The sequence below is a fragment of the Mycobacterium sp. genome, assembly GCF_052145595.1.
In the GTDB taxonomy this organism is placed as follows: domain Bacteria; phylum Actinomycetota; class Actinomycetes; order Mycobacteriales; family Mycobacteriaceae; genus Mycobacterium.
Genome location: NZ_JBKQOI010000266.1, coordinates 1 through 40,424 on the forward strand (window position 1 = coordinate 1; position 40,424 = coordinate 40,424).

A 40,424-nucleotide genomic window follows, 5' to 3' on the forward strand; every position below is an offset into this window, starting at 1 on the left:
ACACACCGGTGGTGCATCTTTTTTTGGGTGAGTATTGAGGGGCCATCGCGGCTCGCCGGGGTCGACCCCCCGGCGGTGCCGCACTACAGTTGTCGTTGAACTGTGACCGAACAACACGTGTACACACAGCTTTCGCGGGGAAGGCTGATGGGAACGCTGGTGAGGGGGTCCCCATGTCGAAAGTCGATGTCGCGGCGCTGATTGCGTTGTGCGCGGCATTGGCCTCCGCGATCGGCGATGTGATCCGGCAGCGCTCCGCACAGGAGATCACCGACAAAGAAGTCGGCCACCTGGAGCTGTTCCGCATGTCGCTGCGCGACAAGCGGTGGTGGATTGGCGGCCTGGCGGCGATCGTCAATTACAGCCTGCAGGCCGGCGCACTGGCGTGGGGGTCGGTGGTGTTGGTGACGGCGCTGCAGGTGACCGCGTTGCTGTTCGCCTTGCCGATCTACGCGCGGCTGACCCATCACCGGGTCACCCGCTGGGAATGGATGTGGGCGGTAGTCCTCGCCGCGGCGCTGGCGGTGGTCATCATCGTCGGCGACCCGACGGCCGGCCAGCAGCGGGCGTCGCTGGAAACCTGGATCATCGTGGCCCTGGTGATGGGCCCCACGTTGGTGTTGTGCGTGCTGGCGGCGCGTATCTGGTCCGGTCGTCCGATCGCGGCGGTGCTGCTGGCGGTGGTCGCGGGTTCGTCGTTGGCGCTGTTCGCCGTGCTGACCAAGGGAGTCGTCGAGGTAGCCGAAGGGGGCTTCGGGGCCGTGCTGCGCGCGCCCGAGTTCTATCCCTGGTTACTGGTGGCACTGTGCGGAATGATTTTCCAGCAGTCCGCCTTCCGTGCCGGCGCGCTGACCGCGTCGTTGCCGACGATGACCGTGGCCAAGCCCGTGGTGGCCGGTGTGCTCGGGGTTACCGTGCTCGGTGAGTCGCTCGAGGCCCAAGGGCCCGGAGCGTTCGTACTGGTCACAGCGGTGGCCATGGTGATTATCGCGACGGTCGCACTGGCCCGCGGCGAAGCCGCCTCGATGGCGGCGGAGACCGGCGACAATCCCCGGCCGGGAGACGCTTTGGTTGCGGAGGACGCCCCGGTCCGCGGATCTCTCCCCCGGGTGGGGTCCCCGCTTCGCGGGGTCCCTCCGCCGGAGGGAAGCCGGACAATCACCTAGTCCCCGGTCGGGCCAGGGCTAGCGCGCTCTTACCGCGTGGGGCGCCAGTTACTTTGGTAGGCGTGCTCAGCGCCATCGCGATCGTTCCGTCCGCGCCGGTGCTTGTTCCCGAGCTTGCCGGAGCCGCCGCCGCCGAGGTGGCTGACCTGGCTGCCGCTGTGTTGGCCGCGGCCGCCCTGTTGCCACCGCGCTGGGTCGCGGTCGGAACGGGCCGGGCCGACGACGTGCTGGGCCCCGATGGCCCAAACTTGGGTACCTTCGCGGGCTTCGGCGTCGACGTACGGGTCGGGCTCTCCCCGCGGGCCGATGACGGCGCCGGGTCACCGGTCGAGTTTCCGGTGTGCGCGCTGCTGGCCGCCTGGGTGCGGGGCCAGGCCCGGCCCGACGCCAGCGTGCAGGTTCGCGTCTACCGCAGCGACCATGACGCCGAAACCGCGCTGGCCCGCGGCGGGCAATTGCGCGCCGAGCTCGACCGCGCGGCGGATCCGATCGGCGTGCTGGTCGTGGCCGACGGCGCGAACACCCTGACGCCGGCCGCCCCCGGCGGCTATGACCCCGGCAACGTCGGCGCGCAACTGGCCCTCGACGATGCGCTGGCAAACGGCGACGTCGCCACCCTGACGCGGCTGCCACCGCAGATCCTGGGGCGGGTCGCGTTCCAGGTGCTGGCCGGTCTGACCGAGCCGGGGCCGCGATCGGCCAAAGAGCTCTACCGGGGAGCGCCCTACGGCGTGGGCTACTTCGCCGGCGTCTGGCAGCTGTGAGGCGGCTAACCGTGCGACCGCTCGCGATCATCGGGCCCACCGGCGTCGGCAAATCGCAATTGGCACTCGACGTCGTCGAGCGGCTCAGCGGCGAAATCAGCGCGGAAATCGTGAACGCCGACGCGATGCAGCAGTACCGCGGTATGGACATCGGCACCGCCAAGCTGCTCGTCGAAGAGCGCCGCGGCATTCCGCATCATCAGCTCGACGTCCTGGACGTCAGGGAAACCGCGACCGTCGCGCGCTACCAGCGGGCCGCCGCCGCCGATATCGAGGCGATCGCCGCTCGCGGCGCGGTGCCGGTGATAGTGGGCGGTTCGATGCTCTACGTCCAATCGCTGCTCGACGACTGGTCGTTTCCCGCGACCGATCGCAACGTGCGGGCGCGCTGGGAGCGGCGGCTCGCCGAGGTCGGGGTGGGCACGCTGCACGCCGAGCTGGCCCGCCGCGACCCGGCGGCGGCCGCGGCGATCCTGCCAACCGACGGCCGGCGCACGGTGCGGGCGCTGGAAGTCGTCGAGCTCACCGGGCAGCCGTTCGCCGCGTCCGCGCCGCGCATCGGCGCTCCGCGCTGGGACACCGTCATCGTCGGGCTGGACTGTGACACAACGGTTCTCGACGAGAGGTTGGCCCGGCGCACCGACACGATGTTTGAACAGGGCCTGGTCGAGGAGGTGCGCGCGCTGTTGCGCGGCGGCCTGCGCGAGGGGGTCACCGCCGCGCGCGCCCTGGGCTACGCCCAGGTGCTGGCGGCGCTCGACGCGGGCGGCGAAGCCGGTCCTGGCGTCGCCGCACTGCGCGACGCGCGGGAGCAGACGTACGCGGGCACCAGACGTTATGTCCGACGGCAGCGGTCGTGGTTTCGTCGGGACCACCGGGTGCGCTGGCTCGACCCCGCCGACCCGGCCCGCGTCGTGGACGGCGCGTTGCAGGCCTGGCGGCAAGTACTCTGATCTGGTGATCTTCGCCAAGGGCCACGGCACCGAGAACGACTTCGTGCTACTGCCCGACCCGGACGCCGAGCTGGCGCTTAGCGCCGCCCGGGTGGCCGCGTTGTGCGACCGGCGCCGCGGATTGGGCGCCGACGGGGTGTTGCGGATCACCACCGCGGGCGCCGCCGCGACGGCCGGTGTGCTGGATCGCCTGCCCGACGGCGTCAGCGCGAACGACTGGTACATGGACTACCGCAACGCCGACGGGTCGGCCGCGCAGATGTGTGGCAACGGCGTGCGGGTGTTCGCGCATTACCTGCGCGCCAGCGGCTTGGAGCCGCGCGACGAGTTCGTCGTCGGGTCGCTGGTCGGCCCGCGATTGGTCACCCTGCACCACGTCGACGAGACCAACGCCGATGTGAGCGTCGATATGGGCAAGACCAACCGGATCGGCGCGGGGGAGGCCGTCATCGGTGGCAGACGGTTCACCGGCCTGGCGGTAGACGTGGGCAACCCGCACCTGGCCTGCGTGGATCCGCGGCTGAGCATCGAAGGGCTCGCGGCCTTGGATGTGGGTGCGCCGGTGCAGTTCGACCGCGCCCAGTTCCCCGACGGAGTCAACGTCGAAGTGCTCACCGCCCCGGTGGGCGGGGTGGTCCGGATGCGCGTCCACGAGCGCGGGGTGGGTGAAACCCGTTCCTGCGGTACCGGAACGGTTGCGGCCGCGGTCGCCGCGCTGGCCGATTCCGGTGCCGATACCGGGACGCTCACCGTGCGGGTGCCCGGCGGTGATGTCCTGGTCACCATCACCGACGCCACCAGCTACTTGCGTGGACCGTCGGTGCTGGTGGCCCGCGGTGAGATCAGCGAGGAATGGTGGCGCGCACAGCAGCGTTAATTGAGGTGCACGACACCGATTTAGCGTGCACTATTGCTAATTGCTTATGACACATCCCGAAATTCCCTTTCACGATCAGCCTGTCGCTGAGCCGGCCTACGAGCCCAGCATCGGCGAACTCGCCCTCGACGACCGATCCGCGCTGCGCCGGGTCGCCGGGCTGTCCACCGAACTCGCCGACGTTTCCGAGGTCGAGTACCGCCAGCTGCGGCTGGAACGCGTGGTGTTGGTGGGGGTGTGGACCGAGGGCAGCGCCGCCGACAACCGGGCGAGCATGGCCGAGCTGGCCGCGCTGGCCGAAACCGCCGGCTCGCAAGTGCTCGAAGGACTCATCCAGCGCCGTGACCGGCCGGACCCGTCGACCTATATCGGTTCGGGCAAGGCGCAGGAGTTGCGTGAAGTAGTTCTGGCAACCGGGGCCGACACCGTCATCTGCGACGGTGAGCTTTCGCCGGCGCAGCTGACCGCGCTGGAAAAGGCCGTGAAGGTCAAAGTCATCGATCGCACCGCGCTGATCCTGGACATCTTCGCCCAGCACGCCACCAGCAGGGAAGGCAAGGCCCAGGTGTCGCTGGCTCAGATGGAGTACATGCTGCCGCGGCTGCGCGGTTGGGGTGAGTCGATGTCACGGCAGGCCGGTGGCCGCGCCGGGGGCAGCGGCGGAGGGGTGGGCCTGCGCGGTCCCGGTGAGACCAAGATCGAGACCGACCGGCGTCGCATCCGGGAACGAATGGCCAAGCTGCGCCGCGAGATCAAGGACATGAAACAGGCGCGCGACACCCAGCGCAGCCGCCGGCTGCAGAGCGACATGCCGTCAATCGCCATCGTCGGCTATACCAACGCCGGCAAATCGAGCTTGCTCAATGCGCTGACCGGTGCGGGGGTGCTGGTGCAGGACGCGTTGTTCGCGACGCTGGAACCGACCACCCGGCGCGCGGAATTCGAGGACGGCCGGCCGTTTGTGCTGACCGACACCGTCGGGTTCGTCCGGCACCTGCCCACCCAGCTGGTCGAGGCATTCCGCTCCACGCTGGAAGAAGTCGTCGACGCCGATTTGTTGGTGCACGTGGTCGACGGCTCCGACGTCAACCCGGTCGCCCAGATCAATGCGGTCCGTCAGGTGATCTCCGAGGTGATCGCCGACCATGAGGGCGCTCCACCGCCCGAGTTGCTGGTGGTCAACAAGATTGACGCCGCAGGCGATCTGATGCTGGCCAAACTTCGCCATGGGCTGGCCGGCGCGGTGTTCGTCTCCGCACGCACCGGCGAAGGCATCGACGCCTTACGGCGGCGGATGACGGAGATTGCCGTCCCCACCGACACCGCCGTCGACGTGGTCATTCCGTACGACCGCGGTGACCTGGTGGCCCGGCTGCACGCCGGCGGGCGGGTCCAGCAGGAGGAGCACAACTCCGACGGGACCCGGATCAAGGCCCGGGTTCCGGTGGCGCTGGCCGCGAGCCTGCGGGAGTTCTCCGCCCACTGACGCGGGGGGCGCCGCCCGGAACGCGCGGACGCGACCTCGACCGGCCGCCTACCAACCACCCGGTTGGTATATGTTGGGCGGCAGAGTTCCCATTCGCCGGAGGTCAGCGGAGGTTATCCATGAGCAGTGCCGTCAAGTACGAGCGCACTCTATTCGAGCCCGAGCATGAATTGTTCCGTGAGTCCTACCGGGGGTTTCTGGATCGCCACGTGGCGCCCCATCACGACGAATGGGAAAAGGCGAAGATCGTCGACCGCGGTGTGTGGCTCGAGGCCGGCAAGCAGGGCTTCCTGGGTATGTCGGTGCCCGAAGAGTATGGCGGCGGCGGCAACCCCGACTTCCGGTACAACACGATCATCACCGAGGAGACCACCGCCGGGCGTTACAGCGGGATCGGCTTCGGCTTGCACAACGACATCGTGGCGCCATACCTACTGAACCTGGCCACCGAAGAGCAGAAGCAACGCTGGTTGCCCAAGTTCTGCACCGGGGAAATCATCACCGCGATCGCGATGACCGAGCCGGGAACCGGCAGCGACTTGCAGGGCATCAAGACCCGTGCGGTCAAACAGGGCGATCACTACGTGTTGAACGGATCAAAGACGTTCATCACCAATGGAATCAACTCCGACCTGGTGATCGTGGTCGCGCAGACCGATCCGGACAAGGGCGCCCAGGGCTTTTCGCTGCTGGTCGTCGAACGCGGGATGGAGGGCTTCGAGCGAGGCCGCCATCTGGACAAGATCGGATTGGACGCGCAGGACACGGCCGAACTCTCGTTCGCCGATGTCAATGTTCCGGCCGAAAACCTGCTCGGCGAGGAGGGTATGGGGTTCATCTACCTCATGCAGAACCTGCCGCAGGAACGGATCTCGATCGCGATCATGGCGGCCGCGGCGATGGAGCGGGTACTCGAACAGACACTGCAATACACCAAGGAGCGCAAAGCCTTTGGCAAGCCGATCGGCAGCTTCCAGAACAGCCGTTTCGTACTCGCGGAGTTGGCGACCGAGGCCACCGTGGTGCGCATGATGGTCGACGAGTTCGTCCGCCTGCACCTGGATAAAAAGCTGACGGCGGAGCAGGCCGCAATGGCCAAGTGGTACTCCACCGAGAAGCAGGTGCACCTGATCGACCGTTGTCTGCAGCTGCACGGAGGCTACGGCTATATGCGCGAGTACCCGGTCGCCCGTTCCTATCTCGATGCCCGGGTGCAGACGATCTACGGCGGCACGACCGAGATCATGAAGGAGATCATCGGCCGCAGCCTTGGCGTTTAGCCCGCCGCGGCGGCCCGCCCCAAAACGTCTCGGAACATCCGCAGCCATTGTTCGGCAACCGGGGCGTCGCCGCATTGATGACGACCGGAGCGACGAACAAGTGGTCGCCTTCCGGGCCCATTGATTAGGTCGCGGCAAAGTCTTGAATGGCCGAATTCGGTCTATTCGTCGGGTAGATCGCCTACCAACTAACGGGCTCGCGTACCGTCAGCACATGCGTTTCGCGTGTCTCGACCGCATGGGTCACAGGTCGTCAAGCCGGGCGACCACGACGCTGGTGAGGGTCCACACGGGTGCTCGGAGATTTACTTCAGCGGTGCCTGTTCGGGCGGCGGCATTCGGGCCGCGCGCGGCCGGCGAGTGCTTTCCCAATGCGCGGCACAATAACCGGAACGCCGCGAAGTTGGTCGCGACACGGACGCGGCCCGGCATCATTTCGACATCAGTGGGGCATCCGTTTTGTAAAATTCGTAATGTAACTTCGCATTTCTCGTTGGGTGGAGCAAAGTTATGCGAGCCCGGGGATAATGCGAATCGTAATGGGGTTACTTCCCGCGGAGCGGGTGGGACCCGCTCGCAGGGTCTGCAGGGTGCGGGCGCGGTCAAAGATGGGGGCCTATCCGTCGGCTGGGAGGCTTAGTGAACGGGCAGAAAGGTCGAATGCGCAAGCTGTTCGGGCGCGCGCTGGTCGGCATCGCGACCACGGCGGTGGCCGCCGCACTGCTGGCGCCTGCGGCCTCCGCTTCTCCGATAGGCGACGCCGAGGCCGCCATCATGGCCGCGTGGGAGAAGGCCGGTGGCGATAGTTCACCGCTCGGCGCCCGCAAGGGCGACGTCTACGCCGTGGGCGACGGATTCGCGTTGGACTTCGACAGCGGCAAGATGCTCTACACCACGGATACGGGTGCCAAATTTGTCTATGGGCCGATCCTGGATAAGTACGAGTCGCTGGGCGGCCCGGCTGGCAGTGATCTGGGATTCCCGACCATCAACGAGGTTGCCGGCCTCGCGGGACCGGACAGCCGAGTGGCTACGTTCTCCGCCAGCGACAAGCCGGTGATCTTCTGGACGTCCGACCACGGCGCGTTCGTCGTGCGCGGCGCACTGAACGCCGCGTGGGACAAACTCGGCAGCTCGGGAGGCGTCCTCGGAGTCCCGATCGGGGACGAAACCTACGACGGTGAGGTCACTTCCCAGAAGTTCAGCGGCGGCGAGATTTCCTGGAACAGGAAAACCAAGGACTTCGCCACCAACCCGGCGGCCCTGGCCGACCAACTCAAGGGTCTGCAGGTACCGATCGATCCGACCGCGGCCATCAACATGGCCTGGCGCGCGGCCGGCGGCGTCACCGGTCCGTTGGGCGCCAAGCAGGGTGGGCAGTATCCCATCGGCGGGGACGGAATCGGACAAAACTTCGCCGGGGGCAAGGTGTACTTCACCCCGGCCACCGGCGCGAACGCCGTCGAGAGCGACATCCTGGCCAAGTACGAGTCGCTGGGCGGGCCGGTCGGCAGTGACCTCGGCTTCCCCACCGCCAACGAGTCCGACGGCGGTATCGGGCCTGCCAGCCGGATTGCCACGTTCTCCGCAGCTGACAAGCCGGTGATCTTCTGGACCCCTGACCACGGCGCGTTCGTGGTGCGGGGCGCCATGAAGGCCGCGTGGGACAAGCTCCGCGGTCCCGTCGGCAAGCTGGGCGCCCCGGTTGGTGATCAGGCTGTGGACGGCGACGTGATTTCGCAGCAGTTCACCGGCGGCAAGATCTCGTGGAACCGGGCGAAAAACACGTTCACCACCGATCCGTCCAACCTGGCTCCCTTGTTGTCCGGTCTGCAAGTGTCGGGCCAGAACCAGCCGAGCACTTCGGCGATGCCCTCCCACGCCAAGAAGTTCACGTGGCGCTGGTGGTGGTTGCTGGCCGCCATCCCCCTGCTGCTGTTGCTCTTGTTGCCGGTACTGGTGGCATTCAGATGGCGTCGTCGGCGTCGCGCCGGCCGGGAGGCCGCCGCCCGCGAGCCCGAGCGCGAAGTGGACGCCGGCTACGACGCCGCGTTTGACGGGCACTGGGGGCGCGATGAGGCCGATCTCGCCACCGAGCACTTCCCGCTCGGGGCGCCACCGGAGGCCGGCCCCGCGGCGCGAGTCAGTTGGCAGCGTGGCGCCGGGCCCGCTGCCGACCTGGCCGAGGATGTCGCACCCGCCCGCGCGTACGGCGACGAAGCGCCGTACGACTCCGAGGAGGACTCAGGTCATTTCGAGGGTCAGCCAGAGGGGCTAGAGGGGCTAGGGGGGATCGAAGAGGAAGATCCCGACGCGGTGGAGACCGACTCGATACCCGTCGTCTCTGAGGAGGCCGATCACTCGGAGGCCGGCTATCCCGAGGTCTCCGAAGAGGCCACCTACGCGGAGGCCATCTACACGGAGGCCCCGGAAGAGTCCGACTTCACGGAGGCCATCTATACGGAGGCCGAGTACCCGGATGCCGCCGATGCAGACGCCGGCTACGCGGATACCGAGTATCCGGATGTCGCGGTCCCGCATGCCGTTCCGGATGTCGCGTACGAGGAGGCCGCCGCCCCGGATACCCATGTCTCCGACATCGGCGTCCAGGAGGCCGTCGCGGCCGCCACGGAGCCTCGAATCGGACGACACGCAGCGGTGGATACCGAAGACGCGTCGGAATTGGCGCCCGGAGCAGCCAACGCGGCGCCCGGACGCGGCGCGCGCCCGACGATCCATTTGCCGCTGGATGACCCGTACCAGGTGCCCGACGGTTATCCGATCAAGGCCAATGCCAGCTTCGGCCTGTACTACACCCCCGGCAGCGAGCTCTATCACGACACCCTGGCCGAAATTTGGCTGTCCAGCGAGGAAGTCGCGCAAGCCAACGGCTTCATCAAGGCCGACTGAGCCCTGGGGTTGCAGCAAGACTCCGCCGGACGCGCTGCGGTGCGCTAAATCTTGCGAATCACCGTGACGACCTTGCCAAGCACGGTTGCGTCATTACCCGGGATTGGATCGAACGCCGGGTTGTGCGGCATCAGCCAGACTTGACCACCGGCCCGCTTGAACGTCTTGACGGTGGCCTCGCCGTCGATCATGGCCGCGACGATGTCGCCGTTGTCGGCGACGTGTTGCTGCCGCACGACCACCCAGTCGCCGTCGCAGATCGCGGCCTCGACCATCGAGTCGCCCACCACCTTGAGCAGGAAGAGCGTGCCCTCGCCGACCAGCTCACGAGGCAGCGGGAAGACGTCTTCGACGGCTTCTTCGGCAAGGATCGGCCCACCGGCCGCGATGCGCCCCAGGACGGGGACGAAGGTGGGTTCCGGCAAGGCGTCTGAGCCGGCGACCTCGGTGACGGCGGCCGCGGCGACGGCGTCCTGGCTGCCGCGGACGTCGACCGCTCGGGGGCGGTTGGGGTCGCGCCGCAGGTACCCCTTGCGCTCCAGGGTGCGCAGCTGGTGGGCCACCGAGGATGTCGACGTCAGACCAACGGCGTCGCCGATTTCCCTGATGCTCGGCGGATAACCGCGGTTGGTGACCGACGTACGGATGACGTTCAGAATGGTGCGCTGCCGTTCGGTCAGCGATGGATCCACGGAATGCAATCGGCCGTCCGCGGCGGCGGATGAGGTGTCGTTGCTGTCGCTCATGCACTGAATGTAGCCGGACATCGGCCAATAATCAAACATGTGTTCGACTGGCGTGTCGAGCCACTTGGGGACCCCGCCGAACAGGCCCCGCAGCCCACGAACGAGAGACGAATAACAAAGGTGTAACTCTCGGGAAGGCGGGGTATTCGAGGCCCATGTCAGTAGGTTGCACCGACGAACTTGTCGGTGCTGTGGTCTAGCGTTTCGCTCGTCCGACACGCTTCGCTCAAATGTTCGGCTATCGAACACACGAGCGACTATAGTCGAACACACGAGCGAGAATTAGTTGACCGGAGGAACGCAGATGACAATCATCCACACAGTCACGCCGCGTACCAGCAGCGTTGGGCGCCCGATCAACGGACCGGTGCAGGGCCTTCGTGGCCGGGATGGGCTGGTCCGCTCTCGTAGGCCCGGCCCGCCGAGGCCGGCGGGTGCGCCACCGCGCTACTACGGGACCGGCGTCGCGATGTCCTTCGCGCCTCATCGCAGGCGTCCCGTCACGGTGGCGAGTACTTTGGGGCTGGCCCTGGCCGCCGGGATGATCACCCTGTGGTTGGGCCTCGTCGCGAACATCGGGCAGATCGTCAATGGTGACGGCGCGGGATCGGCCGCCCACGTACCGGACCGGCTCGCCGTCGTGCGGGTCGATGCCGGGGAGTCCCTTCAGGACGTCGCTCACCGGGTGGCACCGGACGCGCCGGCCCGCCAAGTTGCCGAGCGGATCCGCGAGCTCAACGACCTCAACACGCCGTCGCTGGTCGCGGGCCAGACCCTGATCGCGCCGGTCGGCTGACCGCAGCAGGGTGCATTGAAATGCGCTCTCCGTCAAGGCTCCTCGGCTCTGGCGGCGGCGGGCACGCAGGTGTCGCGGCCGCATTAGCCGCGTGGGCCCGCGCGCGGGTACGCTCTGAGTGCCAACCGAACAGCACGGCGAAGGAGCGGTCATGCATTGTCCGTTCTGCCGTCATCCCGATTCCAGGGTGATCGACTCGCGGGAAACCGATGAAGGCCAGGCCATTCGGCGCCGCCGATCGTGCCCCGAGTGCGGCCGCCGATTTACCACCGTGGAAACCGCGGTGCTGGCCGTGGTCAAACGCAGCGGTGTCACCGAGCCCTTCAGCAGAGAGAAGGTCATCAGCGGAGTCCGCCGGGCATGCCAGGGTCGGCAGGTCGACGACGATGCGCTGAATCTGCTGGCCCAGCAAGTGGAAGACACCGTGCGCGCTGCGGGGTCCCCAGAGGTCCCGAGTCACGAGGTCGGTCTGGCCATCCTGGGGCCGTTGCGTGACCTTGACGAAGTGGCATACCTGCGGTTCGCGTCGGTATACCGGTCGTTCTCGTCCGCGGACGATTTCGAGCGCGAGATCGAGGCGCTGCGCGCGCACCGCAAAGTATCGAGTCCGAGCTGAGCCGGTCTGCATGTCCGCTGACTTGCATCCCGATCTCGCGGCGCTGGCACCATTGCTTGGGACCTGGGCCGGCCGCGGCGAGGGCAAATACCCAACGATCCAGCCTTTCGAGTATCTCGAGGAAGTCGCGTTCTCCCATGTGGGCAAACCGTTTCTGGCGTACGCGCAAAAGACGAAGGCGCCAGCCGACGGCAAGCCCTTGCACGCCGAGACGGGATATCTTCGCGTGCCGCAACCGGGTCACGTTGAGCTGGTTCTGGCCCACCCGAACGGCATCACCGAAATCGAGGTGGGCACGTATACGGTGACCGGCGACCATATCGAACTCGATTTGTCGACAACGGCGATCGGGTTGGCCCCGACCGCCAAAGAGGTGACCGCGCTTGGCCGTTCAATTCGCATCGACGGCGACGAGCTTTCCTACACGGTGCGGATGGGTGCGGTCGGGCAACAGCTGCAGAACCACCTCGCCGCGGTGTTGCACCGACAGCACTGAACCGCGTCAGATCACTTGTCTGACTCCGTCATTGACGACGCGCCCGCCGACCCTCACCCAGCCTTCGGGATTCCAAGTGGTTTCGATCACCGATCTTCCGGATCGGTGAACACGCGCACCACCGCGACGTCGATACCCATGGCCCGACTGTACGACCTCGGGACGAGGACGCACCGACGTCGGTAGGTCAGGTGGCGCTGCGTTCGTCGGAGCCCATGGCCTCCAGAACCGCGACGCGGGTGTCGGCCGAGCCCGTGACGGTCTTCTCGCCGCTCCCGGTGCGAAGCAGTCCGCGAAGCTTGGCCTGATCGTATTGGGCGGGCTCGGTGGTGTCGATGCAACGCTCGACGACCTCGATAAAGCGGGCCGGGTCGTCATGGAACGGAAAGTGCCCCGAGCCCTCGAAGATCTCCAGACGGGAGCCGGGCATCGCGGCATTCGCCATCAACGCGTGACGGACGGGCACCACCACATCCTTTGTGCCCCAGATGATCTGCACCGGAATGGCTTCGGTCAGATAACACCGGTCCAGCATGGTGACTATCTGTCCGCGCCAGTCCACCACGGCCCGCAATGTCCGGCTGAAGGCCGCCGAGGCGGTCGGTTCGGGCAGGTCGTCCAAGATCCGCAGCACATTCGACAGGTCGTTGCCCAGGCCGTTTGTCCCCAGCGCCCGGCCGACCACCCGCCCGGCTATCTGCACGGCCGGCAACACCAGGGGCAGTCGCAGCAACGCCAGCGCCTCGCTGCCCATCGGCAACGAGGCCAACCGGAGGGCGACGTTGACGTCCTTGGTGACGCCGCCGGCACTCACCAAGATCAACCGGTCGACATATTGGGGGAATTGATAGGCGAATTGCATCGCCACCCCACCGCCGAGCGAATGTCCCACCAGGGTCACCCGCTCGATTTCGAGCACGCTGAGCAGGTCGCGCATCCCGTTTGCGTAGGCGGCGACCGAGTAGTCGGCGCGTGGTTTGTCCGACAGGCCATGGCCGAGCAGGTCCGGGGCGATGACCGTAAACCGCTGGGCCAGCTTGGCCTGCACGGTGTTCCAGGTGGTGGAGTTGTCGCCGATGCCGTGGATCAGCAGGATCGCCGGCCCGGAACCGGCGATCCGGTACGCCCGCTTGTAACCGTGAATGGTGCGAAATTCGAGCGTGGGCGCCGTCACTTCACGCACCGGGCGAAGATTGGTCTTGCGCTTCCGCTCGGTCATCTCGCCAACCTTGTTGTCGGGCCAGCTAAGGGCGTCTGAAGAGCTCAAGCCTGGTCGTCGTCGTCGAACTTCTTCTCTGCCTGCTGGGCAAGGAATCGCTCAAACTCTGCACCAAGCTCGTCGCCGCTAGGCAGATCCTCGTCGCGAGTTAGTAACGACCTGTTCTCCTGAGCGTCGATGAAGGCATCGTACTGGCGCTCGAGCGCAGCCACCACTTGAGCGACCTCCGCGCTTGCCTGGACCTGCTCGTCGATCCTGGCCCGGATCTCTGCCGCCGCGTCGGTCAGCGCGGACAGCGGCAACTCCAGCGACCCGGTCTTGGCCACTTGCTCAAGCAAAGCCTGGGCGGCGGCGGGGTAGTCGGTCTGCGTCAGGTAGTGCGGGACGTGGACGGTGAACCCAACCACCTCATGACCGTGCTGGGCCATTCGGTATTCCAGAAGATTGGACGCGCTGCCCGGAACCTGGATCTCCGAGATCCATGGCTGGAAATCGGCGATCAATTCCCCGTTGTTGGAATGGGCAGTCAGCGTGGTCGGCCGCGTGTGCGGAACCGCCATAGGGACGGTGCCCAGGCCAATGGTTCGACGCACACCCAGCCGCTCGGCCAGCAATCGCACCGCGGTGATGAAACGCTCCCACTTCAAGTCCGGTTCCATGCCGGCCAGCAAAAGAAACGGCGTGCCGACGCTGTCGCGCAGCGCGTACAGGCTCAGCTCCGGATCGTCGTAATTGGTGAAGTGATCGGTCTTGAAGGTCATCAGCGGCCGCCGCGAGCGGTAATCCAGCAATTCGTCGATCGCGAAGGATGCGACGAGCTCGGTGTCCAGCGCGGCCCTGAGGTGGGTAGAGGCCAGCCGTATCGCATGACCGGCGTCGGAGAAGCCCTCCAAGGCGTGCACCAAAACCGGGCCGCGGCCGTCGGCCGTCGACAACTGGGGTGCCGGGAACTCGAGCTCGTACATGCCGGGCTGCCCTGGCTGGTAGTACTCGTCGTCTGGGTTTTGAGCGTGGGCCATCGGCGTTTCCTCCTCTCGGGGATCTGTCCGGGGTGCCTTGACCAGTGTCCCCCAAATCAGCGGACACCAATAACCCAACCGCCAATGTGTCCGTCGTCATGTTCGAAACGCGATAACGCTCGAACATCATCCACATACGACATTTTGCAACGGCGCCCACGTTGGCCAGCAAACCCACGGGCACGCGGGAACGCGTTGAACTCGGCCTGCCGCCGCGTGGTCGGGCATGATGTACACCAAATGCGCATACCGACGGTGTTGCTGTGCTCGGGGGTCGGCCTGGCGGCGTTACTGACGTCGTGCACCCGGCCCGCCGATCATGCGTCGATTCCCACCGTATCCGCTACGCGGACCAGCGGACCGGTGCAGCAGCTCAGCCAGGCCCAGCAAAGGGCCCCAAAGGCGGTAGCGAGTCCGGTGGACCCGGACGGGCGCGTGGGGGCGATCTTCGTCGACGGTGGCCCCCTGCACGTCTGCACGGGTTCCGTGGTGCACTCGCCGGGCGGGAACCTGGTGCTGACCGCGGCGCACTGCCTGGCCGGGGCCTCCCGGGTAACCTTCGTTCCCGGCCTTACCGGTGATGCCGCGCCCGCCGATGTATGGACTGCTGACGCCATCTACCTGGATCCACGCTGGACCGCCAGCAAGGATCCGCGCGCGGATTACGCGATCGCGCGTGTCAGCAACGAGGCGGGCACTTCGGTTGAGTCGCATGTCGGCCTGGCGCTGATGCTGGGCACGGCACCCCCGCCGGGCAGTCACGTCACGGTGTTGGGGTATCCGGCCGGCGTGGGTGGCTCGCCGATTGGCTGTCAGGCCGCCACTTCGGTCAACGACAGTGGGTTTCCCTCGGTGGCATGCGAAGGGCTGGTGGGCGGCACCAGTGGCTCGCCATGGGTCAGCGGCACCACGATCACTGGGCTGATCGGTGGTTTCGAGCGCGGTGGGTGCGCCGAGAACGTCTCGTACTCGGCGCCTTTCGACGAACACATCGCCCAGTTGCTGGCCCGCGCGGAAGCCGGGGGCCCCGGCGATACTGTGCCGAACGACCTCGTCGACACCTGCTAGCGGGACGGCCCGGTCAGCGGCGGAACTGGCTGAGCGCCCGCATCTTGTTCGTCACGTCCAGCGCGGCGACCTTGTAGGCCTCGGAGAACGTCGGATAGTTGAACACCGCGTCGACCAGGTAGTCGACGGTGCCGCCGCAGCCCATCACGGCCTGCCCGATGTGCACCATCTCGGTGGCGCTGGTGCCGAAGATGTGCACCCCGAGCAGCTTGCGGTCCTCGGTGGACACCAGCAGCTTGAGCACGCCGTACGAGTCGCCGGCGATCTGGCCGCGTGCCAGCTCCTTGTACCTGGCCACCCCCACCTCGTAGGGAATAGCGTCTTTGGTCAGCTCCACCTCGGTGGCTCCGACGTAGGAGATCTCCGGGATCGAATAGATGCCGATCGGCTGCAGGTCGGTGATGCCTTCGCACGCTTCCCCGAACGCGTGGTAGGCGGCCAGCCGTCCCTGTTCCATCGAGGTGGAGGCCAGCGCCGGGAAGCCGATCACGTCGCCGACGGCGTAGATGTGCTCCACCTTGGTCTGAAACCTTTCATCGACCCAGATCCGTCCGCGGCTCTCGACCTCGAGGCCGGCGTTTTGCAGATCGAGGTGATCGGTTTGACCCTGGCGTCCCGCGGAGTACATGACCGTCTCGGCGGGAATCTGCTTACCGCTGGCCAGCGTGGTGACGGTGCCCGCAGAGCCGACGTCGACCGCGGTCACTTCCTCGCCGAACCGGAATGTCACCGCCAGGTCGCGCAGGTGGAATTTCAGCGCTTCGACCACCTCGGGGTCGCAGAAGTCCAGCATGTCGTCGCGTTTCTCCACGACGGTCACCTTGGTGCCCAACGCGGCGAACATGGAGGCGTACTCGATGCCGATCACACCGGCACCGACGACGACCATCGAGACCGGCAGCGTCTTGAGATCGAGGATCCCGTCGGAGTCGAGCACCCGTTCTTCGTCGAACTCGACTCCGGACGGTCGTGCCGGCCTGGTGCCGGTGGCGATGACGATGTATTCGCCGCTGACGGTTGTCATCTCCTTGCGGCCCGGGTCTTCGACGACGACGGTGTGGGGGTCGAGGAATCGGCCGTGTCCGAGCAGCAGCTCGATTCGGTTGCGGAGCAACTGGTTGCGCACCACGTCGACTTCCTTGCCGATCACGTGCTGGGTCCGCGACAGCAGGTCGGCCGGGGTGATCCGGTCTTTCACGCGGTAGCTCGCCCCGTAGAGTTCGCGCTGATTCATCCCGGTGAGGTAAAGCACTGCCTCGCGCAACGTCTTTGACGGGATCGTGCCCGTGTTGACGCAGACGCCGCCGAGCATTCGGCCCTTTTCGATGATCGCGACGGATTTGCCTAGCTTGGCCGAGGCGATGGCGGCCTTCTGGCCGCCCGGTCCCGAACCGATGACGACTATGTCGTACTCCTGCATCGAACCCATGGGATAGACCATAAGGCCCACAGTCCAGACTTTCTCCACAGACGGGCGGCTGATTCTCTTCGCGTGAGCGCCGGCTGACGGTGCCGACCGTCAGCGTTGGTGCCCATGACGACTCATCGAGCAGATTTTGAGCTGAATCGGCCCGGAGCGCTGATCGCCGCGCTACCGGCCGTTCTCGGCTTCGTTCCCGAAAATTCATTGGTACTGGTGTCATTGCGAGGTGGCGAACTGGGGTCGGTAATGCGGGTCGACCTTTCCGAGGAGCTCATCGATCGGGTTGAGCACCTCGCCGAGGTTGCGGCCGCGGCCGAGCCCGAGGCCGCGATCGTTGTGATCGTCGATGCGGAAGGCGCGCATTGTCCGCGGTGCAACGAGGAATACCGGCAGCTGTGCGATGTGCTCGCAGAAGCGTTGGCGCAGCGCGACATTGAGCTTTGGGCGGCCCACGTGGTGGATCGGGTAGCCTTTGGCGGGCGCTGGCACTGTGTGGACGGCTGCGGTTCGGGCGGCATGGTCGACGATCCGTCGGCGTCGCCGCTGGCCGCCGCGGCGGTGCTGGACGGCAGGCGACTCTACCCGCGGCGCGCCGACTTGCAGGCCGTCATCGCGGTCGACGACCCGGCCTGCAGCGCTGAGCTGGCCGATGCGATCCGGCAACAGGCCGCGGCGCGGGAGGTCGCGCACCGCGCGGATCCCGCGGGCTGCGGTCGCCGCGACGTGGAAAACGCGATGGCCGCCGCCTCCCGTGTCGCCGGCGGCCAAGCGCTGTCCGACGCCGAGCTTGCGCAGCTGGGCTGCGCGCTGACCGACGGGCAGGTGCGCGACACCCTGTATGCACTCGCGGTCGGCGAGAATGCCGGCGAAGCCGAGTCCTTGTGGGCGCTCTTGGCGCGCAGCCTGCCCCAGCCCTGGCGGGTCGAGGCGCTGGTGTTGCTCGCCTTCAGCGCCTACGCCCGCGGCGACGGGCCGCTTGCCGGGGTGTCGCTGGACGCCGCGCTGCGCTGCGATCCCGACCATCGGATGGCGGGCATGCTGGACACGGCATTGCAGTCCGGCCTGCGGCCCGAGCGCATCCGCGAACTGGCTTTCACCGGCTACCGACTGGCCAAGCGGTTGGGCGTACGGCTGCCGCCGCGACGGGCGTTCGGGCGCCGGGTGGGGTAGGGGTCAGACTTTCTGGACCTTGACCGCGTGCGCCATCTCGTGCGGCAAGGTGACGTTCTCGTGGCCCGGGATGAGGATGGTGACCCCGCCACCGGCCGAGCTGGTCTCGACGGTCACTCGTGCGTTGGGAACGACGCCGGCGTCCTTCAGTCGCGTGATCAGATCGATGTCACCCTGGACGTGTTCGGTGAGCTGCCGCACGACCACCGCCACCGGCGATCCGGTGGGCAACTCGGTCAACCGGACGAGATCGGCATCGTCCGCGCCGGATTCCGGGCCCACGCCCAGGTCCAAAAGGCCCGGAATCGGGTTCCCGAACGGGGACGTGGTCGGGTTGTCGAGCACCTTCACCAGCCGGCGTTCGACGTCCTCGCTCATCACGTGCTCCCACCGGCAGGCCTCGGCGTGCACTTCTTCCCACGGCAACCCGATGACGTCGACGAGCAATCGTTCGGCGAGGCGGTGCTTGCGCATCACGGCGATGGCCAGCGCCCGGCCCTTGTCGGTGAGCTCCAGGTGGCGGTCGCCGGCCACGTGGAGTAATCCATCCCGCTCCATGCGGGACACGGTCTGGCTGACGGTCGGGCCGCTTTGTTCGAGGCGTTCGGCGATCCGGGCACGCAGCGGCGTCACGCCCTCTTCCTCGAGGTCGTAGATGGTCCGCAGGTACATCTCGGTGGTATCAACCAGCTCGTTCATTCAGCACCCTCCATTGACGCTGAGTCTACTTGGCAAGCTGCGCAAATGGGTGCAACGGTTCCCAGCCAAGCAGTATGCCCGCCGCTCCCGCGGCGGGCATACCGTCTGCTACCAGGTTGTCTACTTGGCGGCCTTAGCTGGCATACGACCGCAGCCGATCGGCGCGGTCGCCGTTGCGCAGCTTCGCCATCACGTCTCGCTCTATCTGGCGGACCCGCTCACGTGACAGACCGAACAGCTTGCCGATCTGATCCAGGGTGCGTGGCTGGCCGTCGTCCAGACCGAAGCGCAATCGGATCACCTGGTGTTCACGCTCGTCGAGAGTCGCCAGCACGCTGCGGATGTCGGTGTGCAACAGCTCGGCTATCACCGCGTTCTCCGCGGACATCGCCTCGGCGTCCTCGATGAAATCGCCCAATGGGGCTTCTTCCTCGGAGCCGACGGGCATATCCAGGCTTACCGGATCGCGGCTGTGCTCCAGCAGGTCGTTGATCTTGTCGACCGGAATACCGGACTCGGCGGCGAGCTCCTCATCGGTGGCTTCACGTCCCAGATTCTGGTGCATCTCGCGCTTGATCCGCGCCAGCTTGTTGACCTGCTCAACGAGGTGAACAGGCAGGCGGATAGTGCGGCTCTGGTCGGCCATGCCGCGGGTGATGGCCTGACGGATCCACCACGTGGCATAAGTCGAGAACTTGAAACCCTTTGTGTAGTCGAACTTTTCCATCGCACGGATCAGGCCGAGGTTGCCCTCCTGGATCAGGTCCAGCAGCGGCATTCCGCGACCCGTGTAACGCTTGGCCAGCGACACCACCAGGCGCAGGTTTGCTTCCAGCAGGTGACGGCGTGCCGCCTCGCCGTCGCGAACGACGGCCTCCAAATCGCGTTTGCGGTTCTCGCCGAGGCGCTTACGGGTTTCGAGCAGGTGCTCGGCGTAGAGCCCAGCTTCGATGCGCTTAGCCAGTTCAACTTCGCCCGCCGCGTTGAGCAGCGCCGTCTTACCGATGCCATTGAGGTATACGCGCACTAGGTCCGCTGCAGGGCTCTGCGCATCCAGATCGCTGTCAAACCTGCTTGTGGTGGCCCGTGTAGTGGGCTGTGCCATAGCGACCTCCCGATCGGCTTGTACTGTCATGGGGTTTAACGACAGATCTGGCCTGAGAGTTCCCGGCTCTGCGCCATCTCACACGCCGTGACGTGCAGAAATGTGCCGACGACCTGAGAATGTCCTGAGAAGTGTGGTGAGTGGCAGGCGAGCCGGAACTATGGCCGGCCCTGCCTAGTCCCGGTCCGGCTGGCCGGGTGACTCCGAGTGCGGCTCGGGGTGTCGCGGAGGTTCGAGCGCCGGCCGTTCGGCGGTGGGGAACAGCGGAGTGCGTCGGCGGGAATCGGCGAACCGGCGCGGCTCGTCGGAACGGCGAGGTGGTCGGTCGTTGGCGATCAGCACGGCCATCCACGGCAGCGGCACCGACGCCGCCACGATCAGCAGTGAGATCAGACCGTTGTGCCAGGCGCCGTACGCGACGGCGGCCAGGATCAGCGCCGGAATACGAAACGCCATCAGGGTCAGGTACTTACGCACCCGGGCACGATGCTCTTCTTCGTACGAGGGAGCGGCGGTGGTGATCAGTACCGGGCGGCCGTCATCATCGAATTTGTCGTCGAAACCCAGCTCGGAGCCGCGCTTCATATGTCCACTCTCCCACACGCGAACGATTCCGGTGTGAACGAGTTACGAGGCACAATGTGAGGCATGCAGACCGACACGATCGAGCGCACCGATACCGACGAACGCGTCGATGACGGGACCGGCAGCGACACCCCCAAGTACTTCCATTACGTGAAAAAAGACAAGATCGCCCAGAGCGCGGTGATGGGCAGCCACGTGGTCGCGTTGTGCGGCGAGGTATTTCCCGTGACGCGGGTGCCCAAGCCCGGCTCGCCGGTCTGCCCGGAGTGCAAGCGCATCTACGAGATGCTCAAAAGGGACTGATCAGGTCGGCGGCTCTGTCGTCGCGATGTCGCTCTGTTGGGTTGCGGGCTCCGATGTTGCGGGATTCGATGCGGAATCCACCGTCCGCTTGAGCGCGGGAACGCGCGATAGCACCCAGTTGCGTAGCCGGTGAGCATGGGTCGCCGGAGCGGGCCATTCCTCCTGAATGGCGGCGTTGAGTTCGGCACCCAACATGATGGCAAAGCCGCCGAAGAACGCATACAACAGGAAGGCGATCGGGGTAGACAGGGCGCCGTAGGTGTAGCCGGTGCTGGTGATCCATCGCAGGTAGAACCGCAGGCCCAGCGTGGCGATCAGGAACACCGCCGTTGCCAGCACAGCGCCCAGAACCAGCCGATGAGTCGGTAGTGGTACCGGCAGCGCCACCCGGTACAGAACGATGATCCCGACCATCAGCCCGAGAATCAGCGCGGGGTAGTAGCCGTAGCGCAGTATGTTGGCCAGGCTGTATGGAATGTGTTCGCTCACCTTGTGTGGACCCACCACCATCACCGGCGCGGTCGCTACCACAAACACGAGCATCAGCACGTAGAGGAATAGCGCGAACAAGCGCTGTCGCACCGGGTGCCGCAGCGGAGTCTGGTCGTGCGCCTCCACCACGGCGTCGACGTATGAAGAGATCGCCGACGATCCCGCCCACAACGAGATCACGAAGCCCAGTGACACCACTTCGCCGCGGGCGTTGGCGGTGATGTCACGGATGGTGGGCTCGATGATCTCGTTGACGACGCTCGGGGAGAAAAAGCTGTGGGCCGTCGAAATGATGCTCTTTTCGATCGCGGACATGGTGTCCTGGCCGAAGAGCGGGGCCACGTAGGCCAAGCTGCCCAACACTCCCAGCAGCAGCGGTGGCGTCGATAAGGCCGACCAAAAGCCCGCCTGCGCCGACTCGGAGAAAATGGAGTCGTCCCAGCTTTTCGCCAGGGTCCTGAGACTGATTCGCCAGATGTGGTGGCGGGACGGCTTCGCGACCTGAGCGCTCATACCAGTCCAGCATTACCCATAACCGCCCGGGCACTCCACATTGGCTATGGGCGAGTTCGGTCGACCTAGCCTTCGCTGACCTCCAGCACGGCGTCCAACTCGGTCAGTCTCGCCTCATGCTGGTTGGCGTGGTGCTGGCAGAAGAGAAGCTCATGTCCGGAAGGCAGCTTGGCACGGACGCGAGCCGCAGCGCCGCAGCGGTCGCAGCGATCTGCTCTAGTCAGCTCGGGACTTGTCAGAGTTGCAGTCATGGCTTCTCCGTTCTCGTACATTCACTCTGTCAGACGCATTGGGTTTTTGCCTTGTTCCCCGATCGTTATCGGGTGTGTCGTTTCTCACGACGTGTAAATGTTCTGTTTCGGCGGGCTCTCTACAGTGACCGAGTGTGACCGTCGCTCCTGACCTGCTAGTACACCTGTGTGGGATCGAGGAGTGGTCTCGTGCCCGCAGCCGGGGCGGAATCCGCCCCGATGCCTCCGAGTACATCCACTTGTCGACGCCCGAACAGGTGCATCTGCCGGCCAACCGGCTTTACCGCGGTCGCGATGACCTGGTTCTGTTGCACATCGATCCGGCGCTACTGGACTCGCCGGTGCGTTGGGAGCCCGGGGTCGCGACGGATCCGGAGTCGATGCTGTTCCCGCATTTGTACGGGCCGCTGCCGGTGGGCGCTGTGATCAGGGTCACCGCTTATCGGCCGTCACCCAATGGCACGTTCCCGCCGGCCGCATCTCAGGAGTCGACGTAGGCGTCGGCTTCGATCTCCACCAGCAGCTCGGGTGCGATCAATGCGGAAACCTCGACCATGGTGGCCGCGGGCCGTGTCGCACCGAACACTTGCGCGTGCACCGCTGCCACCTCCCGCCAGCGCGAGATTTCGGTCACGTAAATGCGGGTGCGGACCACGTCGGTGAGCGCCGCGCCGGCCTGTTGGAGCGCAATCTCGATACGGCGCAAAGCGTCTCGGGTCTGGGCCGCGATGTCACCGGTAGGACCGGCGCCGGTTGTACCGGCCACTGACACATGCGGGCCGACGCGCACCGCTCGCGAGTAACCCACCGCCGATTCGAAATCGGATTCGGAAGAAACCACTCTGCGGTTGGCTGACATGAGGTCACGGTACGACGGCGGGGCGGTCGGCGCAGCCGAATTTCCCCAGACCGCAGGCGGGCTACGCCCGACTTGGCTTGCGCACCAACAGGTGCGGCATCAGAGGTCGGGCAGTTCGGTCGGTCCTCGGTCGAGGTATTCGCGCACTAGGGACCGATATGCACTGTGCCCCAACAGCGTTCATGCGGCTGGCGGCGGAACGGTATGGGTGCCAATATCTTGGACTGACCACCCGTCTCGAGCCGGTGCAAACGCTGACACCCGCCGCTCGAGCCGGTCCAGCCGCCGCCGCAGCAATGAAGCCGCTGGCTATGTCATCCCGTTATTCCCGGGTGGGCCGAACAGCAGCCCGCCCGTGCCGCCGGTGCCGCCGGTGCCCGGGGTCGGGCCAAGCCCGGTGTTGCCGCCGTTGCCGCCGGCGCCGAGCAGGCCGGCGTTGCCCCCGTGGCCGCCGTTGCCACCGGTCGCTGCCCCTCCGCCGCCTTCGCCGCCGGCCCCGCCGGTGCCCAGGAGTAGGTCGCCGCCCTGGCCGCCGGTCCCGCCGTCCCCGCCGACCGTGCCGTTGCTGAATCCGCCGGTCCCGCCGACCCCGCCGGGCCCCCAAAACAGGCCGGCACTGCCGCCGGTCCCGCCGGCCCCGCCGTTGCCCGATAGGCTGTCTCCGCCGGCTCCGCCGGCACCGCCGCCGTTGCCGATCAGTACCGCATTGCCGCCGGTCCCGCCGTTCCCGCCTTCGGACACCCCGAACCCGCCGTGCCCGCCGTCCCCACCGGCGCCTTGCAGCAGGCCGGCGTTACCGCCGGCCCCGCCGGCTCCGCCGGTGCTGCCGATGCTGACCCCGCCGTCCCCGCCTGCGCCGCCATCGCCGGCGAGCAGGCCTCCGGCGCCGCCGGGCCCGCCGGCCCCGCCGGTAGTGGCACTGGCTCCGCCTACCCCGCCGCCTCCGCCGCCGGCGCCGACCAGCCCGCTGAGCAGCCCGCCGGTCCCACCGGTCCCGCCGGCCCCGCCGGGGCCGTCGCCGACCCCGCCGCCACCGCCGACCCCACCGGCGCCCAGCAGGCCGCCGGCTCCGCCGACCCCGCCGGCCCCGCCGGCGGCGGTCGAGAACCCGCCGGTGCCGCCGACCCCACCGTTGCCGGACAGTAGCCCGCCGGTCCCGCCGGCCCCGCCGGCCCCGCCGTTGACAACACCACTAACGTTCGAGCCGCCGGCCCCGCCGGCGCCGCCGGTGCCCATCAGCCCAGCAGCCCCCCCGGCGCCGCCGTGTCCGCCCGTCGTGGCCACGCCCGAGCCGCCGGCGCCGCCGTCACCCATCAACCACCCGCCGGGCGTGCCGTCTAGCCCCGATCCCGGGGCCGCGTTGGTGCCATTGCCGATCAGCGGGCGCCCAGTAAGCGCCTCGACCGGGCCATTCACTGCGCCAAATACCGGCTGCAGCGGTGAGGGGGCGCCGTTGGGGCCGGTGCTGCCGAGGGTGGGGCCAAACCCGCCGTCGCCGCCGTTGCCGGCGGTGCCGATCAGCGCGGCGCTGCCGCCGACACCGCCGGCACCACCGGTCGTTAGGCCGGTTCCGCCGGCGCCGCCGGCACCGCCGTCGCCCACCAGTAGGCCGGCGTGGCCGCCGTGTCCGCCGGCCCCGCCGACGCCCGTGCCGGTCGCGCCGCCCCCTCCGACCCCACCGATGCCGCCATAGCCGAACAAGTTGCCGGAGTTGCCGCCGTTTCCGCCGGCCCCGCCGGTGTTGTCGCTGAATCCGCCGGCGCCGCCGGCCCCGCCGCTGGAGAAGGAGAGCAGGCCGGCGTTGCCGCCGTTTCCGCCGGCCCCGCCGATGACCGTGTGGCCGTATCCGCCGGCGCCGCCGGCGCCGGGGGCGCCGAACAGCAGGCCCGCGTTGCCGCCGGCCCCGCCGGCCCCGCCGGTGGCGTTGCTGGCTCCGCCGGTCCCGCCGGCGCCGCCGGGGCCGCCGAGTAGGCCGGCGTGGCCGCCGTGTCCGCCGGCTCCGCCGGCACCCGTAAAGCTGAATCCGCCGGCCCCGCCGTTCCCGCCGCCGGTGCCGAACAGCCCGCTGATCAGCCCGCCGTTCCCGCCGGCCCCGCCGGCGCCCCCGCCGCTCGCGCCGCTCCCGCCGGCCCCGCCGGCCCCGCCGGCGCTGAACAGCAGGCCCCCATTGCCGCCGTGTCCGCCGGCCCCGCCTACGCCGAACGCGTTGAATCCACCCGCGCCGCCGGCCCCGCCGTAGCCCAACAGCGGGTCGCCGGAATTACCGCCGGCCCCGCCGGCCCCGCCGGCCATGGTCGCTGTGCCCGAGCCGCCGGCCCCGCCGGCCCCGCCGTAGCCCAGCAGCCCAGAAGCGCCGCCATTACCGCCGGCCTGGCCGGGCGCGCCGGAGCCGCCAGCGCCGCCGTTGCCCAACAGCCACCCGCCACCCTGACCGTTTTCCCCCGTCCCCGGGGCCCCGTTGGCGCCATTGCCAATCAGCGGGCGGTCAGTAAGCGCCAGGAAGGGCGCATTGATCGCGTTGAGCAGATCCTGCCCTATCGTCGCCGGATTGGCGGCGAACGCCCCAACATTGGCGACCTCCGCGCTGGCATAGGATCCCGCACCTGCGGTCAACGCTTGCACAAACTGGTCATGAAACGCCGCCGCCTGCGCACCGAGTGCCTGATACGCCTCGGCGTGGCCGGAAAACAGCGACGCGATGGCCGCCGACACCTCATCACCAGCGGCGACCACCACCCCGGTGGTCGAGGCCGCGGCCGTTGCGTTGGCCTCGCTGAGCGTCGAACCGAGGTTCGCCAGATCTGTTGCCGCCACCGTCACGAACTCCGGCGCCACCATCAGGTAAGACATCGCTGTCTCCTACCGCATCATCGACCCCCGGGCTGGTAAATGTATCGCGCGATGACCTCTTCTCACACGGGTAATCCACTAGCTTTTCTTGGTTCGACATTCACCCGACACATGCTGTAGCTGCGACCACACAGCGCCAGATCGGCCTGGTCCGCGTCTGACAGTTGATCGGGCCGCCCCGGCTCTCCGCGGGGGCAGCTCGACAGCTCGGCGCCGCGCTCATCGCGGCCGCCGACGAAGCCGAGCAGATGGCCGGCCGCACATGTCAGTGCGCCGCCATCGCGGCCTGGTTAACATGCTCGGCAGCACCGGGATCGTCTAGCAGAGGGAACGTCGATGACCACGCGCAGCATCTCGGAAGACGCGCTTCTTGCGCAGGAGGCTTGCTTCGCGCGAGCATTCGCGGACCGCGATCTGGCGGTCGCGCGGGACCTCTATCAGCCCGACGTGGTGTATGTGAGCCCGACGGTACGCCTCTTCGATTGGCCGGCCCGGATCGATGGCGTCGAGCGCACGCTCGAGTTCATCGCACTCACCATCAGTGCCTGCTCGGACATCCGCTACGACGCGGTGGAGCAAGCCATCACGCCCGCCGCCGACGCGGCGTTTGTACGCGTGCAGTTCGACTGGACTCAGGGCACGGACCGGTTGCGATCGACGTACGTGGTGATCTACCGCTATCGCGACGGCCGGATCGCCCGCCAGGAGCTGTACTACGACCCGAGCGGATCGTTGGAGCGACTCGCAGTCGGTTGAGCGCTAAATCAGTCCTAAATCAGTCCAGGTAGTCCCGCAGGACCTGGGAACGGCTGGGGTGGCGCAGCTTTGACATCGTCTTGGACTCGATCTGGCGGATGCGCTCGCGGGTCACACCGTAGACCTGCCCGATCTCGTCGAGGGTACGGGGCTGGCCGTCGGTGAGGCCGAAGCGCAGTCGTACTACGCCGGCTTCGCGCTCCGACAGCGTCTCGAGCACCGACTGCAGCTGGTCTTGCAGCAAAGTGAATGACACCGCGTCGACGGCGACCACCGCTTCACTGTCTTCGATGAAGTCGCCGAGCTGGCTGTCACCCTCATCGCCGATGGTCTGGTCCAACGAGATCGGCTCGCGGGCGTATTGCTGGATTTCTAGCACCTTCTCGGGCGTGATGTCCATCTCCTTGGCCAACTCCTCAGGGGAGGGCTCGCGGCCCAGATCCTGGAGCAGCTCGCGCTGGATGCGGCCCAGCTTGTTGATCACCTCGACCATGTGCACCGGGATGCGGATGGTGCGAGCCTGATCGGCCATGGCGCGGGTGATGGCCTGGCGGATCCACCACGTCGCGTACGTGGAGAACTTGTAGCCCTTTGTGTAGTCGAACTTCTCGACCGCTCGGATCAGGCCGAGGTTGCCTTCCTGGATGAGGTCGAGGAACGCCATTCCGCGGCCCGTGTACCGCTTGGCCAGCGAAACCACCAACCGCAGGTTGGCTTCCAGCAAATGGTTCTTCGCCCGGTCGCCGTCGCGGCAGATCCACATCATGTCGCGGCGCTGCGCGGCCGGCAATTTGTCGCCGCGCTCGGTCAGCTCGGTCATCAGCTGCGTGGCGTACAGGCCGGCTTCGATCCGCTTTGCCAGCTCGACCTCTTCCTCCGCGTTAAGCAGCGCCACCTTGCCGATCTGCTTCAGGTACGCGCGAACAGAGTCCGCCGAGGCAGTGAGCTCGGCGTCCTTGCGGGCCTGACGCAACGCCTCGGATTCATCTTCGTCCCAGACGAAATCGCCGGAGGCCTTGTCCTTTTCGGTGGGCTCGGCGATCTCCTCTTCGTCGGCGGCAGTCCCGTCGGGCGCGGCGTCCGTTGCGGCCCCGGCTTCCACGCCGTCGGCGGTGTCACCAGTGTCGAGGTCTGCGTCGACGACCACCACGTCGTCCTCGAGGTCCTCGAGATTGAGGTCGACGGCGTCGATGTCTTCGATGTCCTCGCCGGGTTCACCCTCGAGGTCGGGTTCGGCGTCGAGTTCCTCGACTTCAACGTGGGAGCCGTCGGTGTCGACGGTATCCGGGCCGGCTGCGGGATCCTCCGGAGCGGCTTGGCGCGCCGCTTTCGTTCCGCGGGTGGACGGCGCCTTTGCAGCGACGCTCTTGGCCGACGTTTTCTTGGTGGTGTCGGTTGCCGCTGTGGCCTCGTGCCCCTTTGTCGATTTAGTCGCCTTGGTGGCCTTAGCGGCCTTGGTGGCCTTGGTGGCCCGCGGTGCCGCTGGTGCTGCCTTGGCGGCCCGTTTTGCCGGGGCGGAGCCGTTGGCGGCCTTGGCCGCCGATCGCTTAGCGGGGGACGATGGAGACTTCGTGGCGGTGCGTTTCACCGGCTCATCGGTTGCCGGGCTGGCCTTCGTCGCTGCCACTTACACCCCTTCGGTCGGACTCACTTCCGGTGGGTTTGGGCATGGTTAACCGAAAGTGTCTGCTATGTCGAATGTCGGCGTTGATCTAAGCGTGAGTACTCGCACGCTATCAGTCGGGCTGTCGCCGAGGACCATTGTAACGACAGTGCGCGGTCGTGCCTTCCTACCGGGCAAAATTCAGTGCGTCACATCGGAGGTCGCAGCCATGGCCGCGCCCACTATGCCCGCCGTGTTCTCCAAGGTGGCGGCCACCACTGGGGTGCGGTTTTCGAGCAGTGGCAGCCATTTGTCGGCCTTACGGCTGATGCCGCCGCCCGCGATGAACAAATCCGGCCAGATCGCGTTCTCGATGGCCACCAGCACCCTGGTCACCTGCTTGGCCCACTTTTCGTAGCTCCAATTGTTTTTCTCTTTGACCGATGACGCCGCTCGTTGCTCGGCCTCGCTACCGCCGACCTCGAGATGTCCGAGCTCGGTGTTGGGTATCAGCGTGCCGTTGTGGATGACCGCCGAGCCGATTCCGGTGCCGAATGTCAGCAGCACAACCAAACCGGAGTGGTCTCTGCCCGCCCCGTAGCGCGCCTCGGCAAGCCCGGCCGCGTCGGCATCGTTGAGGATCGTGACCTCCTGGCCGCCCAGCTCGGCGCTGATCACGTCGCGGGCGTTGGTCCCGATCCAGGACTTGTCCACGTTGGCCGCTGTCTGAACGACGCCGTCGGTGACGACGCCGGGATAGGTCACCCCGAGCGGGCCAGTCCATCCCGATTCCTTGACTACCTCGGCGATGGTCTTGGCGACCGCCGACGGCGTCGCCGGTTGCGGGGTCAGCAGCTTGATCCGATCGCCGATCAACAGCCCGGTGTCCATGTCGACGATGCCGCCCTTGATGCCGCTGCCACCGACGTCGACGCCATATCCACGACGCTGCGGCGTGCCAGCGACTGTGACGGCGCTGGGGATATCCGTGGTCGACTCGGTGGTGGTCATCGAAACTCCTCAGCGAGGCTAGGCTGTCCGCTCACCTTAGCCCGGCGACGATGCGGCTTGCGGCCGCTGAGGAGCCGGGCACTTAGGTCAAGCCCGGTGCTGGGCTGGTTTGAGGCGTCTGCGCAGCCGCGGCGACTGTGATGCGATAGAGCGGTGACGCGACCTGACGACGAGCCCGCGCTGTTGCGGTCAGTGGCCGAAACACTGGCCACCGAGGCCGCTGAGTTCGTAAGACGTCGCCGCGCCGAGGTGTTCGGCACCGACGCGGGCACGGCCGGCGATGGCGCGGTGCGGTCGAAAAGCACTCCGACGGATCCGGTGACGATCGTCGACACCGAGACAGAACGGCTCTTGCGAGATCGGTTGGCTCAACTACGGCCCGGTGACCCAATACTCGGGGAGGAGGGTGGTGGACCCGCCGATCCCTCGGCTACGCCCAGTGACGCGGTCACCTGGGTGCTCGATCCCATCGATGGCACAGTGAATCTCGTCTACGGCATCCCGGCCTACGCGGTGTCGGTCGCGGCGCAGGTTGACGGCGTGTCGGTGGCCGGTGCGGTCGCTGACGTCGTCGCCGGCCGGGTGTACTCGGCGGCGACCGGCCTTGGCGCCCACGTGATCGACGGGCACCGGACGGAGCCGTTGTGGTGCGCTGCCGTCGAGGATTTGTCGATGTCGTTGCTGGGCACCGGTTTCGGCTACTCCAGGCGGCGCCGTACAAGCCAGGCGGCGTTGTTGGCGCGAATGCTGCCGGTGGTCCGCGATGTGCGTCGCATCGGCTCCGCGGCACTCGACCTGTGCATGGTCGCGGAGGGCCGGCTGGACGCCTACTACGAGCACGGACTGCAGGTGTGGGATCGCGCGGCCGGTGCGCTGATCGCGGCCGAGGCAGGGGCCCGCGTGTTGGCGCCTCCACCCAACGACCCGGCGGGCAGCGCCGCATTGGTGGTGGCCGCCGCGCCCGGAATCGCCGACGAGCTGTTGGCGGCGCTGGCACGGTTCAACGGCCTAGAGCCGCTCCCGGGCTGAGCTGACCCGTCAGCAGCTGCTGGTGTGAATCTTTGTCAGCAGCGTGGGATCTGACGGCCCGGTGGCGCCGGGGCGCAGGCTGGCGAGCACGGCATCAATGTCGTCGTTGTGCGCCAGCGCGCTGAAGTCTGTGCCGAGAGCGAGGTCGACGGAGTCGTCGGCGCGGTTGTCGTTGAACAGTTCCGTGCACGGCGCGACCAGCCACACCGCGGCCGCGGTGGCTTGCCCGGCCGTACCGAAGCGGATCTGGCCCTGGCAGTTCAGCCGGGTGCCGGCATAGATCGGGTCGTTTGCGGCGGTCGGCTGCGCGAAGCCCAAGTCTTTCATCGCCCCTGCGACGTCGGCGGCTTGTCCACCGCGGCCGCTGGCGTTGAGGACACGGACCTTGGCGTCGCTGAGTTTCGCGGGTGTGACATCCATCATCACGGCGCGCGGCACTTGGTCACCGAGCTGGGCCGGTGCCGACCCGGTCGGCTGCGGCGGTGGGTTGCACACCACGGCCTCGTGCACCTTCGCCGGACGCGTCAGCGCCACGGTCCACACCACGCCCGTCACCAACACCAGGAAAGCCACTACGAAAATGGCGGGCCGGGGATTGCGTCGCCGAAAGGGCCGACCGTGCCTGTCGAAAGCGGTACCCTCGGTGATTTGTGCGACCACAGCTGCACTCTAAACGCACTGGTTGAGGCTCAAGGCGGGGATCGAACCGAGGGTGTGACGTAAATCACACGTTAAGGGTCTGTGATACGGGCACGAATCATTTGGTGGATGCGTTCGACGCTGGTACAAAGCGTTGCTTGAGGTAACGCAGGCATATGAGGGGATAGGGCAATGCCTACCGACTATGACGCTCCGCGGCGCACCGAGACTGACGATGTCTCGGAAGATTCGCTGGAGGAGCTCAAAGCACGACGGAACGAGGCGGCCTCGGCGGTGGTCGACGTAGACGAATCCGAATCCGCTGAATCTTTCGAGCTGCCCGGCGCTGACCTGTCTGGTGAAGAGCTGTCCGTTCGTGTCATTCCGAAGCAGGCCGACGAGTTCACCTGCTCGAGTTGTTTCCTGGTGCAACACCGCAGCCGTCTTGCCAGTGAGAAGAACGGCGTGATGATCTGTACCGACTGCGCAGCCTGATCGGTCAACTGCGCAATGCCGACAGCACCCGCTCCGGGTGACGGCAGCTCACCAGCCAGTAGGGCGTCGGGTCGTCCGGGTCGTCGAGGACGACAAGAACCATCGGTCCGACCCACGCCCGATGCAGAACATAGGCTGCGGGGTCGAGCTGGCGGCCCAGGGCTGCCGACTTTGCCGAGCGGGCTATCTCGGCGGACCGGGCGATCACTTTGACCGGTAGGTGCGCTTCGCCGGCCCACAGCTCCACTCCGTTGTCGCCGTCGGTGACGCGGATTTCAATCCGGCCCAGCCACAACAGCGCCGCGGCCGCCACCGTGAACAGCATCGCGAACGGCAGCCAGTCGGGTAGGGCGCCAACACCCAGGTTGACTTCGAAAGCGACCAGCGCCGCCGGCGCGAAGGCCAGTGGCCACCACCACCATGGCACCCACAGTCGTTCGCGATATCGCACGCTGTGCGGCGCGACGCGCGTACCGGACACGCGGTCAAGGGTAGTCTGTGGCCCCGTGTCGACCAGTCTGGCCATTGTCCGCCTCGACCCCGAACTCCCGCTGCCCAGCCGCGCCCATGACGGCGACGCCGGGGTCGATCTCTACAGCGCAGAAGACGTGAAGCTGGTCCCGGGGCAACGTGCCCTGGTGCGAACGGGCGTCGCGGTCGCCATTCCGTTCGGAATGGTGGGCTTGGTCCACCCGCGCTCGGGATTGGCCGCGCGAGTGGGGCTTTCGATCGTCAACAGCCCGGGCACCATCGACGCGGGCTACCGCGGCGAGATCAAGGTTGCGCTGATCAATCTCGACCCGGCCGAGCCCATCGTGGTGCACCGCGGCGACCGCATCGCCCAGTTGCTGGTGCAGCGAGTCGAATTGGTGGAGCTGGTTGAGGTCTCGTCGTTTGACGAGGCCGGGCTGGCGGAAACATCCCGTGGCGACGGTGGTCACGGTTCCTCCGGAGGACATGCGAGTTTGTGACCGCCGGCGACGATGCAGAGCGGAGCGATGATGAGGAGCGGCGCTTGTGATGGCATTCGGTAAACGCTCAGACAAAGACGACAGCGAACACACGTCCGCCGGGCCGGCCGGCGAGCACGCCGAACCGGACGACGACATCGAGGCGCAGGCTGCTGCTGAGCAAGCAGACGACGAGCTCGAGGGCCCGTTTGACATCGACGACTTCGACGACCCCGCGGTCGCCGAGTTGGCCCGACTCGACCTGGGCTCGGTACTCATTCCGATGCCGGAGGCCGGTCAGCTGCAGGTCGAGCTGACCGAGACCGGTGTGCCGAGCGCGGTGTGGGTCGTCACACCCAATGGTCGGTTCACCATCGCCGCCTACGCGGCGCCGAAGACGGGCGGCCTGTGGCGTGAGGTGGCCGGCGAACTCGCCGAGTCGTTGCGCAAGGACTCGGCCCAAGTCAGCATCAAGGACGGCCGGTGGGGTCGAGAAGTGGTCGGCACCGCCACCGGTGTGGTGCGCTTCATCGGGGTCGACGGCTATCGCTGGATGATCCGCTGCGTCATCAACGGCCCGCACGAGACCATCGACGCGTTGGACCAGGAGGCGCGTGCGGCGTTGGCCGACACCGTGGTTCGCCGCGGCACCACACCGCTGCCGGTACGGACGCCTTTGGCCGTGCAGCTCCCCGAGCCGATGGCAGAACAGCTGCGGGCGGCCGCGGCCGCGCAGCAGGCCCAGCAAGAGGACGGGGCGCAGCAGCCGCCCAACGAGCCCGCCGCGCGCCGAAGCGCCGAGGGATCGGCCATGCAGCAGCTGCGCACCACAACCGGCGGTTAGTCGGGCGATTGGCGCGGCGCCGGCAGGCAGCTACAGGTCGGCGAGCGCGGCCAAGCAGGCCGCGCCCAGTGCGGCCGACTCCGTGCCGAATTGGTCCAGCGTCAGCGTGCGGAGCGCCGCGCGCGGCGCCGCGGCGACCCAGTCGACGGCGACCTGCAACGGATGGATGGGATCGTCGACCGCGGCGGCCACCGCCAGCGGTGCGGCCAGCCGGGTCAGGTCGGCGCAGCTCGGCGCGACGTAGGCCGCCGCTTCTTCCATGGCGTCGGGCAATTGTGGCCACTGGGCACGCCACGACCGGGTCAGCTCGTCGGCCAACCACGGCGGGCTGGATGCCCGCATTTGCGTGGTCGCCGCCGCCAAACCGTCGGCACGCAGCTGGGACGCCGAATACCGCGCCGCCAGGGCCGCTGGTGCGGCCCCGGGGGCGCCGGCCCAGGCCGGCAGTGCGGCCAGGACGGCAATCGTGTGATCGGGATGGGCCAGCGCCCACGCGGCCGCCACCGCGGCGCCGATCGAGACACCGCCGACGGCGATCGGCCCCTCGCGTGCGGCGTCATCCAGGGCGGACACGTAGCCGTGGATCAACCGACCGGGCTGGGGCGGCGGGGCCGCCAGCAACGCGCCGGCCTCAGCCAGTGGGCCGGAAAACGCCCGATTGACGTAGACGTCATCGGATCCGGTGCCGGGCAACACCACCGTCGTGACACCGCGCAGATCGACAGTCACCCCTCGATAGTGCCCGGCGGTCAAGCGTGCTCCAACATCGCGTTTGGTTCGGTTTGGCGCCGGGGAACCAAGAGGTCTACGGTTTCCGTTGGCATAGTTGGAACGCCGAATCTTCAGCATCGTCAGGAGTGGCCATGGGGGCCCATGGGTATCTGCGCCGGCTTACCCGTCGGCTCACGGAGGACCCGCAGCAACGCGACTCCGAGGAGTTGTCCGACGAAGTCACAAGCACCGGCGCGCAACGTGCGATCGACTGCGAGCGTGGCCAGGAGGTCACCATGGTCGGCACGTTGCGCAGCGTGGAAACCAATGGCAAGGGTTGTCCCGGCGGAGTGCGCGCCGAGTTTTTCGACGGTAGCGACACCGTCACGCTGGTCTGGTTGGGTCAACGCCGCATACCCGGCATCGACTCGGGCCGCAAGCTGCGGGTGCGGGGCCGGTTGGGCAAGCTGGAGAATGGGGCTAAGGCCATGTACAACCCGCACTACGAAATTCAGCGGTGACCGTCTCCAGCGAATCTGGGACAATCCCCCGACACATTCGACAGTCTGATTCACCGGAGCGCCGTGAACGCTGAACGCACCAGCCCACAACGCCTACTGGCACAGCTAGGCGGGGTGAGTGGTGTCATCTACTCATCGCTGCCGGTGGTGACCTTTGTGGCCGTTTCGAGCCTCTCTGGCTTGTTTCCCGCAATCGGGTCGGCGCTGGGCGTGGCCGTACTGGTGTTGCTGTGGTGCCTGATTCGGCGCGAATCGATGCAGCCGGCATTGTCCGGGTTCGCCGGCGTCGGCGTCTGCGCCCTGATCGCTTACATAGTGGGGCAGTCCAAGGGCTACTTCCTGCTGGGCATCTGGATGTCGTTGCTGTGGGCTGCGGTCTTCGCGGCGTCGGTTTTGATCCGCCGGCCCCTGGCCGGCTATGCCTGGAGCTGGGCCACCGGGCGTGACCGCGGCTGGCGCGATGCCCCGAGGGCCGTCTACGCGTTCGACATCGCCTCGCTCTGCTGGATGTTGGTATTCGGCGCCCGGTTCGTGGTCCAGCTGGTCCTGTACGACGCCAACCAGACCGGTTGGTTGGGGGTGGCGCGGATCGGGATGGGCTGGCCGCTTACCGGGTTGGCCGCGCTGGCGACATACGCGGCGATCAGGGCCGCTCAGCGCGCCATGTCCAGCGCAGACGATGCCGCTGACAGTGCCGGTGCCGTTGCCGGCGGCGGCCGGCTGGACGCGGATACCGGTCGCGGTTAGTCGTCGAGGGGCGGGGGGCCCGGCAGCAGCAGCTTGCGCAGATCCTCTTCGACCTCGGCGACCGCGACGAACAGCAGCTCGTCGCCCCCTTCCAGCGGCTCGTCGGCCTCCGGCACGATGACCCGCGGGCCGCGCAGGATCGTTACGAGCGCGGCATCCCGCGGCAGCTGCAGTCGGCGCACCGGCTTGCCGCCCCACGGCGTGTCGTCGGGCAGGGTGATCTCGACCAGGTTGGCCTGGCCCCTGCGGAACTCCATGAGTCGTACCAGATCACCGACGGCGAAGGCCTCCTCGATCAGCGAAGCCAGCATGCGTGGCGTGGATACCGCCACGTCCACGCCCCAGGCGTCGGTGAACAGCCATTCGTTGCGGGGATCGTTGACCCGGGCCACCACCCGGGGTACCGCGAACTCGGTCTTGGCGAGCAGGCTGAGCACCACGTTGACCTTGTCATCACCGGTCGCGGCGACAACCACGTCGAAATCCTCGAGGTGCACCGACTCCAGCAGGCTCAGCTCGCAGGCATCGCCCAACTGCCAGTCCGCGGCGGGGATGGCGTCGACGTCGACGTGCTCGGGGTTGCGCTCCAGCAGGGTCACGTTGTGGCCGTTGGTGAGGAGCTCGCGCGCAACCGAGCGGCCGACCGCGCCGGCCCCGGCGACAGCAATTTTCATTTGCGTCGCTCCTCGAACCCGGCCCCTAATCTGGCCAAGCCGGCTTCTTCGTCGTCGCCGGTCTTCATTTGCGTCGCTCCTTAAGACAGTCGTTCGGGTTCATTGAAGGTCTTCACTGGGCGGCAAGGCGGCGATGGCCACCGCCTCGGCGGCGCGGCCGGATATCGCGGCGAGGTAGACCTGATCGCCGGCCTGGATGACGGTTTTCGGCTCGGGCAGCACACCGGTTCCGAACCGGATCAAGAACGCCACCCGGGCGCCGGTGGCCTGCTCCAGATCGGTCGCCCGATGCCCCACCCAGTCCTCGTGCAAGTCGACCTCGGAGACGGCGACGGTACCCGTCGGATCACGCCACTTGGCCGTCTCGCCTTCCCGGGTCAGCACGTTGAACAGGCGATCGGTGGTCCAGGGCACCGTGGCGATGGTGGGAATGCCGAGGCGCTCGTAGACCTCAGCCCGCTTGGCGTCGTAAATCCGGGCGACGACGCGCTGGACACCGAAGGTCTCCCGGGCCAGCCGCGCGGAGATGATGTTGGAGTTGTCTCCCGATGACACCGCGGCGAAGGCGTCGGCTTCCTCGATGCCCGCCCGCAGCAGCACGTCTCGGTCGAACCCCTGGCCCAGCACCCGCTCCCCGGTGAATTCCGGGCTGAGCCGGTTGAAGGCGGCGCTGTCCCGGTCGATGACCGCCACGTCGTGGCCGATTCGAGAGAGCCCATCGGCCAACGACGAGCCCACCCGGCCGCACCCCATCACAACCACCCGCACTTGAGTCCTCTCGGCTGTGTCCTGCGCTCTTCAATCGGCTATCCAGGTTGGCCAGCCGATTTTGGTCCGTCCCCGACATTCTCGCCTACGAAACGCCGGCAAGCCCTGGTGGGCTTACCCTTGGCACTCGTGACCAAACTTTCAACCGCCACGCGCCGGTTGCTTATCGGTCGCCCGTTTCGCAGCGACCGGCTGAGTCACACCCTGCTGCCGAAGCGGATCGCCTTGCCGGTGTTCGCTTCCGATGCACTCTCGTCGGTGGCGTACGCACCCGAGGAGGTCTTCCTGATGCTCTCGGTGGCCGGGGTGGCCGCCTACGCGCTGACACCGTGGATTGGGCTTGCGGTGGCCGCGGTCATGTTGGTCGTGGTGGCCAGTTACCGGCAGAACGTGCATGCCTACCCCTCGGGTGGCGGCGACTACGAGGTGGTCACCACCAACCTCGGCGACACTGCCGGCCTCGTGGTCGCCAGTGCGCTGATGGTGGATTACGTTCTCACCGTTGCTGTTTCGACGGCATCGGCGATGTCGAACATCGGCTCGGCGATCCCCATCGTGGCCGAACACAAGGTGTCCTTCTGTGTGGCCGCGATCCTGCTGGTGATGGCGATGAATCTGCGCGGGGTACGCGAGTCGGGGGTGGCGTTTGCCGTCCCGACGTACGGGTTCATCATCGGCATCGTCATCATGATCGGCTGGGGCTTGTTCCGGATTTATGCGTTGGGTAATCCGCTGCGGGCGGAATCCGCTGGTTTCCAGATGCACGCCGCGCATGGCCAGGTTGTCGGTTTCGCTTTGGCGTTCCTGGTGGCGCGGTCGTTCTCGTCAGGGTGTGCGGCGCTGACCGGGGTCGAGGCGATCAGCAACGGGGTACCGGCGTTTCAAAAACCCAAGTCGCGAAACGCCGCAACGACCCTGCTGATGCTGGGTGCAATCGCGGTGACCCTGTTGATGGGCATCATCGCATTGGCCCAGAAGATCGGGGTTCAGCTCGTCGAGGATCCCGCAACGCAACTGTCCGGCGCACCGCCGAACTATTACCAGAAGACGTTGGTCACGCAGCTGGCCGAGACCGTCTTCGGCAGCTTCCACATCGGGTTCCTGTTGATCGCGACGGTGACCGCACTCATCCTGGTGCTGGCGGCCAACACCGCGTTCAACGGGTTCCCGGTACTCGGTTCCGTGCTGGCGCAGCATAGCTACCTTCCGCGCCAATTGCACACCCGCGGAGACCGTTTGGCGTTCTCCAACGGAATCCTGTTTCTGTCGGCGGCGGCTCTCGCGGCGATCATCGCCTTCCGCGCGGAGCTGTCCGCGCTGATCCAGCTGTACATCGTCGGGGTATTCATCTCGTTCACGCTAAGCCAGATCGGCATGGTCCGGCACTGGACCCGGTTGCTGCGCACCACTGCCGATCCGCGGGCGCGGCGCAAGATGATGCGCTCGCGGGTGGTCAATACGGTCGGCTTGGTGTCTACCGGCGCGGTGTTGTTCGTCGTGCTGATCACCAAGTTCCTTGCCGGGGCGTGGATCGCCATCGTGGCGATGAGTGCGCTGTTCCTCTTCATGAAGCTGATCCGCAAGCACTACGACACCGTCAACCGGGAATTGGAGGAGCAAGCCGCCGCCCAACACGACGTGGTGTTGCCCAGCCGCAATCACGCCTTGGTGTTGGTGTCGAAGTTGCATCTGCCGACGTTGCGGGCCGTGGCCTACGCGCGTGCGACGCGTCCCGACGCGCTCGAAGCGATCACGGTCAGCGTCGACGACGTGGAAACCCGTGCGCTGGTACGGGCCTGGGAGCACAGCGATGTCAGCGTGCCACTCAAGGTGATCGCATCCCCGTACCGTGAAATCACCCGCCCGGTACTGGATTACGTCAAACGGGTCAGCAAAGAGTCCCCGCGCACGGTAGTCACGGTTTTCATCCCGGAGTATGTGGTGGGCCATTGGTGGGAGCAGGTGCTGCACAACCAAAGCGCGCTGCGGCTCAAGGGCCGGTTGCTGTTCATGTCCGGCGTGATGGTGACTTCGGTTCCCTGGCAACTGAATTCGTCGGAGCGACTCAAGACATTCCACCCGCACGCGGCCCCCGGCGACGCACGCCGTGGAATCTTCGATTGAGTGCCGAGTCGACGCCCGACCTGAATGGGGCGAGGCCACCGTTTGGCGGGGAACTGACGGTAGTGACCGGTGCTCCCGCCAACGGCGGCAGCTGCGTGGCACACCACGAGGGCCGGGTCGTGTTCGTCCGCCACGCGCTGCCCGGCGAGCGCGTGCGGGTGCGCGTCACCGCGGACCGCGGCTCCTATTGGCACGCAGAGGTTATCGAGGTGATCGAGCCGTCGCCCGATCGCATCGCGTCACTGTGCCCGATCGCCGGGGTGGACGGTGCCGGGTGCTGCGATCTGGCGTTTGCCCTGCCGGAGGCGACCCGGGTGCTCAAGGCGCAGGTGGTGACCAACCAGTTGCAACGGCTGGGCGGACACCGCTGGAGTGGCGAGGCTGAACCGCTTTCGGATTCCGGCCCCACCGGCTGGCGCACCCGGGTCCGGCTCGAGGTCGGCGCCGATGGCAGACCCGGCTTTCACCGGTACCACAGCGACGAGCTCGTGACCGACCTGCGCTGCGCGCAGTTGCCGGCCGGCATGCTGGACGGGCTGGCCGTCGCGGACTGGCCGCCGACCGCCCAGCTGCACGTGGCCGTCGACGACGACGGCCAGCGGCACGTGGTGCGGACCATCCGGCAGGGCAAGCGGACCGAGACCAAGGTGGTGGAAGGCGGCTACGAGGCGGTCCAGCGGGTGGGTGCACGCAGCTGGCGGGTGCCGGTGACAGCGTTCTGGCAGGCACATCGGGACGCGGCGGAGGTCTACAGCGGTCTGGTCGCCGATTGGGCGCAGCCCGGTTCCGGCATGACCGTCTGGGATCTCTACTGCGGCACAGGCGTTTTCGCCGCTGCGCTCGGCGATGCCGTCGGGGCACCGGGGCGGGTGTTGACCGTCGACACCTCGCGCGCGGCGACGCGCGCCGCCCGGGCCGCATTGGCCGATCTGCCACAGGTGGACGTCGTCACGGATTCGGTGCGACGGGCGCTGGCGGTGCAACGAGCCGGCGCCGACGTGGCGGTGTTGGATCCGCCGCGCGCGGGTGCCGGGCGCGACGTCATCGACCTACTGGCAGCCGCCGGGGTCCCTCGCGTGGTGCACATCGGCTGTGAGGCAGCGTCTTTCGCGCGGGACATCGGCCTTTACCTCGGCCATGGCTACGTCGTCGACAAGATCAAGGTGTTCGACGCATTTCCGCTGACCCACCACACCGAATGCATTGCGCTGCTGACCCGTTAGGGCTAGGCGGCGCGGCGCCGAGACTGCGGTCACGGTGTGCGCCGACCCCCAGCGTGCTGCGGTGGGCGCAGGCTCGGTGCCACCGACGCAGGCTCGACTCACCTCGGGTGGTTCTGACATCCTCTGGCCTCCCCGCCAAGCTCAACGCAGAAGGCGCGTCAGATCAAGACGAGATCCACCATTTCCGGGCAGCTCCGAGCGGTCTGGTTGCGCCGGGGTGGCGATGACGGCGGTGACGCGGGTGCCGCGTCCGGGGGCGGTGTCGATAACGAGGTTCCCGCCGATGGCTGACAGGCGGTCGGTCATATTGGTCAACCCGGTGCCGACGGTCGCGGGGTCGAATCCGCGGCCGGTGTCGCTGATCGTGAGGGTAAGCATCCGGTCGTCGGCGCGGGCCGTGATCGTGACCGTGGTGTCGGGGCCGCCGTGTTTGGCGGCATTCTGCAGCGCTTCGCCGCAGCAGAAATACAGGGCGGTCTCGATCGACGCGGGGTAGCGGCCGAGGTCCTGCAGGTTCAGCTGTACGGGGACCGGGGCGTGCGCGGCGGCCGCGGGTAAGGCTCGGGCCAGACCGCCGCTGACGAGCAGCGGGGGGTAAATCCCGTGGGCGAGTCTGCGGATTTCGGCGATCGCGGTCTCTACCAGCCCGGACGCTTCGGTGAGCAGTGGCTGATATCGGTCGT

At 67.2% G+C, this 40,424-nt stretch carries 42 protein-coding genes and 1 pseudogene; 23 read left to right on the forward strand and 20 right to left on the reverse strand.

The genetic code is table 11. The features are described 5' to 3' along the window. The first annotated feature begins 173 nt into the window (after positions 1-173). From ACLP4W_RS22890 to ACLP4W_RS22920, 7 genes are all read left to right on the forward strand, one after another. Positions 174-1,166 carry a DMT family transporter gene (locus tag ACLP4W_RS22890; protein ID WP_442389699.1) on the forward strand — a complete coding sequence of 331 codons (993 nt, stop codon included), beginning with the start codon at positions 174-176 and terminating at the stop codon, positions 1,164-1,166. Positions 1,167-1,228: 62 nt separating this feature from the next. After that, positions 1,229-1,930, forward strand: a complete 702-nt coding sequence (locus ACLP4W_RS22895) for a hypothetical protein (protein ID WP_442389700.1) — start codon at positions 1,229-1,231, stop codon at positions 1,928-1,930. Between the two features lie 11 nt (positions 1,931-1,941). After that, positions 1,942-2,883: a tRNA (adenosine(37)-N6)-dimethylallyltransferase MiaA gene (gene miaA, locus ACLP4W_RS22900; RefSeq protein WP_442389701.1), complete on the forward strand. Its 942-nt coding sequence runs from the start codon at positions 1,942-1,944 to the stop codon at positions 2,881-2,883. 4 nt (positions 2,884-2,887) lie between these two features. Next, positions 2,888-3,760 carry a diaminopimelate epimerase gene (dapF, locus tag ACLP4W_RS22905; protein ID WP_442389702.1) on the forward strand — a complete coding sequence of 291 codons (873 nt, stop codon included), beginning with the start codon at positions 2,888-2,890 and terminating at the stop codon, positions 3,758-3,760. Positions 3,761-3,806: 46 nt separating this feature from the next. Next, positions 3,807-5,246 (forward strand): GTPase HflX, encoded by a 1,440-nt coding sequence (gene hflX, locus ACLP4W_RS22910; protein ID WP_442389703.1) that lies wholly within the window; start codon positions 3,807-3,809, stop codon positions 5,244-5,246. Positions 5,247-5,365: 119 nt separating this feature from the next. Continuing rightward, positions 5,366-6,526, forward strand: coding sequence for an acyl-CoA dehydrogenase family protein (locus ACLP4W_RS22915; protein WP_442389704.1), 1,161 nt, complete (start codon positions 5,366-5,368; stop codon positions 6,524-6,526). Between the two features lie 639 nt (positions 6,527-7,165). Continuing rightward, positions 7,166-9,436, forward strand: a complete 2,271-nt coding sequence (locus ACLP4W_RS22920; RefSeq protein WP_442389705.1) for a sunset domain-containing protein — start codon at positions 7,166-7,168, stop codon at positions 9,434-9,436. Positions 9,437-9,480: 44 nt separating this feature from the next. On the opposite strand, the gene lexA is transcribed toward ACLP4W_RS22920, so the two are convergent. After that, on the reverse strand, positions 9,481-10,182 hold the full coding sequence (gene lexA / locus ACLP4W_RS22925; RefSeq protein ID WP_442389706.1) for a transcriptional repressor LexA: 702 nt from the start codon (positions 10,180-10,182) through the stop codon (positions 9,481-9,483). Between the two features lie 304 nt (positions 10,183-10,486). On the opposite strand from lexA, the gene ACLP4W_RS22930 reads away from it, so the two are divergent. The 3 genes from ACLP4W_RS22930 (at position 10,487) to ACLP4W_RS22940 (ending at position 12,090) form a co-directional block, all read left to right on the forward strand. Continuing rightward, positions 10,487-10,978 (forward strand): LysM peptidoglycan-binding domain-containing protein, encoded by a 492-nt coding sequence (locus ACLP4W_RS22930; protein ID WP_442389707.1) that lies wholly within the window; start codon positions 10,487-10,489, stop codon positions 10,976-10,978. A gap of 151 nt (positions 10,979-11,129) precedes the next feature. Beyond that, the gene (gene nrdR, locus ACLP4W_RS22935; protein WP_442389708.1) at positions 11,130-11,594 is read left to right on the forward strand and encodes a transcriptional regulator NrdR; all 465 of its coding nucleotides are present in this window, start codon (positions 11,130-11,132) and stop codon (positions 11,592-11,594) included. Between the two features lie 10 nt (positions 11,595-11,604). Continuing rightward, complete coding sequence (locus ACLP4W_RS22940; RefSeq protein ID WP_442389709.1) at positions 11,605-12,090, forward strand: peroxynitrite isomerase; 486 nt, start codon at positions 11,605-11,607, stop codon at positions 12,088-12,090. A 6-nt stretch (positions 12,091-12,096) separates the two neighbouring features. Here the strand turns inward: ACLP4W_RS22940 and ACLP4W_RS22945 are convergent. From ACLP4W_RS22945 to ACLP4W_RS22955, 3 genes and pseudogenes are all read right to left on the reverse strand, one after another. Then, positions 12,097-12,183, reverse strand: a pseudogene (locus ACLP4W_RS22945) (PhzF family phenazine biosynthesis protein); the annotation flags it as partial. Positions 12,184-12,277: 94 nt separating this feature from the next. Next, a complete protein-coding gene (locus tag ACLP4W_RS22950) occupies positions 12,278-13,309 on the reverse strand; it encodes an alpha/beta fold hydrolase (RefSeq protein ID WP_442389710.1) in 1,032 nt (343 codons plus the stop codon). 44 nt (positions 13,310-13,353) lie between these two features. Beyond that, complete coding sequence (locus ACLP4W_RS22955; RefSeq protein ID WP_442389711.1) at positions 13,354-14,328, reverse strand: proteasome assembly chaperone family protein; 975 nt, start codon at positions 14,326-14,328, stop codon at positions 13,354-13,356. A gap of 240 nt (positions 14,329-14,568) precedes the next feature. Here ACLP4W_RS22955 and ACLP4W_RS22960 point away from each other — a divergent pair, with 240 nt between their 5' ends. Further along, the gene (locus tag ACLP4W_RS22960; RefSeq protein WP_442389712.1) at positions 14,569-15,396 is read left to right on the forward strand and encodes a trypsin-like serine peptidase; all 828 of its coding nucleotides are present in this window, start codon (positions 14,569-14,571) and stop codon (positions 15,394-15,396) included. A 13-nt stretch (positions 15,397-15,409) separates the two neighbouring features. Here ACLP4W_RS22960 and sthA read toward each other — a convergent pair whose 3' ends face one another. Further along, the gene (gene sthA / locus ACLP4W_RS22965; protein WP_442389738.1) at positions 15,410-16,816 is read right to left on the reverse strand and encodes a Si-specific NAD(P)(+) transhydrogenase; all 1,407 of its coding nucleotides are present in this window, start codon (positions 16,814-16,816) and stop codon (positions 15,410-15,412) included. 114 nt (positions 16,817-16,930) lie between these two features. Here sthA and ACLP4W_RS22970 point away from each other — a divergent pair, with 114 nt between their 5' ends. After that, positions 16,931-17,989: a DUF4192 domain-containing protein gene (locus ACLP4W_RS22970; RefSeq protein WP_442389713.1), complete on the forward strand. Its 1,059-nt coding sequence runs from the start codon at positions 16,931-16,933 to the stop codon at positions 17,987-17,989. A gap of 3 nt (positions 17,990-17,992) precedes the next feature. Here ACLP4W_RS22970 and ACLP4W_RS22975 read toward each other — a convergent pair whose 3' ends face one another. From ACLP4W_RS22975 to ACLP4W_RS22985, 3 genes are all read right to left on the reverse strand, one after another. Beyond that, positions 17,993-18,688 (reverse strand): metal-dependent transcriptional regulator, encoded by a 696-nt coding sequence (locus ACLP4W_RS22975; protein ID WP_442389714.1) that lies wholly within the window; start codon positions 18,686-18,688, stop codon positions 17,993-17,995. Positions 18,689-18,821: 133 nt separating this feature from the next. Then, complete coding sequence (gene sigB / locus ACLP4W_RS22980) at positions 18,822-19,793, reverse strand: sigma-70 family RNA polymerase sigma factor SigB (protein ID WP_442389715.1); 972 nt, start codon at positions 19,791-19,793, stop codon at positions 18,822-18,824. Positions 19,794-19,967: 174 nt separating this feature from the next. Next, positions 19,968-20,396, reverse strand: coding sequence for a DUF3099 domain-containing protein (locus ACLP4W_RS22985; protein ID WP_442389716.1), 429 nt, complete (start codon positions 20,394-20,396; stop codon positions 19,968-19,970). A 45-nt stretch (positions 20,397-20,441) separates the two neighbouring features. Between ACLP4W_RS22985 and ACLP4W_RS22990 the strand changes: the two genes are divergently transcribed. Next, a complete protein-coding gene (locus ACLP4W_RS22990) occupies positions 20,442-20,681 on the forward strand; it encodes a DUF3039 domain-containing protein (protein ID WP_442389717.1) in 240 nt (79 codons plus the stop codon). On the opposite strand, the gene ACLP4W_RS22995 is transcribed toward ACLP4W_RS22990, so the two are convergent. Both ACLP4W_RS22995 and ACLP4W_RS23000 read right to left on the reverse strand, forming a co-directional pair. Continuing rightward, positions 20,682-21,686, reverse strand: a complete 1,005-nt coding sequence (locus ACLP4W_RS22995) for a YihY/virulence factor BrkB family protein (RefSeq protein WP_442389718.1) — start codon at positions 21,684-21,686, stop codon at positions 20,682-20,684. 65 nt (positions 21,687-21,751) lie between these two features. Then, positions 21,752-21,937, reverse strand: coding sequence for a DUF7455 domain-containing protein (locus ACLP4W_RS23000; protein ID WP_442389719.1), 186 nt, complete (start codon positions 21,935-21,937; stop codon positions 21,752-21,754). Positions 21,938-22,071: 134 nt separating this feature from the next. Between ACLP4W_RS23000 and ACLP4W_RS23005 the strand changes: the two genes are divergently transcribed. Then, on the forward strand, positions 22,072-22,434 hold the full coding sequence (locus tag ACLP4W_RS23005; RefSeq protein WP_442389720.1) for a DUF952 domain-containing protein: 363 nt from the start codon (positions 22,072-22,074) through the stop codon (positions 22,432-22,434). Here the strand turns inward: ACLP4W_RS23005 and ACLP4W_RS23010 are convergent. Both ACLP4W_RS23010 and ACLP4W_RS23015 read right to left on the reverse strand, forming a co-directional pair. Further along, complete coding sequence (locus ACLP4W_RS23010; protein ID WP_442389721.1) at positions 22,419-22,796, reverse strand: RidA family protein; 378 nt, start codon at positions 22,794-22,796, stop codon at positions 22,419-22,421. The genes ACLP4W_RS23005 and ACLP4W_RS23010 overlap by 16 nt on opposite strands. A 309-nt stretch (positions 22,797-23,105) precedes the next feature. Beyond that, entirely contained in the window at positions 23,106-25,646 is a 2,541-nt protein-coding gene (locus ACLP4W_RS23015) for a PE family protein (RefSeq protein WP_442389722.1), read from the reverse strand. Positions 25,647-25,982: 336 nt separating this feature from the next. On the opposite strand from ACLP4W_RS23015, the gene ACLP4W_RS23020 reads away from it, so the two are divergent. Beyond that, positions 25,983-26,402 carry a nuclear transport factor 2 family protein gene (locus ACLP4W_RS23020; protein WP_442389723.1) on the forward strand — a complete coding sequence of 140 codons (420 nt, stop codon included), beginning with the start codon at positions 25,983-25,985 and terminating at the stop codon, positions 26,400-26,402. A gap of 19 nt (positions 26,403-26,421) precedes the next feature. On the opposite strand, the gene ACLP4W_RS23025 is transcribed toward ACLP4W_RS23020, so the two are convergent. Continuing rightward, the gene (locus tag ACLP4W_RS23025) at positions 26,422-28,029 is read right to left on the reverse strand and encodes an RNA polymerase sigma factor (RefSeq protein WP_442389724.1); all 1,608 of its coding nucleotides are present in this window, start codon (positions 28,027-28,029) and stop codon (positions 26,422-26,424) included. Positions 28,030-28,206: 177 nt separating this feature from the next. Further along, on the reverse strand, positions 28,207-29,016 hold the full coding sequence (gene ppgK / locus ACLP4W_RS23030) for a polyphosphate--glucose phosphotransferase (RefSeq protein WP_442389725.1): 810 nt from the start codon (positions 29,014-29,016) through the stop codon (positions 28,207-28,209). Positions 29,017-29,169: 153 nt separating this feature from the next. Here ppgK and ACLP4W_RS23035 point away from each other — a divergent pair, with 153 nt between their 5' ends. Next, entirely contained in the window at positions 29,170-30,045 is an 876-nt protein-coding gene (locus ACLP4W_RS23035; protein WP_442389726.1) for an inositol monophosphatase family protein, read from the forward strand. Positions 30,046-30,054: 9 nt separating this feature from the next. Here ACLP4W_RS23035 and cei read toward each other — a convergent pair whose 3' ends face one another. Next, positions 30,055-30,705, reverse strand: a complete 651-nt coding sequence (cei, locus tag ACLP4W_RS23040; protein WP_442389727.1) for an envelope integrity protein Cei — start codon at positions 30,703-30,705, stop codon at positions 30,055-30,057. Between the two features lie 171 nt (positions 30,706-30,876). Between cei and ACLP4W_RS23045 the strand changes: the two genes are divergently transcribed. Beyond that, positions 30,877-31,179 (forward strand): DUF4193 domain-containing protein, encoded by a 303-nt coding sequence (locus tag ACLP4W_RS23045; protein WP_003919098.1) that lies wholly within the window; start codon positions 30,877-30,879, stop codon positions 31,177-31,179. Positions 31,180-31,183: 4 nt separating this feature from the next. On the opposite strand, the gene ACLP4W_RS23050 is transcribed toward ACLP4W_RS23045, so the two are convergent. After that, positions 31,184-31,660 (reverse strand): DUF3093 domain-containing protein, encoded by a 477-nt coding sequence (locus tag ACLP4W_RS23050; protein WP_442389728.1) that lies wholly within the window; start codon positions 31,658-31,660, stop codon positions 31,184-31,186. A 25-nt stretch (positions 31,661-31,685) separates the two neighbouring features. Between ACLP4W_RS23050 and dut the strand changes: the two genes are divergently transcribed. Then, entirely contained in the window at positions 31,686-32,150 is a 465-nt protein-coding gene (gene dut, locus ACLP4W_RS23055) for a dUTP diphosphatase (RefSeq protein WP_442389729.1), read from the forward strand. Positions 32,151-32,199: 49 nt separating this feature from the next. Next, complete coding sequence (locus ACLP4W_RS23060; RefSeq protein WP_442389730.1) at positions 32,200-32,973, forward strand: DUF3710 domain-containing protein; 774 nt, start codon at positions 32,200-32,202, stop codon at positions 32,971-32,973. A 30-nt stretch (positions 32,974-33,003) separates the two neighbouring features. On the opposite strand, the gene ACLP4W_RS23065 is transcribed toward ACLP4W_RS23060, so the two are convergent. Continuing rightward, on the reverse strand, positions 33,004-33,702 hold the full coding sequence (locus ACLP4W_RS23065) for an alpha/beta hydrolase (RefSeq protein ID WP_442389731.1): 699 nt from the start codon (positions 33,700-33,702) through the stop codon (positions 33,004-33,006). 134 nt (positions 33,703-33,836) lie between these two features. Here ACLP4W_RS23065 and ACLP4W_RS23070 point away from each other — a divergent pair, with 134 nt between their 5' ends. Together ACLP4W_RS23070 and ACLP4W_RS23075 are read left to right on the forward strand one after the other, a co-directional pair. Next, positions 33,837-34,205, forward strand: a complete 369-nt coding sequence (locus ACLP4W_RS23070) for an OB-fold nucleic acid binding domain-containing protein (RefSeq protein WP_442389732.1) — start codon at positions 33,837-33,839, stop codon at positions 34,203-34,205. Between the two features lie 63 nt (positions 34,206-34,268). After that, positions 34,269-34,952 (forward strand): DUF3159 domain-containing protein, encoded by a 684-nt coding sequence (locus tag ACLP4W_RS23075; RefSeq protein ID WP_442389733.1) that lies wholly within the window; start codon positions 34,269-34,271, stop codon positions 34,950-34,952. On the opposite strand, the gene ACLP4W_RS23080 is transcribed toward ACLP4W_RS23075, so the two are convergent. After that, on the reverse strand, positions 34,949-35,626 hold the full coding sequence (locus ACLP4W_RS23080; protein WP_442389734.1) for a potassium channel family protein: 678 nt from the start codon (positions 35,624-35,626) through the stop codon (positions 34,949-34,951). The two genes, ACLP4W_RS23075 and ACLP4W_RS23080, sit on opposite strands and share 4 nt — an antisense overlap. Before the next feature lie 99 nt (positions 35,627-35,725). Further along, complete coding sequence (locus ACLP4W_RS23085; RefSeq protein WP_442389735.1) at positions 35,726-36,394, reverse strand: potassium channel family protein; 669 nt, start codon at positions 36,392-36,394, stop codon at positions 35,726-35,728. Positions 36,395-36,523: 129 nt separating this feature from the next. Here ACLP4W_RS23085 and ACLP4W_RS23090 point away from each other — a divergent pair, with 129 nt between their 5' ends. Then, on the forward strand, positions 36,524-38,518 hold the full coding sequence (locus ACLP4W_RS23090) for an APC family permease (protein WP_442389736.1): 1,995 nt from the start codon (positions 36,524-36,526) through the stop codon (positions 38,516-38,518). A 53-nt stretch (positions 38,519-38,571) separates the two neighbouring features. Continuing rightward, complete coding sequence (locus ACLP4W_RS23095; protein ID WP_442389739.1) at positions 38,572-39,741, forward strand: class I SAM-dependent RNA methyltransferase; 1,170 nt, start codon at positions 38,572-38,574, stop codon at positions 39,739-39,741. A gap of 141 nt (positions 39,742-39,882) precedes the next feature. Here ACLP4W_RS23095 and ACLP4W_RS23100 read toward each other — a convergent pair. Beyond that, the coding region (locus ACLP4W_RS23100) for a sensor histidine kinase (protein WP_442389737.1) at positions 39,883-40,424 on the reverse strand (542 nt) is incomplete at its 5' end.

Excerpts from the sequence above, each read along its gene's own strand:
- ACLP4W_RS23045 (WP_003919098.1), top strand. The coding sequence starts at position 30,877 with ATGCCTACCGACTATGACGCTCCGCGGCGCACCGAGACTGACGATGTC.
- ACLP4W_RS22960 (WP_442389712.1), top strand. The coding sequence starts at position 14,569 with ATGCGCATACCGACGGTGTTGCTGTGCTCGGGGGTCGGCCTGGCGGCG.
- ACLP4W_RS22950 (WP_442389710.1), bottom strand. The coding sequence starts at position 13,309 with ATGACCGAGCGGAAGCGCAAGACCAATCTTCGCCCGGTGCGTGAAGTG.
- ACLP4W_RS23060 (WP_442389730.1), top strand. The coding sequence starts at position 32,200 with ATGGCATTCGGTAAACGCTCAGACAAAGACGACAGCGAACACACGTCC.
- ACLP4W_RS23020 (WP_442389723.1), top strand. The coding sequence starts at position 25,983 with ATGACCACGCGCAGCATCTCGGAAGACGCGCTTCTTGCGCAGGAGGCT.
- ACLP4W_RS22970 (WP_442389713.1), top strand. The coding sequence starts at position 16,931 with ATGACGACTCATCGAGCAGATTTTGAGCTGAATCGGCCCGGAGCGCTG.
- hflX (WP_442389703.1), top strand. The coding sequence starts at position 3,807 with ATGACACATCCCGAAATTCCCTTTCACGATCAGCCTGTCGCTGAGCCG.
- sigB (WP_442389715.1), bottom strand. The coding sequence starts at position 19,793 with ATGGCACAGCCCACTACACGGGCCACCACAAGCAGGTTTGACAGCGAT.
- lexA (WP_442389706.1), bottom strand. The coding sequence starts at position 10,182 with ATGAGCGACAGCAACGACACCTCATCCGCCGCCGCGGACGGCCGATTG.
- ACLP4W_RS22890 (WP_442389699.1), top strand. The coding sequence starts at position 174 with ATGTCGAAAGTCGATGTCGCGGCGCTGATTGCGTTGTGCGCGGCATTG.
- ppgK (WP_442389725.1), bottom strand. The coding sequence starts at position 29,016 with ATGACCACCACCGAGTCGACCACGGATATCCCCAGCGCCGTCACAGTC.
- ACLP4W_RS23070 (WP_442389732.1), top strand. The coding sequence starts at position 33,837 with ATGGGGGCCCATGGGTATCTGCGCCGGCTTACCCGTCGGCTCACGGAG.
- ACLP4W_RS22990 (WP_442389717.1), top strand. The coding sequence starts at position 20,442 with ATGCAGACCGACACGATCGAGCGCACCGATACCGACGAACGCGTCGAT.
- ACLP4W_RS22915 (WP_442389704.1), top strand. The coding sequence starts at position 5,366 with ATGAGCAGTGCCGTCAAGTACGAGCGCACTCTATTCGAGCCCGAGCAT.
- ACLP4W_RS22940 (WP_442389709.1), top strand. The coding sequence starts at position 11,605 with ATGTCCGCTGACTTGCATCCCGATCTCGCGGCGCTGGCACCATTGCTT.
- ACLP4W_RS23010 (WP_442389721.1), bottom strand. The coding sequence starts at position 22,796 with ATGTCAGCCAACCGCAGAGTGGTTTCTTCCGAATCCGATTTCGAATCG.
- nrdR (WP_442389708.1), top strand. The coding sequence starts at position 11,130 with ATGCATTGTCCGTTCTGCCGTCATCCCGATTCCAGGGTGATCGACTCG.
- ACLP4W_RS22995 (WP_442389718.1), bottom strand. The coding sequence starts at position 21,686 with ATGAGCGCTCAGGTCGCGAAGCCGTCCCGCCACCACATCTGGCGAATC.
- ACLP4W_RS23000 (WP_442389719.1), bottom strand. The coding sequence starts at position 21,937 with ATGACTGCAACTCTGACAAGTCCCGAGCTGACTAGAGCAGATCGCTGC.
- ACLP4W_RS23015 (WP_442389722.1), bottom strand. The coding sequence starts at position 25,646 with ATGTCTTACCTGATGGTGGCGCCGGAGTTCGTGACGGTGGCGGCAACA.
- ACLP4W_RS22955 (WP_442389711.1), bottom strand. The coding sequence starts at position 14,328 with ATGGCCCACGCTCAAAACCCAGACGACGAGTACTACCAGCCAGGGCAG.
- ACLP4W_RS22975 (WP_442389714.1), bottom strand. The coding sequence starts at position 18,688 with ATGAACGAGCTGGTTGATACCACCGAGATGTACCTGCGGACCATCTAC.
- ACLP4W_RS22930 (WP_442389707.1), top strand. The coding sequence starts at position 10,487 with ATGACAATCATCCACACAGTCACGCCGCGTACCAGCAGCGTTGGGCGC.
- sthA (WP_442389738.1), bottom strand. The coding sequence starts at position 16,816 with ATGCAGGAGTACGACATAGTCGTCATCGGTTCGGGACCGGGCGGCCAG.
- ACLP4W_RS23080 (WP_442389734.1), bottom strand. The coding sequence starts at position 35,626 with ATGAAAATTGCTGTCGCCGGGGCCGGCGCGGTCGGCCGCTCGGTTGCG.